Origin of the sequence: Neoroseomonas alkaliterrae (genome assembly GCF_014199195.1) — a bacterium.
Lineage (GTDB): Bacteria > Pseudomonadota > Alphaproteobacteria > Acetobacterales > Acetobacteraceae > Neoroseomonas > Neoroseomonas alkaliterrae.
The window spans coordinates 1-54,761 of record NZ_JACIJE010000015.1; the positions used below are offsets into that span (position 1 = coordinate 1).

55 protein-coding genes and 1 pseudogene (1 of these 56 running past the window's edge) are annotated in these 54,761 nt (G+C 71.5%); 27 read left to right on the forward strand and 29 right to left on the reverse strand.

The annotated features are described in order from the left end of the window. Positions 1–163: 163 nt before the first annotated feature. The 8 genes and pseudogenes from FHS88_RS18750 to FHS88_RS18785 form a co-directional block, all read right to left on the reverse strand. Complete coding sequence (locus FHS88_RS18750) at positions 164–670, reverse strand: hypothetical protein (protein ID WP_184487031.1); 507 nt, start codon at positions 668–670, stop codon at positions 164–166. An 82-nt stretch (positions 671–752) separates the two neighbouring features. Next, the gene (locus FHS88_RS18755; protein ID WP_184487032.1) at positions 753–2,582 is read right to left on the reverse strand and encodes an SLC13 family permease; all 1,830 of its coding nucleotides are present in this window, start codon (positions 2,580–2,582) and stop codon (positions 753–755) included. Positions 2,583–2,598: 16 nt separating this feature from the next. Then, a complete protein-coding gene (locus FHS88_RS18760; protein ID WP_184487033.1) occupies positions 2,599–3,276 on the reverse strand; it encodes a MarC family protein in 678 nt (225 codons plus the stop codon). Positions 3,277–3,292: 16 nt separating this feature from the next. Beyond that, positions 3,293–3,748 carry a hypothetical protein gene (locus tag FHS88_RS18765; RefSeq protein WP_184487034.1) on the reverse strand — a complete coding sequence of 152 codons (456 nt, stop codon included), beginning with the start codon at positions 3,746–3,748 and terminating at the stop codon, positions 3,293–3,295. A gap of 94 nt (positions 3,749–3,842) precedes the next feature. Continuing rightward, a pseudogene (locus tag FHS88_RS18770) lies at positions 3,843–5,375 on the reverse strand (AbgT family transporter). A gap of 10 nt (positions 5,376–5,385) precedes the next feature. After that, on the reverse strand, positions 5,386–6,768 hold the full coding sequence (locus FHS88_RS18775; RefSeq protein WP_211842623.1) for a M20/M25/M40 family metallo-hydrolase: 1,383 nt from the start codon (positions 6,766–6,768) through the stop codon (positions 5,386–5,388). A 236-nt stretch (positions 6,769–7,004) separates the two neighbouring features. Then, complete coding sequence (locus FHS88_RS18780) at positions 7,005–8,237, reverse strand: patatin-like phospholipase family protein (protein WP_184487035.1); 1,233 nt, start codon at positions 8,235–8,237, stop codon at positions 7,005–7,007. A gap of 83 nt (positions 8,238–8,320) precedes the next feature. Continuing rightward, positions 8,321–10,051, reverse strand: coding sequence for a DcaP family trimeric outer membrane transporter (locus FHS88_RS18785; RefSeq protein WP_184487036.1), 1,731 nt, complete (start codon positions 10,049–10,051; stop codon positions 8,321–8,323). 288 nt (positions 10,052–10,339) lie between these two features. On the opposite strand from FHS88_RS18785, the gene FHS88_RS18790 reads away from it, so the two are divergent. Together FHS88_RS18790 and FHS88_RS18795 are read left to right on the forward strand one after the other, a co-directional pair. Further along, on the forward strand, positions 10,340–11,383 hold the full coding sequence (locus tag FHS88_RS18790) for a patatin-like phospholipase family protein (protein ID WP_184487037.1): 1,044 nt from the start codon (positions 10,340–10,342) through the stop codon (positions 11,381–11,383). Between the two features lie 4 nt (positions 11,384–11,387). Then, complete coding sequence (locus FHS88_RS18795; RefSeq protein ID WP_184487038.1) at positions 11,388–12,842, forward strand: GntP family permease; 1,455 nt, start codon at positions 11,388–11,390, stop codon at positions 12,840–12,842. A gap of 14 nt (positions 12,843–12,856) precedes the next feature. On the opposite strand, the gene FHS88_RS18800 is transcribed toward FHS88_RS18795, so the two are convergent. After that, positions 12,857–13,888: an AI-2E family transporter gene (locus FHS88_RS18800; protein ID WP_184487039.1), complete on the reverse strand. Its 1,032-nt coding sequence runs from the start codon at positions 13,886–13,888 to the stop codon at positions 12,857–12,859. A gap of 89 nt (positions 13,889–13,977) precedes the next feature. Between FHS88_RS18800 and FHS88_RS18805 the strand changes: the two genes are divergently transcribed. From FHS88_RS18805 to FHS88_RS18855, 11 genes are all read left to right on the forward strand, one after another. After that, the gene (locus FHS88_RS18805; RefSeq protein WP_246420319.1) at positions 13,978–15,447 is read left to right on the forward strand and encodes an alpha/beta hydrolase; all 1,470 of its coding nucleotides are present in this window, start codon (positions 13,978–13,980) and stop codon (positions 15,445–15,447) included. A 211-nt stretch (positions 15,448–15,658) separates the two neighbouring features. Then, entirely contained in the window at positions 15,659–16,759 is a 1,101-nt protein-coding gene (locus tag FHS88_RS18810; RefSeq protein ID WP_184487040.1) for an efflux RND transporter periplasmic adaptor subunit, read from the forward strand. 25 nt (positions 16,760–16,784) lie between these two features. Then, positions 16,785–19,841 carry an efflux RND transporter permease subunit gene (locus FHS88_RS18815; protein ID WP_272872850.1) on the forward strand — a complete coding sequence of 1,019 codons (3,057 nt, stop codon included), beginning with the start codon at positions 16,785–16,787 and terminating at the stop codon, positions 19,839–19,841. Position 19,842: 1 nt separating this feature from the next. Continuing rightward, the gene (locus tag FHS88_RS18820) at positions 19,843–20,316 is read left to right on the forward strand and encodes a Na+/H+ antiporter subunit E (protein WP_184487041.1); all 474 of its coding nucleotides are present in this window, start codon (positions 19,843–19,845) and stop codon (positions 20,314–20,316) included. Further along, on the forward strand, positions 20,309–20,587 hold the full coding sequence (locus tag FHS88_RS18825) for a monovalent cation/H+ antiporter complex subunit F (RefSeq protein WP_184487042.1): 279 nt from the start codon (positions 20,309–20,311) through the stop codon (positions 20,585–20,587). The genes FHS88_RS18820 and FHS88_RS18825 overlap by 8 nt, the downstream gene beginning before the upstream one ends. Next, positions 20,584–20,877 (forward strand): cation:proton antiporter, encoded by a 294-nt coding sequence (locus FHS88_RS18830; RefSeq protein WP_211842426.1) that lies wholly within the window; start codon positions 20,584–20,586, stop codon positions 20,875–20,877. The genes FHS88_RS18825 and FHS88_RS18830 overlap by 4 nt, the downstream gene beginning before the upstream one ends. Next, the gene (locus tag FHS88_RS18835) at positions 20,874–21,821 is read left to right on the forward strand and encodes a hydrogenase subunit MbhD domain-containing protein (RefSeq protein WP_184487043.1); all 948 of its coding nucleotides are present in this window, start codon (positions 20,874–20,876) and stop codon (positions 21,819–21,821) included. The genes FHS88_RS18830 and FHS88_RS18835 overlap by 4 nt, the downstream gene beginning before the upstream one ends. Continuing rightward, positions 21,818–22,111 (forward strand): NADH-quinone oxidoreductase subunit K, encoded by a 294-nt coding sequence (locus tag FHS88_RS18840; RefSeq protein ID WP_184487044.1) that lies wholly within the window; start codon positions 21,818–21,820, stop codon positions 22,109–22,111. Before FHS88_RS18835 ends, FHS88_RS18840 begins: the two co-directional genes overlap by 4 nt. Beyond that, the gene (locus tag FHS88_RS18845; protein ID WP_184487045.1) at positions 22,111–23,613 is read left to right on the forward strand and encodes a complex I subunit 5 family protein; all 1,503 of its coding nucleotides are present in this window, start codon (positions 22,111–22,113) and stop codon (positions 23,611–23,613) included. Before FHS88_RS18840 ends, FHS88_RS18845 begins: the two co-directional genes overlap by 1 nt. Further along, positions 23,610–25,226, forward strand: a complete 1,617-nt coding sequence (locus FHS88_RS18850) for a complex I subunit 5 family protein (protein WP_184487046.1) — start codon at positions 23,610–23,612, stop codon at positions 25,224–25,226. The genes FHS88_RS18845 and FHS88_RS18850 overlap by 4 nt, the downstream gene beginning before the upstream one ends. Then, on the forward strand, positions 25,223–27,637 hold the full coding sequence (locus tag FHS88_RS18855) for an AsmA family protein (RefSeq protein ID WP_184487047.1): 2,415 nt from the start codon (positions 25,223–25,225) through the stop codon (positions 27,635–27,637). The genes FHS88_RS18850 and FHS88_RS18855 overlap by 4 nt, the downstream gene beginning before the upstream one ends. 17 nt (positions 27,638–27,654) lie before the next feature. Here FHS88_RS18855 and FHS88_RS18860 read toward each other — a convergent pair whose 3' ends face one another. From FHS88_RS18860 to FHS88_RS18870, 4 genes are all read right to left on the reverse strand, one after another. Continuing rightward, entirely contained in the window at positions 27,655–28,617 is a 963-nt protein-coding gene (locus FHS88_RS18860; protein WP_184487048.1) for an asparaginase, read from the reverse strand. A gap of 17 nt (positions 28,618–28,634) precedes the next feature. Further along, on the reverse strand, positions 28,635–28,856 hold the full coding sequence (locus FHS88_RS20615) for a hypothetical protein (RefSeq protein ID WP_211842427.1): 222 nt from the start codon (positions 28,854–28,856) through the stop codon (positions 28,635–28,637). Positions 28,857–28,952: 96 nt separating this feature from the next. After that, entirely contained in the window at positions 28,953–29,351 is a 399-nt protein-coding gene (locus FHS88_RS21260; RefSeq protein WP_338146668.1) for an MFS transporter, read from the reverse strand. Beyond that, positions 29,287–29,928, reverse strand: coding sequence for an ATP-binding protein (locus FHS88_RS18870; protein ID WP_184487049.1), 642 nt, complete (start codon positions 29,926–29,928; stop codon positions 29,287–29,289). Before FHS88_RS18870 ends, FHS88_RS21260 begins: the two co-directional genes overlap by 65 nt. Between FHS88_RS18870 and FHS88_RS18875 the strand changes: the two genes are divergently transcribed. Next, complete coding sequence (locus FHS88_RS18875; RefSeq protein WP_184487050.1) at positions 29,915–30,430, forward strand: hypothetical protein; 516 nt, start codon at positions 29,915–29,917, stop codon at positions 30,428–30,430. The two genes, FHS88_RS18870 and FHS88_RS18875, sit on opposite strands and share 14 nt — an antisense overlap. On the opposite strand, the gene FHS88_RS18880 is transcribed toward FHS88_RS18875, so the two are convergent. After that, positions 30,411–31,088 (reverse strand): winged helix-turn-helix domain-containing protein, encoded by a 678-nt coding sequence (locus FHS88_RS18880; protein WP_184487051.1) that lies wholly within the window; start codon positions 31,086–31,088, stop codon positions 30,411–30,413. The genes FHS88_RS18875 and FHS88_RS18880 overlap by 20 nt on opposite strands. Positions 31,089–31,228: 140 nt before the next feature. Between FHS88_RS18880 and FHS88_RS18885 the strand changes: the two genes are divergently transcribed. After that, positions 31,229–32,647: a Do family serine endopeptidase gene (locus tag FHS88_RS18885; RefSeq protein WP_184487052.1), complete on the forward strand. Its 1,419-nt coding sequence runs from the start codon at positions 31,229–31,231 to the stop codon at positions 32,645–32,647. A 127-nt stretch (positions 32,648–32,774) separates the two neighbouring features. Here FHS88_RS18885 and FHS88_RS18890 read toward each other — a convergent pair whose 3' ends face one another. The 4 genes from FHS88_RS18890 to FHS88_RS18905 form a co-directional block, all read right to left on the reverse strand. Beyond that, the gene (locus FHS88_RS18890; RefSeq protein ID WP_184487053.1) at positions 32,775–34,196 is read right to left on the reverse strand and encodes a coiled-coil domain-containing protein; all 1,422 of its coding nucleotides are present in this window, start codon (positions 34,194–34,196) and stop codon (positions 32,775–32,777) included. 162 nt (positions 34,197–34,358) lie between these two features. Then, positions 34,359–34,910 carry a demethoxyubiquinone hydroxylase family protein gene (locus FHS88_RS18895; RefSeq protein WP_184487054.1) on the reverse strand — a complete coding sequence of 184 codons (552 nt, stop codon included), beginning with the start codon at positions 34,908–34,910 and terminating at the stop codon, positions 34,359–34,361. A 30-nt stretch (positions 34,911–34,940) separates the two neighbouring features. Further along, positions 34,941–35,795: an NUDIX hydrolase gene (locus tag FHS88_RS18900; protein ID WP_184487055.1), complete on the reverse strand. Its 855-nt coding sequence runs from the start codon at positions 35,793–35,795 to the stop codon at positions 34,941–34,943. 87 nt (positions 35,796–35,882) lie between these two features. Then, positions 35,883–36,638, reverse strand: a complete 756-nt coding sequence (locus tag FHS88_RS18905) for a hypothetical protein (protein ID WP_184487056.1) — start codon at positions 36,636–36,638, stop codon at positions 35,883–35,885. Positions 36,639–36,874: 236 nt separating this feature from the next. On the opposite strand from FHS88_RS18905, the gene FHS88_RS18910 reads away from it, so the two are divergent. The 4 genes from FHS88_RS18910 (at position 36,875) to FHS88_RS18925 (ending at position 41,166) form a co-directional block, all read left to right on the forward strand. Next, positions 36,875–38,749 (forward strand): ABCB family ABC transporter ATP-binding protein/permease, encoded by a 1,875-nt coding sequence (locus FHS88_RS18910; protein ID WP_456306811.1) that lies wholly within the window; start codon positions 36,875–36,877, stop codon positions 38,747–38,749. Between the two features lie 60 nt (positions 38,750–38,809). Next, positions 38,810–39,067, forward strand: a complete 258-nt coding sequence (locus tag FHS88_RS18915) for a hypothetical protein (protein WP_184487057.1) — start codon at positions 38,810–38,812, stop codon at positions 39,065–39,067. A 98-nt stretch (positions 39,068–39,165) separates the two neighbouring features. After that, complete coding sequence (gene rpmB / locus FHS88_RS18920) at positions 39,166–39,459, forward strand: 50S ribosomal protein L28 (RefSeq protein ID WP_184487058.1); 294 nt, start codon at positions 39,166–39,168, stop codon at positions 39,457–39,459. A 123-nt stretch (positions 39,460–39,582) separates the two neighbouring features. Further along, positions 39,583–41,166, forward strand: coding sequence for an ABC transporter substrate-binding protein (locus tag FHS88_RS18925; RefSeq protein WP_184487059.1), 1,584 nt, complete (start codon positions 39,583–39,585; stop codon positions 41,164–41,166). Between the two features lie 151 nt (positions 41,167–41,317). Here FHS88_RS18925 and FHS88_RS18930 read toward each other — a convergent pair whose 3' ends face one another. After that, positions 41,318–42,052 (reverse strand): aspartate/glutamate racemase family protein, encoded by a 735-nt coding sequence (locus FHS88_RS18930; protein WP_184487060.1) that lies wholly within the window; start codon positions 42,050–42,052, stop codon positions 41,318–41,320. Positions 42,053–42,269: 217 nt separating this feature from the next. Between FHS88_RS18930 and FHS88_RS18935 the strand changes: the two genes are divergently transcribed. The 3 genes from FHS88_RS18935 to FHS88_RS18945 all read left to right on the forward strand — a co-directional run bounded on the left by FHS88_RS18935 (position 42,270) and on the right by FHS88_RS18945 (position 45,903). Then, positions 42,270–43,889 (forward strand): ABC transporter substrate-binding protein, encoded by a 1,620-nt coding sequence (locus tag FHS88_RS18935; protein WP_184487061.1) that lies wholly within the window; start codon positions 42,270–42,272, stop codon positions 43,887–43,889. A 132-nt stretch (positions 43,890–44,021) separates the two neighbouring features. Then, positions 44,022–44,975 (forward strand): ABC transporter permease, encoded by a 954-nt coding sequence (locus FHS88_RS18940; protein ID WP_184487062.1) that lies wholly within the window; start codon positions 44,022–44,024, stop codon positions 44,973–44,975. A gap of 13 nt (positions 44,976–44,988) precedes the next feature. After that, positions 44,989–45,903, forward strand: a complete 915-nt coding sequence (locus tag FHS88_RS18945) for an ABC transporter permease (protein WP_184487063.1) — start codon at positions 44,989–44,991, stop codon at positions 45,901–45,903. A 51-nt stretch (positions 45,904–45,954) separates the two neighbouring features. Here the strand turns inward: FHS88_RS18945 and FHS88_RS18950 are convergent, their stop codons facing one another. The 4 genes from FHS88_RS18950 to FHS88_RS18965 all read right to left on the reverse strand — a co-directional run bounded on the left by FHS88_RS18950 (position 45,955) and on the right by FHS88_RS18965 (position 48,493). Then, positions 45,955–46,587 (reverse strand): glutathione S-transferase family protein, encoded by a 633-nt coding sequence (locus tag FHS88_RS18950; RefSeq protein ID WP_184487064.1) that lies wholly within the window; start codon positions 46,585–46,587, stop codon positions 45,955–45,957. Positions 46,588–46,642: 55 nt separating this feature from the next. Next, positions 46,643–47,446 (reverse strand): GNAT family N-acetyltransferase, encoded by an 804-nt coding sequence (locus FHS88_RS18955; RefSeq protein WP_184487065.1) that lies wholly within the window; start codon positions 47,444–47,446, stop codon positions 46,643–46,645. Next, entirely contained in the window at positions 47,443–47,943 is a 501-nt protein-coding gene (locus FHS88_RS18960) for a Fur family transcriptional regulator (RefSeq protein WP_184487066.1), read from the reverse strand. The genes FHS88_RS18955 and FHS88_RS18960 overlap by 4 nt, the downstream gene beginning before the upstream one ends. Before the next feature lie 118 nt (positions 47,944–48,061). Continuing rightward, the gene (locus FHS88_RS18965) at positions 48,062–48,493 is read right to left on the reverse strand and encodes a MucR family transcriptional regulator (RefSeq protein WP_184487067.1); all 432 of its coding nucleotides are present in this window, start codon (positions 48,491–48,493) and stop codon (positions 48,062–48,064) included. A 163-nt stretch (positions 48,494–48,656) separates the two neighbouring features. On the opposite strand from FHS88_RS18965, the gene FHS88_RS18970 reads away from it, so the two are divergent. Then, positions 48,657–48,845, forward strand: coding sequence for a sulfurtransferase TusA family protein (locus FHS88_RS18970; protein WP_246420334.1), 189 nt, complete (start codon positions 48,657–48,659; stop codon positions 48,843–48,845). Here FHS88_RS18970 and rimI read toward each other — a convergent pair. Together rimI and tsaB are read right to left on the reverse strand one after the other, a co-directional pair. Next, positions 48,814–49,287 carry a ribosomal protein S18-alanine N-acetyltransferase gene (gene rimI / locus FHS88_RS18975; protein WP_184487069.1) on the reverse strand — a complete coding sequence of 158 codons (474 nt, stop codon included), beginning with the start codon at positions 49,285–49,287 and terminating at the stop codon, positions 48,814–48,816. The genes FHS88_RS18970 and rimI overlap by 32 nt on opposite strands. 25 nt (positions 49,288–49,312) lie before the next feature. Further along, positions 49,313–49,984: a tRNA (adenosine(37)-N6)-threonylcarbamoyltransferase complex dimerization subunit type 1 TsaB gene (gene tsaB, locus FHS88_RS18980; protein WP_184487070.1), complete on the reverse strand. Its 672-nt coding sequence runs from the start codon at positions 49,982–49,984 to the stop codon at positions 49,313–49,315. On the opposite strand from tsaB, the gene FHS88_RS18985 reads away from it, so the two are divergent. After that, positions 49,971–50,168 carry a hypothetical protein gene (locus tag FHS88_RS18985; RefSeq protein WP_184487071.1) on the forward strand — a complete coding sequence of 66 codons (198 nt, stop codon included), beginning with the start codon at positions 49,971–49,973 and terminating at the stop codon, positions 50,166–50,168. The genes tsaB and FHS88_RS18985 overlap by 14 nt on opposite strands. A gap of 30 nt (positions 50,169–50,198) precedes the next feature. Here the strand turns inward: FHS88_RS18985 and FHS88_RS18990 are convergent, their stop codons facing one another. Then, positions 50,199–50,858 carry a dienelactone hydrolase family protein gene (locus FHS88_RS18990; RefSeq protein ID WP_184487072.1) on the reverse strand — a complete coding sequence of 220 codons (660 nt, stop codon included), beginning with the start codon at positions 50,856–50,858 and terminating at the stop codon, positions 50,199–50,201. Positions 50,859–50,899: 41 nt separating this feature from the next. Between FHS88_RS18990 and FHS88_RS18995 the strand changes: the two genes are divergently transcribed. Continuing rightward, positions 50,900–51,076, forward strand: coding sequence for a DUF4169 family protein (locus FHS88_RS18995; RefSeq protein WP_184487073.1), 177 nt, complete (start codon positions 50,900–50,902; stop codon positions 51,074–51,076). A 130-nt stretch (positions 51,077–51,206) separates the two neighbouring features. Beyond that, a complete protein-coding gene (locus FHS88_RS19000) occupies positions 51,207–51,869 on the forward strand; it encodes a hypothetical protein (RefSeq protein WP_184487074.1) in 663 nt (220 codons plus the stop codon). Between the two features lie 157 nt (positions 51,870–52,026). Here FHS88_RS19000 and FHS88_RS19005 read toward each other — a convergent pair whose 3' ends face one another. The 3 genes from FHS88_RS19005 to epmA form a co-directional block, all read right to left on the reverse strand. Next, positions 52,027–52,314, reverse strand: a complete 288-nt coding sequence (locus tag FHS88_RS19005) for a c-type cytochrome (protein ID WP_221244495.1) — start codon at positions 52,312–52,314, stop codon at positions 52,027–52,029. Between the two features lie 11 nt (positions 52,315–52,325). Further along, the gene (locus tag FHS88_RS19010) at positions 52,326–52,970 is read right to left on the reverse strand and encodes a hypothetical protein (RefSeq protein WP_184487076.1); all 645 of its coding nucleotides are present in this window, start codon (positions 52,968–52,970) and stop codon (positions 52,326–52,328) included. A 118-nt stretch (positions 52,971–53,088) separates the two neighbouring features. Then, positions 53,089–54,111 (reverse strand): EF-P lysine aminoacylase EpmA, encoded by a 1,023-nt coding sequence (gene epmA, locus FHS88_RS19015; RefSeq protein WP_184487077.1) that lies wholly within the window; start codon positions 54,109–54,111, stop codon positions 53,089–53,091. Between the two features lie 36 nt (positions 54,112–54,147). Here epmA and FHS88_RS19020 point away from each other — a divergent pair, with 36 nt between their 5' ends. Further along, a protein-coding gene (locus FHS88_RS19020) for a lysine-2,3-aminomutase-like protein (protein WP_184487078.1) crosses the window boundary here: on the forward strand, positions 54,148–54,761 show its 5' portion. It continues 382 nt past the right edge of the window; the window shows 614 of its 996 coding nt (coding positions 1–614); its start codon is at positions 54,148–54,150; its stop codon lies off the right edge, out of view.

Here is a 54,761-nt window from a genome sequence, read left to right on the forward strand (position 1 = left end):
AGCGGCGTGGGCGGGCTTCTACGAACACAACTCACACACGTCAAGCCCCCCCAACACCAGACCAAACAAGAAACCAGGAGACGAAACGAGGGATGTGGTCTCAACGTGGGGCGGCCCGCTCAGCGCCCGCCCCACGAAGCAACAGGCCGTGTACCGCCCACGCCTACTTGTCGCGCCGCGCCTGCGCCTGCTTCACGAAGGCCGACACGCGGCCGATTTCGCGCGGATCGGTCCTGACCATGCGCTTGCGGCTCGGCTTGGCCTGCATGCCGAGCGAGGCGGTCGCCCCCGGATCGGGCCGGTTCGATTGGGCCGCACGCTTACGCGCAAGCGCCTCGCGGAGCGCCGCGGCATGCCAAGCGCGGCGCGCCTCCCCCTGGAGGATGTCGAGGCGATGGTTCACCCGCTTCAGCGCCGCAGCGAAAGCCTGCTTTCGGCGCGCCAGCGCGGCGTCATTGCCGGCCGACGCGCGCGGTTCCGCCTTGCCACGCCGCGCTCGCCGGTTCGCATGGACCATGCCACGAAGCTTGTCGCGCTGTTCGCGCAGCATGCGCGCAAGGGCCAACACCTCCTCCGCATCGAGTTCGGACAGTGCGGGATAGTGGCTGCGAGCAACGAGGTCATAGTCGTTGCCGAGAAGCTGCCTCTCCGCAGCAATGCTCGTGGCCATGCGTTTCGCCTCCTGGGTTCGTTGCAACCGATGGCCGCTCGCCTACCACATCCCACGGCTCCGCGGCCATGCCATCGCCCGCTCACGGCGGCAGGACCACCGGCACGAGCAGGATCGTGACCAGCAGCACCACCACGGTGAAGGGCACGCCGATCTTCACGAAATCGCCGAAGGTATAGTCGCCCGGCCCGACCACGAGCGTGCTCACCGGCGAGGATACCGGCGTCATGAAGGCCGCCGAGGCCGCGAGCGCCACAGTCATGGCGAAGGGATAGGGCGAGACACCGGTCTCCTTCGCGATGGCGAGTGCAACCGGCGCCATGAGCACCGCCGTCGCGGTGTTGGAGATGAACAGCCCGAGCATTGCGGTGATCACGAAGATCACGCCGAGCAGCACCCGCGGGGATGCCGATCCCGCAAGCGCAACCACAGCATCCGCGGCGAGCTCCACGCCACCCGTGCGCTGCAGCGCAAGCGAGAAGGGCAGCATCCCGACGATCAGGACAAGGCTCTTCCACGAAATCGCGTTGTAGGCGCTTGGCAGGTCCACGCAGCGAAAGACCCCCATCAGCAGGCAGCCGATCAGCGCCGCATGGACGTTCGTCACCCACCCGCTGATCATCAGCCCGACCGTCAGCGCAAGGATGGCGACGGCCGCCGGCGCGCGGCCCGCCGCCGGCAGGACATCCGCCCGCTCCGCCGGCATGTTCAGCACGACAAGCCCGCGGCTGTCGGCCTCCTGCTTGGCGATATCGGACCAGAAGCCGGTAAGGAGCAGCGTGTCACCAGCGCGCAGCTTCTCCTCGAGCAGCCCTTCCGCCACGGGCTTGCTGCCATGCCGGAGCCCGATCACCGTCAAGCGGTGCTCAGCCCGGATGCGCGCATCAAGCACCGTATTGCCAACCAAGGGCGAGTCCGGAGGCACGATCGCCTCGACCATGCCGATCTGCTGCCTGCGATCGAAGAAGTAGTCGCTGCCTTCGAGTGGCAGCACCTCGACGCGCAGTTCCTCGCGCAACTGCTGCGCACGCTCGGGTGCGGAGCGCGCATCGATCAGCACCAGATCGCCCGCGCGAAGCTCCGTCGTCCCGTCGGGCCGGATGATCTCGGTATCGAAGCGCGCCTGGCGTTCGATGGCGAGGATGTTGATGCCCTCCTTCCGGAGTTCGAGTTGCTCGAGGCGCCGCCCTACCAGCGGCGAACCAGGCAGGATCCGCACGCGGAAGGCCCGCCCGGTCAGGGCATAGGTTTCCACCCAATCCCGCAGGCTGGGCGGCCGATGGCTATCGGTGCCGGGAGGGCGGCGGTCCGGCAGCAGGCGCCGGGCGACCAGCATGCACCCGATGGCGAGCACGAGGATCGGCAAGCCGAAAGGGGTGAAGGCGAAGAAGGAGAACCCTTCATGGCCCTGGCGCACCAGCTCGGCGCTCACGACCAGGTTGGGAGCCGTGGCGACAAGCGTCATCATGCCGCTGATCAGCGCGGCGACGGAGAGCGGCATCATCAGGCTGGACGGGGCCGCCCCTGTGGTATGGCAGATCCGCAGCGCGATCGGGATGAAGATCGCCACGACCGCCGTGCCGCTCATGAAGGAGCCGAGCCCCGCACACGCCACCATCAGCAGCACGAGCAGCAAGGTCTCGTTCCCGCCGGCGCGCGCATTGAGCATGTCGCCGATCCGCTGCGCAGTGCCGGTGCGGACGAGACCCTCTCCGACAACGAACAAAAGCGCGAGCAGCACCGCGGCGGGATCGGCAAAGCCGGCGATCGCCTCGTTCATGGTCAGAACGCCCGTGAAGGGCAGCATCGCCATCATCAACAGACCGACCGCGTCCATGCGGGGCCTGTTGATGACGAACATCACGATGGCTGCGCCCAGCAGGCCCAGAACGAGGAGAAGGTCGGCGTTCATCCCTGATCTCCCTGCCTCAGCCACCCCGGGCGGCAATCAGCGGGCGAAGCGCGTCCGTCACGCCGGTCAGCATGATCTGGACGCCGATGCATAGCAGAAGGAAGGCGGTGAGCTTGGTCGCGATGATCGTGCCCTGCGGCCCGATCCGACGCGCGATCGTCTCGGCATTGGCATAGGCGATCCAGACGGAGGCGGCGACGGAGGCGGCCACCATGACGGCCGACAGCGCACTGACCAGCAACACGCCCTGGGCCGCGCTGCTGCGCTCGGCGCCGAGGGCGATGGCCTTAGCGATCGAGCCCGGTCCCGTCGTCAGCGGTATGGTCAGCGGGAAGAACGCCATGCGCTCGATCGGCGCTGTATCCATCGCCTTCGGTGCGGCGGACGTGCCGCGCTCGGCACGGAGCATGGTCCAGCCCGCGGCCGCGACCGCGAGGCCTCCGCCGATGCGCAGCGCCTCCAGCGAAATGCCGAAGAACGACGGCACGCGCGAGCCCAGGAACATCGCCACCACCATGACGATGAATGCATTGATCCCGATCTGGCGAGCAAGGCGCGAGCGTTCCCGTGCCGTGAGCCAGCGCGTCATGTCATGGAAGACGAAGGCGATGCCGAACGGGTTGATGATGCTCAGCATCGTCGAGAAGCCGAACAGCCAGCTCGAGAGGAGGACGGCGACGAGGAAGCCGTCCATCACGCGCTCGGTCCGCTCAGCGCAGCTCGATGGTGACGCCAGCCTCGTTGAAGCGCAGCTGCCCGCCGGCGCGCTCCGTGCGCAGCCGCGGTCCGACGCCGGCGGAATTGCGTAGCCAGCGCGTCTCCGGGCCCGCCGCCCCGTCCCCACGGTAGCGCGGGTTGACCTGCTCGACGTAGCGGCCGGGGAAATCCTCGAGCCGACGCAGACCGAACACTTCGCCCCGCGCCGAGAGGGTAGCGACACCAACGCTGCCGAACTCGATGCCCCGGACGGTGAAGCGATGCTCCTCGCCGCGGAAGCGCAGCCGCCCTCCGCCGACCGAGGCCCCGGCCGCCAGCACGCCGACCCGCACCTGCTCGATCTCGATCGAGGCGTCCGGGTTCGGATCCCGCCTCGAGTGCGGCTGCGCGCGCGCCGGGGCGGCGAGCAGCAGGGCCGGCAGGGCAGGAAGCAGACGGCGGGACAACACGCAGGAACTCCGCTGCTAGGCGCGGGAGCGGGCCATGATCATGCACCATGGCAAGTGCCGCGTCGCCCCCTACCGTCGCGTTGGCACCCATCCGTCAGAGGCCCCAGGGCAGGCACATCAAGTGCCACCCAGCCAGGAACAGGGTCCAGATCACGCACATGATCACGACATAGGGAAGCATCAGCGCGATGACCGTGCCGATTCCTGCGTCCTTCTGGTACTTGATCGCGAAGGTCACGATCATCGCGAAATAGGCGTTCAACGGCGTGATCGAGTTGATCGGGCTGTCGCCCACGCGGTAGGCCGCGCGCACCGCCTCCGGCTCGACGCCGAGCTGCATCAGGAGGGGGACGAAGATGGGCGCGAAGATCGCCCACTTCGCCACCGCCCCGGTGATGATCAGGTCGAGGATGAAGGTCACCACGACGAAGCCGACCAGAAGCCACAGCGCATCGAAGTTCAGCTCCTGCAGCACGCGCGCGAGCGACACGGCAGCGAGCGTCGCCATGTCGGAGAAGTTGAAGAAGGCGATGAACTGGCTGATCACCAGCAGGACCAGGATCAGCCCGGCCAGCGAACCGATCGCCTTCTGCATGGCGTTGATCACGTCATTGGTCTGCTTCGTGGTCCGGGCACCGCGCCCGTAGGCCGCGCCGCAGACCAGGAAGATCAGCGCGATGGTGACGATCAGGCTGGTCATGAAGGGCGAGTTGCCGATGGTGGCCCCCGTCTCCGGGTGCCGCAGCGGTGCACCGGGCGGCAGCGTCAGCGCCAGCAGGAAGGCGGTGACGGCCAGGAAGCCGTAGCCCGCATAGCGCAGCCCGCGATACTCGTCCTCGGAGAGCCCCGTCTCGCCCGGAACCTGGTAGTTGCCGGTATAGGGGCCGAGGCGCGGTTCGATGATGCGCTCGGTCACGAGCGCGATAAGCACGGTCAGCATCACCACCGAGCCGATGGAGAACCAGACATTCGGCGCGAGGTCGATCGAGGCGTTCGCGTTCACCAGCCGGATGGCGTCGTTGGTGATCTCGGTGAGGATGCCATCGGTCGGCACGATCAACACATTGACCAGGAAGGCCGAGGCGACCGAGGCGAAGCCCACCGCAAGGCCGGCCAGCGGGTGCCGCCCGACCGATATGAAGGCCGCAGCGGCCAATGGGATCAGCACCAGGTATCCCGCATCCGCAGCGATGGACGAGACGATGCCGACGACGGTCAGGATGTAGGTCAGCGCCCATCACGGCGCGATGATCACGAGCTTGCGGATCAGCGCCTTGACGAGCCCCGATTCCTCCGCGACGCCGACGCCGACCATCGCGACGATGATGACCCCCACCGCGTTGAAGTTCATCAGGTTCTGCACGACGCCGGTGAACATGAACCGGATGCCTTCGACAGTGAGAAGGCTGCGCGCCTCGGTCCGCATGGTGCGGATCTCGCTCGTGGCCGGGTCATAGGCCTGGTAGGTCACATGCGCGCCGATGAGTTGGAGCACCGCCGAGAGCAGGATCACGAAGCCGATCAGGTAGACGAAGATCATCACCGGGTGCGGCACGCGGTTGCCCACGCGCTCCACCGCATCGAGGATATTCTGCATCGCCGTCTTCGGGGCTGCGGCTTCGCTCATGGCGCGGTTCTCACTTCGACAGGGCGTGCAGGATGCGCGCCCAGGACCGGATCCCCTTGTGGAAGGACTTCAGGTCGTACTTCTCGTTCGGGCTGTGGATGCGGTCGTCCTCCAGGCCGAAGCCCGCGAGGATCACGTCCATTCCGAGCGATGTCTTGAGCATGTGCGTCACGGGGATGGAGCCGCCGCCGCCGATGAATAAGGCCTCCCTCCCCCATTCCGCGGTGAGCGCATCGCGCGCCTTTCCGAAGGCGGGCGCGTCGATCGGGAAGCGTATCGCCCGGCCGCCACCATGCTCGAGGAACTCCACCTTGCAGTCGGAGGGCACACGAGCGCGCACGAAGGCGCGGAAGGCCTCGCGGATCTTGTGCGGATCCTGGTCGAAGACCAGCCGGAAGGATACCTTTGCCGACGCCTTGGACGGGATCACGGTCTTGAACCCGTCGCCCTGGTATCCGCCACCCATGCCGTTGACCTCGGCGGTGGGGCGCGACCAGGTCATCTCGAGCACGGAGCGCCCCTTCTCGCCCGCCGGCACCGAGAGGCCGACCGCGCCAAGGAAAGCCCTGGGGTCGAAGGGCAGCGCGTCCCACTGGGCCTTGAGCGCCGGGTCGAGTTCCGGCACGCCGTCGTAGAAGCCGGGCAGCGTCACGCGGCCATCGGCATCGCGCAGATCGGCCAGTATGCGCGCGACGATGTGGTTCGGGTTCGCCGCGGCCGAGCCGTAGAAGCCCGAATGCAGATCGCGGTCGGCGGCGGTGACGATGAACTCCTCGCCCACCAGCCCGCGCAGCATCGTCTGGATGGCGGGCGTGGCCGGATCCCACATGTTGGTGTCGCAGATGAGGCCGACATCTGCCTTGAGCTCCGCGGCATTGGCCTCGAGAAAACCGGGAAGGCTCCGGCCACCCGATTCCTCCTCGCCTTCCAGAAGCACGGTCACGGGGATGGGCAGGGCGCCCGCGACTTCCTTCCAGGCCCGGCAGGCCTCGACGAAGGTCATGAGCTGGCCCTTGTCGTCGGCCGAGCCGCGCGCGCGGATCACTTTGGTGCCATCGGGGCGTGTGTCGAGCTTCGGCTCGAAGGCATCGTGCTCCCAGAGTTCCAGCGGGTCCACGGGCTGCACGTCGTAATGGCCGTAGAACAGCGCCGAGGGGCCGGCCACGCTGCGATCATGCGCGACGATGATCGGGTGCCCGGGCGTCGCCCGCGCCTCCGCCTCGAAGCCGATCGAGGCGAGATCCCTCGCGTGCCATTCCGCGCAGGCCTTGCACTCGGCCGCATAGGCGGGGTCGGTCGATATGGACTTGATGCGCAGAACGGCGAACAGGCGCTCCAGTGCCGCATCGGCATTGGCGTCGATGCAGGCCAGCACGGCGTCGAGCTTGTCCATGGAAATCCTCGTGCGGGATCGTCAAGTCTTGGCGGGATGAGGAACAGGCCGTCGTCAGTTCACGGCGTCCGCACACAACACCTGGGGCGTTCGGCCCATGATGCGTTCTCCTCCCCAGGGCGGCGCAGCCGCCCACGCTCCGGCCGATTCGGACGGATGCCGGAACACTAGACGGCTTCTGCCGCCGGCCGCATCCGCCGCGCGTTCCCGCGCTTGGCGTCGCGTCCCGTCCGCGCTCAGCGGGGAGGCGGCACGGGCTCGATCGAGCCGATGGGACGCAGCGTCGAGATCCAGCGCTCGCCCGAACGTCCATGCTCCCGCCCATAGGCGAAGAGCGCCCGCATGTACGCGGTGTCGAAGGGCTCGGCCCGAGCCGCGCGGAACTCCGGGCCGATATAGGCAAGCCGGAATCCGACACCATCGCGCTGGGAGACAAGATGGATCCGCACGATGTCGTTGATCGCGCTGTAGTGCAGCAGCGTCGAGGCTGCGCGGCCGGTGATCGAGAGGATGGCGCGGTCGGTCGTCGCCCATTCCACGTCCAGCCTGCCGTTGCGCACGAGCCAGGCTGTCCGTTCGCGCCGCGGGAACGACGCGCTGCCGTCCTGCAGCACGGGATAGAGGAACATCTGCAGCGACGCGCCGCCATCCACGTGCAGCTCCTGGTAGTTCCGCCCCTCGTGCTGGATGTCGAACAGAACCGGCGGAAAGGCGCCGGGGATGGCTGCTGAGGCAAGGAGGATGCGGCGGAACAGCCCCAGCGCATCGGGGTGGCCGCTCGCCGCGATGGCGCCGATGTTCCAGAACACCGGCCGGCCGAGATCGAGGTTGACCGTGCCGATCATCAGCAGCCGGCCCTTAGCGTATTCGGCAGCAATGGCCGAGAGCATCGCCTCGTTCACATGCCGCTCGATGATGCGGTAGAGCGGCGCGGTGTCGGCGAGCGCCTCGCCGAACAGCACGGCCCGGAGGCGGCCACGCATCAGCACCAGGTCGCGCGGCGCGACCTCCGTGAACACCTCGGCGAGTTGCGGATCATAGGCGGGGCCCAGAAAGGCGAAGGGCGCGATCAGCGCGCCCGCCGAGATGCCGGTCACGAGATCGAAGGTCGGCCGTCGCCCCGATTCCGTCCAGCCGACGAGCAGCCCCGCGCCGTAGGCGCCGTTGTCGCCGCCGCCCGACAGCGCGAGCATGTGCGAGGCTGGCAACCGCGCGCGACGGCCGCCCGGCAGCGCCGCAACCTGTCGGCCTTCGGCAAGCCGCGCCTCGCGAAGGAAGGCTTCGGGGTGCGAATCGAACCAGAAGCGGGCATTCTCTATGCCGAGCGGCTGGATCGTCTCCGCCGCGCGACCGGGCGGCGCGTCCAGCCGCGCGATGGCGCCGCAGCCGGCAAGCCCCAGAACGCCGATGATCGCGAGGGCCAGACGGCGTCCCGCAGGCGCGAGGCGGAGGGATTCGGTTCGGGTCACGTCGGCCTCATGGCTGGGAACGCGGGTCCGCCGCGGCGCAGGATCGCTCCGGCCTTCTTGCCAGCAAGCGCCGGCTCGCGCCATCAGAACCGCGCAATCGCCGCGAACAGGAAGCGGTTCGCGATGCCGTGCCCGACGCCACCAGGACCGGCCGCCAGCGCACCGCCCTCGAGGTCCCGCCGCGTGAACACGTATTCGAGGCCAGGATCGAGCCAGCCGCTGCCGAACACCCCGTTCCTGACCTCGGCGAAGGGGCTCCAGATCAGGTTGACGAAGACCTGCTGCATCTCCCGGTTCAGCGAGGTCGCCGAAGCGGTGCCCGGCGTGAAGCCCGAGACGTAGTCGGGGAAGTCGTTGCGGGCATAGGCGTAGGAGAAGCTGCTGCGCAGCGTGTCCGTCCAAAGGCGGCGGTAGGCGAGCGTCGCGCCATAGGAGGAGACGGCGTCGAGGCCCGCCGAGATCACGCCGGGCAGGCCGAGATTGGTCACCGCATCGAGCCCGAAGGTCTGGCCCGCGAAGTAGCGCCCGATGCCATCCCCGTAGAAGGCCATGACGGCCAGCTCGTCGGACCCGAGTCCCTGCCAGATGAGGCGCATGGGCAGGCGCAGATGCGCCGCGAGACCCCAGCCGACGGTTCGCTCCGAAACGCTGACGGGCGCGGCGGCGGCGGTGCCGTCCGTGCGCATCTCGAGTTGTCGCAGAAGCCCGCGCAGGCCGACCTCCATCCCATCCTGCCGCCAGGTGAGTCGCGCCAGCAGGTCGGGCGCCGAACGGAAGGCCGGGCTCGCGCCGCCCTGGAGGGTCGCCCCGGGCGTGAAGGCGCCGGCTGCCGAGGTGTAGGCGGTCTCGGGCGCCTCGATGGAGACCTGCCCGGTCAGCCCCCGCGCGAGCCGTCCGGTCAGCCGGACCTGCGCCTGCCGCACGAAGGACTGGTTGAGGTTGGTGGCATCGATCAGCGCCTCGAAGACACCCTCGTTCCAGAGGCTGTTGGCCTGGCCTATCAGTACGCGGAACGGCTCGTCGCCCAGTTCCGCCCAGGCTTGCCGCAGCCGGAACACGGCATTGGACGAGGTCGGCGCGCCCCCGCCGAAATCCCCTTCCAGCCGGGTTTCCAGCGTGCCCCAGGAGGTCGGGGTGCGGGTGTCGAAGCCGAAGCGGCTGAAGCGCGCGGTCATGAAGAAATCGCCGCCCTGCCGGTCGGCCAGGCTGCCGGTCAGGGGTATGCCCTGCGGCGCCGGCGCGTCGGTCTGGTTGCGCGGTCCGAAGTCATAGCTGCCCGTCAGCTTCACGAAGCCATAGAGCCGCACCCGCGTGTCCGTTCCCGGCACGCGGAAGGCGATGCCCGGCGGGTCGGAGCGCAGCGCGTCCTCCACTGCCGTCTGCGCGCCCATCGCGGCCGGAGGCTGCAGTCCGGCGACGCTCCCGGCCGGCTGCGGCGTGCCGGTGGCCGCGGCCACAGCCGCCGCGCGCGCCTCCGCCGCGGCAGCGCGGGCCTCGGCAGCGGCCGCCTGTGCCTCGGCCTGAGCCTGGGCCGGCGGCGGGCGGCGGGACGGCGCAGGCACGACAGCCGCCGCCGGGCGCCGGGCCGTCTGCGCCGGCGGCGCGACACGCGACTCCAGCTCCTCGAGCCGCCGGCGCATCTCGTCGAGTTGGCGGCGCAGTTCGGCGATTGTCGCCGCATCGCCGGCCGCGGACTGCGCATGGGCAGGCGCCGTCAGGACGGCGGAGCCGATCGCGGCCAGCATCGCAAGGGCGCTCGTTCCGCCGAGCATCACGCCGCGCAGGCGAGAGGCCGCCGAGATCTCGTTGCGCATCCCGCTCCATCCCCCGAACGGCTACCTTGGCCGGAACGGTAAGGGGAGGCCTCCGAAGCGCCGCAATATGCTGCGCATGCGCGTGCTGTGCGCCGCGTCCCGCCGCTGCGCGCGACGTCTGCGGGTACCGGGTCTTCATGGTTTCTTCGCGCCGCGATGCGGTCTAGGGTGCATCCATTGTGCACCGCACACCACGAGGGCTTCGGCGTCACGATGTGAGACGCCCGGCCTCGGCCATCCGGTTCCCCGGGGGCCGGATCCTGACGCATGACCACGGGAGCCCACTGCATGGCCCGCAGACCTGCCGCAGCGCCGCGCCGCGACCGCCTGCTGATCGATCTCGCCCTGCAAGGCGGGGGCAGCCACGGCGCGTTCACCTGGGGTGTCCTCGACCGGCTGCTCGAGGAGGATTGGCTGGAGATCGAGGGAATCTCCGGGACCTCGGCCGGAGCGATGAACGCCGCCGTGCTCGCCCACGGGCACCTGCAGGGCGGGGCGGAGGGCGCGCGCGCCGCGCTCGCGACCTTCTGGCGCAAGGTCTCCGAAGCGGCGGCGCTGAGCCCGCTTCGGCGCGGCCCGCTCGACGTGCTGATGGGCCGCTGGACGCTGGACAATTCACCGGCCTATCTCGCGATGGACCTCGCGACGCGGGTCTTCTCGCCCTACGATCTCGATTTCGGGATGCCCAACCCGCTTGCCGGCATTCTCGACGAGGTGGTGGATTTCGAGCGGCTTGCCGCTTCCCCCATCAAGCTGTTCATCACCGCCACCAACGTGCATACGGGGCGCCCGCGGGTGTTCCGCAACGCCGACCTCTCGCCCGCGGCGCTGCTCGCCTCGGCCTGCCTGCCGCTGATGTTCCAGGCGGTCGAGATAGACGGGCAGGCCTATTGGGACGGCGGCTATTCCGGCAACCCGACCATGACGCCGCTGATCAACGAATGCGTGTCCAACGACACCATCATCGTCGGCATCAACCCGGTGGAGCGGCCCGGCGTGCCGAAATCCGCCCGCGACATCCTCAACCGCCTGAACGAGGTCGCCTTCAACGCGGTGTTGCTGAAGGAGCTCGCGATGATCGCGCTGCTGCGCGACGTCGCCGACCCGGGCAACGAGAAGAACGCGCATTGGGCGCAGATGCGCGTGCACCTGATCCGCAGCGACCTGCTGCTCGGCCTCGGCGCCTCCTCGAAGCTAAACGCCGAATGGGAGTTCCTGACCATGCTGCGCGACGAGGGGCGCCGCGCGGCGGATGAGTTCCTCGCCAGGAACGGGCAGGCGCTGGGCCACCGCTCCACACTGCCGATCGAGCATCTTCTGGACCCGAGGTGACACCATGGGACTGGCCGGGATCCTCGCGGGCCTCGCGCTCCTCGTCTGGCTCGCCTATCGCGGCTGGTCGGTGCTGCTGCTCGCCCCGGCGGCGGCGCTCATCGCTGCGGCCTTCGCCGGCGAACCTCTGCTGGCGCACTGGACGCAGACCTTCATGGGCAGCGCCGGGCGCTTCGTCGCGCAGTTCTTCCCGATCTTCCTCCTCGGCGCGCTGTTCGGCAAGCTGATGGAGGACAGCGGCTCGGTCACCGCCATCGCCGAATACCTGACCGAGAAGCTCGGCGCGGAGCGCGCGGTCCTCGCGGTCGTGCTGGCGGGGGCCATCGTGACCTATGGCGGCGTCAGTCTCTTCGTCGCCTATTTCGTGCTGGCGCCGATGGCAACGGCGCTGTTCCGCCAGGCCGACATCCCGCGCCGGCTGATGCCGGCGGCGATCATCGTCGGCTCATCCACCTTCACCATGTCGGCCCTGCCGGGCACGCCGGCCATCCCGAACACGATCCCGATGCCCTTCTTCGGCACCACGCCCTTCGCCGCCCCGGGCCTCGGCATCATGGCCTCGGCCATCATGCTCGGCATCGGCCTGTGGTGGCTCGGCCGCGCGGAGGCGGTCGCGCGCGCGCGCGGCGAGGGCTTCGGGGATGACCGCGGGCCGGCCGCCGATGCCGCCGCCGGCGATCCGGTGGTGCGCGAGCGCGCGGTGACCGCCAATGGCTTCGACCCGGCCGAGATCCAGCGCAGCACCCCCGCGCCGGATCGCCCGAACATCGTCGCCGCGGCCGCGCCGCTCGTCGTGGTGGTCGTCGTCAACCTCCTGATGTCCTTCGTGATCCTGCCTCGGGTGGATGCCGGCTTCCTCGCCGAGCCGCGCTGGGGCGGCACGACCCTCTCGGCCGTCGCCGGCGTCTGGGCGGTGGCCACCGCGCTTGCCGCAGCCATCGTCACGCTGCTGGCCTTCAGCGCGTGGCGCCTCCCCTCCCTGCGCGCGACCATGGATGCCGGCGCGAACGCCGCCGTGCTGCCGATCTTCAGCGTGGCGAGCCTCGTAGGCTTCGGCTCGGTCGTCGCGGCCATGCCGGCCTTCGACGCGGTGCGCGACTGGGTGCTCGGCATCGGCGGCGGGCCGCTCGTCTCCCTCGCCGTCGCGACCAACGTGCTGGCTGCCCTCACCGGCTCCGCCTCGGGCGGCCTTACCATCGCGCTTGAAGCACTCGGGCCGACCTTCATGGCGATCGCGGCCGAGAAGTCGCTCGACCCTGGCCTGCTGCATCGCATCGCGGTGATCGGTGCCGGCACGCTCGACATCCTGCCGCACAACGGCGCGATCATCACGCTGCTCGCGGTCTGCGGCTGCACGCACCGGGAGAGCTACGGCGATATCGTCGTGGTCGGCATCGGCGGTTCGATGGTCGCGCTGATCGCCGTCATCCTTGTCGGCGGGCTGGTCGGATCCTTCTGATGGAGTCCGGCCGGTCAGCCTTCGTCCGGTGCCCGCCCCGAGAGCAGCTTCGCCACCCAGCGGCTGCCCTCGAACTCCTCGCACAGCGTCAGCGCCGCGATCAGCACCGGCACGCCGATGAAGGCGCCCGGGATGCCCCAGAGGAAGGCGCCGAGGAACACCGCCGCCAGCACCATGAAGGGCGAGACGGCCAGCTGCTTGCCCGTCAGCCGCGGCTCCAGATAGGAGCCGATGAGGAACTGGATCACCTGCAGCACCGCGAAGATGGTCACCACCGCCTGCCAGGATTCGAACTGCAACAGTCCGACCGCCGCGGGAAAGACCGTCGCGATCAGCGGGCCGATGAACGGGATGTAGTTCAGCACGAAGGCGATCACGCCCCATTCCACCGCGAGGTCGAGACCCATCCAGCGTGCAAAGGCATAGACGAGCACGCCCGTCAGCACCGAGGCGAAGCTGCGCACCAACATGTAGGCGCGCAGCTTGGCCGCGGCGCGAGCGAGGCCCGCCAGCACCCGCTGCGCCGCGGGCTTCTCCTTCATCCTCGCGAGCTGTGCGGCCGCCTGTTCCACCTCGAGCAGGCCGAGGATCACGAACACCGAGGTGACGACCGCGAAGCTGATGATCACCTGGATCTGCGCCAGAACGCCCTGGGCGATTCGCACCAGCCAACGCACGTCGAACTGCTCGGCAAGGGCGCTGGCCGCATCGAAGCCGCGCAGTTCGAACCACTCGATCTTCGACATGTAGAGCCGCTGCAGCCGCGCGGCATTGGCAACGACCCATTCGGCCACGCGCCCGAATGCCCAGGCGATGGACAACGCCAGCACCGCGACCACCACCAGTGTGACGAGCACCGTCACCACCAGCGCGAGGCCCTGCGGCAGCCTCTCCTGCACCGCGTGCTGCACCGGCCAAACCAGCGCGATGACGAACAGCGCGAAGACGACGGGGCCGAAGATCGCCTGGCCCGTCTGCAGCGCCGCCCCGACGAGCACGGCCGCGATCAGGCCGATCATGATGCGGGTTCCGTGGTCCTGGGTCATGCTGTCCCGATGCGTGCTGGGGTGGAGAGGCTGCGAGCCTCCGGTGCGGCGTCTCACCGCGCAAGGCCCCATGCACAGCGATTCGGGGAATGGGCACGATGATCCGCGCGGTGCGGCGGTGGGGCCTGCGAGCCGGCCTCACCGGGCTGGTTGTCCTCGTGCTCGGCCTCGCGCTGCGGATCTACGACCTGCAGCGCGGCCCGCCGCTCGGCCCATGGCACACCTTCGTGCCCGAGGAACTCCCACGCGATGCGCTCGAGGCGGCTGACTGGCGCCGCTACGTCGCGGCCGAGGACGCGATCCTTGAATCCGTGCGCCGCGAGGTCACCGAACGCCTCGCCCCCGAGGAGCGGGTGCCGGTCAACCGCTACTTCGCCGGCAGCCCGATGCACCCGCCGCGCTTCGCGCAGGACTGGAACCGCTCCTTCATCCTCGAGCCCGAGGGGCCGCCGCGCGGTGTGGCCGTGCTCCTGCACGGGCTGACCGATGCGCCGTTCAGCATGCGGCATGTCGCGCAGGCCTATCGCGACCAGGGCTTCCTCGCGCTCGCCATCCGCATGCCGGGGCACGGCACCGTCCCCGCCGGCCTCGTCGCTGCGACATGGGAGGACTGGATTGCCGCGACTCGCCTCGCGGTGCGGGAGGCACGCCGGCGCGTCGCCGAGGGGCCGCTGCACCTGGTCGGCTATTCCAACGGTGGAGCGCTCGCCGTCATGCACGCGCTCGAGGCGATCGAGGATCCGCGCCTGCCGCGCGCCGAACGCATCGTGGTGCTCTCGCCGATGATCGGCGTGACCGCTTTCGCGCGGTTCGCGGGCCTTGCCGGCCTGCCGGCCGTCCTGCCGCGCTTCGCCAAGACCGCATGGCTCGACATCCAGCCCGAGTTCAACCCGTTCAAGTACAACTCCTTCCCGGTCAACGCGGCACGCCAGACGCATCGCCTGACGGCGGCGCTCCAGCAAAGGCTGGACCGCCTGGCCCTGGCCGGGAGGCTCGACGCCCTGCCACCCATCCTGACCTTCCAGTCGGTCGTGGATGCCACCGTCTCCACCCCTGCCGTGCTCGCCGCGCTGCATTCCCGCCTGCCCGCGAACGGGAGCGAGATCGTGCTGTTCGACCTCAACCGCAGCGCACGGTTCGATGCGCTGTTTGCTCCCGGCGCCCAGTCGGCGCTGGATCGCATCCTGCCGGCCCCGCCGCGCGCCTATGCCGTGAGTGTGGTCGGCAATGCCTCGCCGGGCGCGCTGCAGGCGGTGGCGAGGCGCACGCCGGCCGGCGCATCGGAAGACAGCATCCTGCCACTCGACAGCGCGTGGCCGCGCGAGGTCTTCTCGCTCTCGCATGTCGCGCTGCCCTTCCCGCACGCCGACGGGCTCTACGGCGCCGAGCCCGAAGCGGGCGAGGATTTCGGCGTGCAACTCGGGGCCATCGCGGTGCGCGGCGAGCGCGGGGTTCTCGTCATAGGCCTCGAGTCGCTCTCCCGGGTGACGTCGAACCCGTTCTTTCCCTATGTGCTGTCGCGCATCCGGGAAGGCCTACCGGGCCCGACTGCGCCATGACAGCGCCGCAGGACACCCGGCGCAGGGCAGGGACGCCCCGCCAACCGTTGGTCTTCGTGCAGACGTGCCAAGGATCGGCGAAGGCGTCCATCATGCCCCGGTCGCGGACCGTTCCCGACATGCTCTATCTAGCCCTTCCCTCGCACGCTCCGCACGGGCCATGCTGTCCTGCCGGATCGGCCCAACCCTGGCCATGACACTGGTGCGCGCAATGAACCCTCGGCTCTCCATCCGGCCCGTTGCGGCGCGATGCCTAGGGGCGGCGTTGCTGGCCATCGGCCTTGCCGCCTGCGATGGCGGCCCGCCACCCGCACCGCCCGAGATCCGGCCGGTTCGGGTCGCCACGGTGGAGCGCAGCGCCGGCGGGGAGGTGGTTTCACTGACCGGCACGATACAGGCCGAAACCGAGGTCAACCTTGCCTTCCGCATCGACGGTCGCATGACCGAGCGCCTCGTGAATGTGGGTGACGTGGTCCGTGCCGGGCAGGTCGTCGCGCGGCTGAACCGGGACAACGAGGAGAACAACCTGCGCGCCGCCCGTGCCCAGCTTGCGGCAGCCCGCGCGCAACTCAACGAAGCGGCCAACAATTACTGGCGGCAATCGGAGCTGCTGCGCGATGGCTGGACCACGCGCGTGCGCTACGACCAGGCCGCGCAGGCACGCCAGACCGCGCAGGCCGCCGTTGATGCCGCCACCGCGCAGGTCGGCATCGCCGAGACGCGGCTTTCCTACACCGAGCTGGTCAGTGACGTGGATGGCCGCGTCACCGCGCGCGGCGCCGAACCCGGCGAGGTGGTGCAACCGGGCCGGATGATCGTGCAGATCGCACGCGACGAGGGCCGCGACGCGGTGTTCGACGTGCCACCCACGCTGAAGGACCAGGCCCCGGCCAACCCCATCATCGAGGTTTTTCTGACCACCGACCCCAGCGTGCGCACGACCGGCCGGGTGCGCGAGGTCGCGCCGCGCGCTGATCCGGTGACCGGCACCTTCCAGGTGCGCGTCGGCCTGTCGAACCCGCCGGCGGCGATGCGCCTGGGCTCTACCGTGACGGGGCGGATGACGCTCGGCGCCAGCGCGGGCTTCGCCATCCCGGCCTCGGCGCTGGTGCGCACCGAGCGCCAGCCCGCCGTCTGGGTGGTGGACCCGCAGGCGCAGACGGTGGCGCTGCGCACGGTCGAGCTGGTGCGCCACGATGCCGGGCATGTCGTGGTGGGGCAGGGGCTCGAGCCCGGCGAGGTGATCGTCACCGCCGGCGTGCAGGCGCTGCGCCCGGGGCAGAAGGTGCGCCTGCTGGGGGCGGGCCAATGACGCCGCGCCTGCGGGGAGCGGCCTGATGATCGGTCCCAACCTCTCGGAGTGGTCGATCAAGAGCCGCTCGCTCGTCGTCTATTTCATGATCGTGGCGCTGATCGCCGGCGCCTTCGCCTTCGTGAAGCTCGGCCGCAACGAGGATCCGGCCTTCACCTTCCGCACCATGATCGTCGCCGCCGCCTGGCCCGGCGCGACGATCGAGGAGACGATGCTGCAGGTGACGGAGCGGCTCGAGCGCACGCTGCAGGAGACGCCCAACCTCGACCGGCTGCGCTCCTACACCGTGGCGGGGCAGACCACGATCTTCGTGGACCTGAAGGGCTCGACGCCGCCCGCCGTGGTGCCCGACATGTGGTACCAGGTGCGCCGGCGCGTCGCCGACATGCGCCACACCCTGCCGCAGGGGGTGGTCGGCCCCTTCTTCAATGACGATTTCGGCGACACCTTCGGCATCATCTACGGCTTCACCGCCGACGGCTTCAGCCAGCGCGAGCTGCGCGACTTCGTCGAGGCCGCGCGCTCCCGCCTGCTGCGCGTGCGCGACGTCTCGAAGGTCGAGATCCTGGGGGCGCAGGACGAACGCATCTTCATCGAGTTCTCGACCGAGCGCCTGGCGGGCCTCGGCCTCAACTACGGCGCGCTGGTCGCGGCGCTGCAAGCGCAGAACCTGGTGCGCCCCGCGGGCGTGATCGAGACCGGACAGGAAACCCTGCTGGTGCGCGTCTCCGGCGCCTTCGAGACCGAGGCCGACATCCTCGCCGTCAACTTCGTGATCGGCGACCGCATCTTCCGCCTGGGCGACCTCGCGCAGGTGCGCCGCGGCACCGCCGACCCGCCGCAGCCGATGTTCCGGGTGAACGGCCAGCCGGCCATCGGGCTTGCGGTGGCGATGCGCGAGGCGGGCGACATCCTGGCGCTGGGGCGCAACATCGCCGCCGAGATGGCGCGCATCCGCGCGGAGCTGCCGGTCGGCATCGAGCCCATCCTGGTCGCCGACCAGGCGCAGACGGTGGACGAGGCGATCGGCGACTTCATGGGCAGCCTGTGGCAGGCGATCCTGATCATCATGGCGGTGTCCTTCGTCGCGCTCGGCGTGCGCGCCGGCGCGATCGTGGCGATGTCCATCCCGCTCACCCTCGCCATCGTCTTCCCGCTGATGCTGCTGGCGGGGATCGACCTGCAGCGCATCTCGCTCGGCGCGCTGATCATCGCGCTGACGCTGCTGGTGGACGACGCCATGACCACCATCGACGCCATGATCCGGCGCCTCGCGGCGGGCGACACCAAGGAGAAGGCGGCGACCTTCGCCTATTCCACCCTCGCCTCCTCGATGCTGATCGGCACGCTGGTCACCATCGCGGGATTCGTGCCGATCGGCTTCGCCAAGTCCTCGGCCGGCGAGTACACCTTCTCGATCTTCGCGGTGGTTGGCATCGCGCTGATCGTCTCCTGGTTCGTCGCCGTCCTCTTCGCGCCGCTGCTGGGCGTGGCCATCCTGAAGCCGCCGAGGGTCTCGGCGGAACCGGAGAAGCCCAGCGCGGTGCTGCGCGGCTACACCGCCTTCCTCTCGCTCGCCATGCGGTTCAAGTGGGTGACCATCGCCTTCACCCTCGCGATGTTCGTCGTGGCGGTGCTCACCATGCCCTTCGTGCCGCGGCAGTTCTTCCCCTCCTCCGACCGCACGGAGCTGCTGGTCGAGGTGACGCTGCCGCAGAACGCCTCGATCTTCGCCTCCGAGCAGGTGGCGCAGCGCCTCGATGCCGCGCTGGCGGCCGACCCGGACGTGGCGCGCTGGTCCACCTATGTCGGGCGCGGCGCGATCCGCTTCTACCTGCCGTTGAACGTGCAGCTGGCGCTGCCCTTCTTCTCCCAGGCGGTGGTTGTGGCGAAGGACCTGCCCGGGCGCGAACGCCTGCACCGCCGGCTGGAGGCGCTGCTGGCCGAGGATTTCCCCGCGGCAGTCTCGCGCGTCTATCCGCTCGAGCTCGGCCCGCCGGTCGGCTGGCCGCTGCAATACCGCGTGAGCGGCCCCGACGTAGAGCGCGTGCGCGACATCGCGCAGGAGGTCGCGGCGCTGATCGCCGCCGCCCGGGGCGCGCGCCATGTCCATTTCGACTGGATGGAACCCGCGCGGCAGATGCGCGTGCGGGTGGACCAGGACCAGGCGCGCCTGCTCGGCCTGTCCTCGGCGCAGGTGGCGGCGGCGATCAACGCGGCGGTCACCGGCACCACGGTGACGCAGCTGCGCGACGACATCTACCTGATCCCCGTGATCGCGCGCGCCACGGCCGAGCAGCGCCTGTCGCTCGACACGCTGCGCGCCATCCAGGTGCCGCTGCCCGGCGGACGGACCGTGCCGATCACGCAGTTCGCCACCTTCGACTACGGCCAGGAATACCCGCTGATCTGGCGGCGCGACCGCGTGCCGACGCTGACCGTGCGCGCCGACGTCAATCCGGGCGTGCTGCCCGACACGGTGGTGGCGCAGCTCGATGCCGGCATCGCCGCGCTGAACGCGCGGCTGGAGGCGCCCTACCGGGTGGACCTCGGCGGCATCGCGGAGGAGAGCGCCTATAGCCAAGCCAGCGTGATCGCCGTGGTGCCGGTGATGCTGCTGCTGATGTTCACGCTGCTGATGTTCCAGCTGAAGTCCTTCCGCCGCTTCGGGCTGGTGCTGGCGCTGCTGCCGCTCGGCATCATCGGCGTAGTGCTGGCGCTGCTGGCCTTCGGCCGGCCGCTCGGCTTCGTCGCCATCCTCGGCATCCTCGCGCTGCTCGGCATGATCGCGAAGAACGCCATCATCCTGATCATGCAGATCGAGAGCGACCGCGCGGCCGGGCACGATGTCCGGGGCGCCGTCATCGCCGCGGCCTCGTCGCGCCTGCGTCCGATGCTGCTCACCGCGCTCTCGACCGTGCTGGGGCTGATCCCGATCGCGCCGACGGTGTTCTGGGGCCCGATGGCCTTCGCCATCATGGGCGGGCTGATGGTCGCGACGCTGCTGACGCTGGTGTTCCTGCCGACGCTCTACGTCACGGTGTTCGGCGGGAAGCCGGCCGCGAAGCCCGCCGAGGCATAATATGGCAACGGCAGCGATCCTCCGCTTCACGCTGCTCGCCGCGCTCTGGATCGTGCTCGCCGGCCATGGCTGGACGGATCTGCCGGTCGGCCTCGTGGCGGCGGCGTTTGCCACCTGGGCAAGCCTCTCCCTGCTGCCGCCATCGCAACTCCGGCTGCGTCCCCATTCCTGCATGGTGCTGTTGCTGCGCTTTCCTTGGGCCGCACTGCGCGCAGGGCTTCAGGTTGCGCGCCTCGCCCTCGACCCCCGGGTATCCCCCACGCCAAGCGAGGTCATCTATGTCCCGCGCCTGCCGCCCGGCCGCGCCCGGGATGCCTTCCTCGCCTATGCCAGTCTGCTGCCCGGCACCTTGCCGGCCGGGCCGGATGTGTCGGGAGGCATTGTCGTTCATGCCCTGAACGGCACGGCCGGCGTTCTCGAATCCCTGGCCGAGGAGGAGGCGCGTTTCGCGCGTGCCTTTCGTCTCGATGACTGAGGGCCTGATCGCCGCCGCCGCAGCGGTCCTGCTCACCACACTGTTCGGCCTGCTTCGCGTGCTGCGAGGGCCAAGCCTTACTGATCGCATCATGGCGGCGCAACTCGTCGGCACAGGGAGCATCGGCGCCCTGCTCCTCGCGGGCATCGCGACCGGACAGGCGCCATTGCTCGACATGGCGCTGATCCTTGCCCTGCTTGCCGCCTTCGCCATCGTCGCGATGGTGCGCACCGCCCCTACCCGTACCTCCGGCGCGGACGAGCCGCCATGAGCCTGCTTGCCGATGCGTTCACCATCCTCGCAATCCTCGCCGGCATCGGCTTCTTCGCGGCCGGCACTGCCGGTCTTCTGCGATTTCCCGACACCGCAAGCCGCCTGCATGCGCTCACCAAGGCGGACCATCTCGGTCTCGGCCTCGTCGTGATCGGCCTGCTGCCACAGGCCGGCAGCCTCGCCAACACGCTGCGGCTGCTCGCGGTCTGGGCGCTGGTGCTGGTGGCGAGCGCGGCCGCAGGCCCGATGCTCGCCACACTCACGCGCCGTGCGGAACCCGAGACATGATCGCCGGCCTCGCGGTGGATGTGCTGCTCGCCGCCGGAAGCCTCGGTCTCGCGCTGGGTGTCATCCGGGCGCGCCGCGTGTTCACCGCCATCGCGCTGTTCATTGCGCACGGGTTGCTGCTCGCGTTGGCATGGGTGCGGCTGGACGCGCTGGATGTCGCGCTGACGGAGGCGGCGATCGGCGCTGGGCTCTCCGGCGTGCTGCTGCTCGCCGCTCGTCATCGCCTGGCCAGAGGAGGTAGCGAGCGGACCACCGAGGCTCCCGGCCGGGTTGCGACAATCTTCATCGGCCTTGGCTGCGCCTGCATCACCGTTGCGCTGGGCTATGCGGTCCTTGCCTTGCCGAAGCCTGCGCCCGGCCTTGCCGCGGAGGTCGCGGCCAACCTTGCTGCCACCGAGCTCGGCAACCCCGTGACCGGCGTGCTGATGGTGTTCCGCGGCCTCGACACGCTTCTGGAAGCCGCGGTTCTCGTCCTCGCCGTCATCGGCGTGTGGTCGCTCGCGCCCGACGCGACCTGGCGCGGGACGCCGGGCGCGCCCTGGCCCGCCGTCACGGACGGGCCGCGCGCGCTGCTGGCACGCCTTCTGCCGCCCATCGGCATCGTGGTCGCGGTGCATATTCTCTGGGTCGGCGCGGATGCCCCGGGCGGCAAGTTCCAGGCCGCTGCGATCCTTGCGGCGATGGGTCTGCTTGTCTGGTTTGCCGGTCTTGTGCGCGTGCCGCCGACCGCATCCTGGCCCCTGCGCGCCACAATCGCCGCGGGCCCCGCACTATTCATGGCCATCGGCCTCGCCGGCCTCGCCGTGGAGGGCGCCTTCCTCGCCTACCCCGAAGGGCTGGTGAAGCCGACCATCCTGATCGTCGAATTCGTGCTGGCCGCCTCCGTCGCCGCCGCTCTGGCCCTGCTGGTCATGGGGGCGCCCTCGCGGGACGCGCCGCCATGAGCGCGACGCTCTTCGGGCTTCTCGGCGCGGCGCTGGTCGGGATCGGCCTCTTCGGCATGCTCGTTGGCACCCAGCCTCTGATGCGGATCGTCTGCTTCAACCTGCTGGGCAGCGGCGTGTTTCTGGTTTTCGGCGCCGTGGCGCGGCGCGGAGGCGGCGCAGGATTCGCGGCAGACCCGGTGCCGCAGGCGGTCATCCTCACGGGCCTGGTGGTCGCCTTCGCGGCCACGACGCTCGCCGTCGCGCTCGTGCTGCGCCTCGCCGGCAACGAGGACGAGGACCGGCACTGATGCCGCCTCTGGCGGCCACAGGTTCGGGTTTGCTGCCGATGCTGGCCGTGGTGCTGCCGGTTCTCGCGATGGTGGTCGCCTTGCCGCTCGGCGCTCGCGGCGCCGAGCGCATGACGATCGCCCTGCTATTGCCGGGCTTCCTCCTCGCTCTCGGAACCGCCATCGCGGTCCAGTCCTCCGGCGCGCCGGCGATACACCTGCTCGGCCACTGGTCGCCGCCGCTTGGCCTTGCCTTCCGAGCCGATGGCTTGGCCGCCGCCATGCTCCTTGCTGCAGCCATCGTCATTGCCGCGGTCGCGCTCTTTGCCCGCGGCGGCTTCGGCGTTCGGTCCGGCGCGCCCGAGACCCGAACCGCCTTCGCCTTCTGGCCGCTGCTTCTCGCGCTCTGGGGCGGGATCAATCTCGCTGTCGTCGCGAACGATCTCTTCACCCTCTACGTCGCGCTCGAATTGCTGACCTTCGCCGCGATGCCCCTCGTCTGCCTCGAGGGCAAGCGCGAGACTATCGAGGCCGCGCTGCGCTACCTGATGTTCGCACTGCTCGGCTCGGTGCTCTATCTGCTCGGCGTCGCGCTGATCTACGGGAGCGCCGGCACGCTCGACATCACGCTGCTCTCGGGGCGCCTCGGCCTCGAAGCGCCGGTGATCGTCGCGGCTGCGCTGATGACGGCCGGGCTCCTCGCCAAGACTGCGCTGCTGCCGCTCCATCTCTGGCTGCCTTCCGCCCATGCCGGCGCGCCGGCGGCCGCGAGCGCGGTGCTGTCGGCGCTGGTCGTCAAAGGATCCTTCGTCATTCTGGTCAGGCTATGGTTCGGCGTCCTGGCGGCCACGCCCTCGCTGCCCGCGATGCAGATTCTCGCCGGACTGGGCGCCGCGGCCATCCTGCTCGGCTCTGCCGCCGCCCTGGCGCAGCCGCGCCTCAAACTGCTCGTCGCCTATTCGACGGTCGCGCAGATTGGCTACCTGTTCCTGATGTTCCCGCTGGTCGCCGGAATGCCGGACAGCGAGACCGCCGCCAAGGCCTGGACCGGCGGCTCCGTGCAGGCGATCTCACACGCTTTCGCCAAGGCCGCGATGTTCCTCGCAGTCGGGCTGATGGCAGCGCGTGTGGGACACGACCGCATCGCCGACCTTGCAGGCACGGCACGACACATGCCGGTCCCGCTGCTCACTTTTGGCCTGGCCGGTCTGACACTGATGGGCGTACCGCCCTCTGGTGGTTTCGCAGCAAAATGGCTTCTGCTCAGCGCCGCGATCGAGGCCGGGCAATGGTGGTGGGCGTTGGTCGTGCTCGGCGGTGGGCTGCTCACCGGCGGCTACGTCTATCGCGTCCTGTCGGTCAGCCTGACGTCCAGCGGCGCCCTGGCTCCTCCCGCGCCGCAACCGCCCGGCACACCCGACGCCATCGCGCTCGGGCTGGCAGTGCTCTCGGTTGCACTCGGCTTCGTGCCGCTTGCCTCGTTCGGCCTGGTGCAGGTGGGCCGCATGGGCCTCGCACCATGACCGCGCTGCTGCTCGCGGCCACACCGCTCGCGCCGCTTCTGCTGCTCGCCGCGCTGGCCTACCCGGCCTCGCGCGCGCGTGCGCTCGGGTTGCTCTGGATGGCGCCGCTGCCGGGCTTCGCATGCGCGCTGTTCGCCGCCGGCGCGGAGCCGTTGGTCTTCCACCGCGAACTGCGCCTGTCCCTCGCGCTCGATGCTCCCGCCGCGCTGCTTCTCGGCGCTGCCGCGCTGCTCTGGTGCGGCGCTTCAGCCTATGCGCGCACCGCCATGCCGCGACAGGACGCGCTGCGCTTCGCCGTCTGGTGGCTGCCGACCATGGCGGGCAGCCTCGGCGTATTCGTCGCCGCCGATCTCGTCTCCTTCTACCTCGTCTACGCGCTCGCCAGCCTGCCGGCCTGGGGTCTCGTCATACACGACCGCACCTCGCGCGCCTGGAGTGCGGGCTCTACGTACATCTTGCTGACCGTGATCGGAGAGGCCGCGCTTCTCGCCGCCTTCGCCCTGCTCGCTGCAGGCGCGCCGGGCACCAGCCTTGCCATCGCCGATATGCTGCCGCCGCTTGCCGATGCGCCGCTGCGTGATGTCGTCATCGCACTGCTCCTGCTCGGTTTCGGGCTCAAGGCGGGGCTGGTGCCTCTGCATGTCTGGCTGCCGCTTGCTCATCCTGCCGCGCCCACGGCGGCCTCTGCGGTGCTCAGCGGCGCCATCATCAAGGCCGGCATCATCGGCCTGCTCCGCTTCCTGCCGATCGAGGCGACACCAACCGAGTGGGGGATCGCCATCGCTGCCATCGGCTTCCTGACCGCCTTCTGGGGCGTCGTCTTCGGCATCACACAGCGCAACCCCAAGACGATTCTGGCCTATTCCAGCGTCAGCCAGATGGGAGTTGTGGCAGCCGTCATTGGCATGGGCGTGGTGGGCGGCATCGCCGCCACCCCAGCCGCCGCGGCCTATTATGCGCTGCACCATGTGCTCGCGAAGGGCGCGCTATTCCTCGCGACCGGCATCGCAGACAAGTGCGGCGGCCCAGCCCGCTGGCTCGTGCTCGGCCCGACCATTATTCTGGCGCTCGGCTTCGGCGGCATGCCGCTCACCGGCGGATGGCTGGCCAAGGAGGCGGTGAAGGCACAGCTCGGCAGCGGTGTTGCAGGCACGTTCGCGGCCCTCTCGGCGGCGGGCTCGACGTTGCTCATGCTGCAATTCACGCGACGCCTCGCCACAACCGTCGCGGAGGATGCCGCCGCACGCCCGCCTCTTCCGCCCCTGATCCCATGGCTCGGCCTCGCGACTGCGGCAGTCGCCCTGCCGTGGCTGCTCTTCGCGACGGCCGGCGGCCATTACGCATCCGCGCTGAGTGCAGATTCGCTGCTGAAGGCCCTGTGGCCGGTGCTCGCCGGCCTGATGCTGCTGGCCGTGCTTGCACGCTGGGGGGCGCGTCTGCCGGAAGCACCCGAGGGCGACATCATCGTTGCTGCGCGCCGCGCCCTGTCCTGCGCAACGCCGATCGACCCCATGCTCACGCGCGCCGAGGTTGCGCTGCGGGCCTGGCCCATTGCAGGTCTTGCGCTGATCGGCGTTACGATTGCGCTTGGCCTCGTCATGGTGGTGTGGTGACGCGCCGGCGGCGTATCGGGCTGTTGATTGCCGTGATGCTCGTCGCTCTGCCGGCCGGTGTCATCCTCGCGCTCCAGTTCGCGCTCGCCCACGGTGTCTTTACGGATCGTGTGGATGCGGCGCTGGAGCGCGCCCTGTCGCGCGCCGTCTCGCATGAGGCGATTGGCATCCGCGCCTCCCTGCGCCCGCGCATCACGCTGACGGGCGCACGGATCGCCAATATCGAGGGCGGCTCGCAGCCCGATTTCGCACGCATCGGCCGGCTGGAGGTCACGCTCGCCATCGTTCCGCTGCTCGCCGGGCGCGTGGATCTCGCGAGCCTGCGACTGAGCGACGCCGAGATCATCCTCGAACGGGACGCCGACGGGCGCCCGAACTGGATCTTCGGGGCGGGAGATGGCGCGGTCGGCGGCATCGCACTCGACGAGATCCGGATCGAGTCCTCGCGTCTCCTCATCCCGTCGGGGCCGGTGCGCGAGGTGACGATCGCCTCCCTCGATCTCGAGCGCGACGGTCCAGGCGAACCGCTCGCCATGCGGGGGCGCATCGCGCTGGACGGCGAGGCGCTGGACATCACCGCTCACATCGGCCCCGAGGCTGACGAGATCCTGCCGATCGACGCCGCGATCCGTGGACGCGGCCTTCGCCTCGCACTGAGGGGCGCGGTGCCGAGAACGACGGCGACTCCCGGCTGGTCGCTCCGACTTGAGGCCGCCGCCTCCCGTGATGCGGCGCAGCGTCTTGCCGCACGCGCAGGCCATCCGATACCGCCGCTGGCCATCGAGCATCTCGCTGCCCGGCTCGGCCCTGGCGAGCCCTGGCCCTCCGTCAGGGATCTCACACTCCGGCTCTCACCCTTCGACGCCTCCGCCTGGCTTTCCGGCCTCGAGATCGCGCGCGCCGAGTTGCGCGCCGTCGGCCTCGACACGCCCACCATGCTCGCCGTGCAGGGGAGGCGCGCCGCCGCCGATCTCGGCCTGACGGCAAGCCTGCCCTCGCCGCGCCGGTTGTTCGAGGCCGCTACCGATGAACCGCTGCCCGTGGAGGCGGTGCTGACCGCCGGCCGCGCCCGAATCGCCGTGTCCGGCGCCATCACGCCCGGTATCCCGATCGGCGAGGCGGTCCTTGCCGCCCGCCTCACAGCGCCGGATTTCGCCTCCCTGGGTCCACTCCTCGGCGCAACCTTCCCGCGGCTGCGCGACGTGAACGCCGAAGCGCAGCTCTCCGGACTGTTCACCCGCGAACTGCGCCTCGACGGCCTGTCTCTCGGCGCCGCGGGAATCGAGCAGGCGACGGGTGACCTTGCCATCGCTTTCGCACCACGCCTTGCCGTGACCGGAGCGCTGGCCGCGCGCCACCTCGACCTCGACCGGCTCGCGGGCAGCAGCGCCGCCGCACCCGCACGCGCCTCCGCCCGTGCGATCCCGGAGATCACGCTGCCGCTCGCAACCCTTCGCGACTTCGATTCGCGCCTGTCGCTCGCGGCGACGAGCCTCGTCATGGCTGGGATCACCTGGCGCGACGCCAACGCCACGATCAGCCTGGAACACGGTCGTCTGCTCGCCGAGCCCCTGGCCGCAACCATGCCCGGCGGCGCGCTTGCCGGAAGGCTGCTGGTGGAGTCGTCAGCCGATCCGCCACGCATCGCCATGCGGATCGACAGCCGCGGGCGCGGGCTCGACCTTGCGGCGATGCGCCGTGCCTTCGGCGTGCCGGTCGGCTTCGACGGCCACGCCGAACTGGCCTTCGACCTTGCCGCCCGGGGTGCGACCACACGGGCCCTTGCAGCGACACTGACAGGCGAAGTCGGGATCGCGATGGTCGGCGGTCGCTTCACCGGCGCCACCGCGCTCCGCATCGGCCCGGAGCTTGCTCGCGCCTTGCTGCCGGGCGGCACGCCCGCGGATGGCCTCGCGCTGCGCTGCCTTGCCATCCGCCTCAGCGCGGAGGACGGCCTCGCGCGCAGCGAGGCGCTGCTTATCGAAGGCGGATTCGGCCGGATCGACGGCACGCTCGCGCTCAATCTGCGCGACGAGACCCTCGCCGCGCGACTGCTGCCAGACATACGGGTCATGGGCGTCACAGTGCGGGCGCCGGTGACCGTCGGCGGGACGCTCGCTCAGCCGCGCCTCGGTGTGGAGCCGGGCGCGGCCATGGCGCGGGTCATCGGCGACACGGTGGCGAACCGCCTCTGGCGCAGCAGCACCATCGAATACCTTCGTGGCGCGGCGGGCAGCGCGCCGCCGGGCGGCGATTGCGCCGGCGCGCTTCGCCTCGCGCGGATGGGCCGAAGCGGGCCGGTCCCCGAATCGGCACCCGCGCCCATCCCGCTCGTGCCGCGCGAGCTGCAAGGAACGGTGCAGGATGTCGTGCGCGGCATCGGTGGCCTGCTTGGCGGGCGGCGCCGATAGGAAGGAAGTTTTCGCGATCAGCGATATGGGGCGAACGCCGCCTCGGCCGCCGCGCGGCCGCCATCGTCGCGCAAGGCGAGCCCCAACAGCAGCCTCGCCTTCAGCCCGCTGAGGGTGCCGGCGGGGATCGCGCCGCGCCTGAGCAGATCGATCTCCCCGCCGGGATAGCCATAGGTCTTCGTGAACACCGGCCCTGCGACCGATCGCGAGGCGAGCACGACCGGCATCCGCGCGGCCAAGGTGCCCACGGCCTCGGCCGCAACGGCAGGCACATGGCCTGCGCCCATGCCCTCGATGACGGCCCCGGCATAGCCGCGCCTGGGCAGCGCGCCGAGCAACCGCCCGTCATCGCCCATCGCCCAACGGATCAGCGCCACCGGCGGCGGCGGGCCGGCGGCGGTGCCGAGACATGGCATCCGCGCGAGGCGCGCGAAGAAGATCGGACGACCCTCGGCCACCGCACCGATCGGGCCCACCATCGGCGAGGCGAAGGCCGAAGGCAGCGTAGTGTGGGACTTCTGCACGAACCGGGCCGCATGGATGTCGTAGTTCAGCACGGCCAGCGTGCCGAGACCCCGCGCCTCCGGGCTCGCCGCCACGCGCGCCGCCGCGAGAAGGTTGGCCGGCCCGTCCGCACCGGGCGCATCGGCGCCGCGCATCGCGCCAGTGATGACGACAGGCTTGTCGCTCGCCACCAGAACATCGAGCAGGAAGGCCGATTCCTCGATCGTATCGGTGCCCTGGATGACAACGGCTCCGTCCGCACCGGCGGCAAAGGCATCCTCGATGCGCCGGGCCACCGCGACAAGGTGATCGGGCGTCAGCGACGGACTCGGCAGCCGTGCGGGGCTGTCCGCCTCGATCTCCGCCACCGTCGCCAGTTCCGGGACCGAGGCGACGAGTTCGGCCGCGCCGAGTTTCGGCGTGATGCCTCCACCCGCCTGCGGCACCATGGTGATGGTGCCGCCGAGCGAGAGCATGATCAGCCGCGGCAGACTTACGCGGGCGCCTCCTCCTCGCGCATCGCCGGCGGCGCCGGGGCGCGGGCGGCAGGGATTTCCCCGGGACGATAGGCGGGCAGGCGGCTCGCCGGGATGATGGCCAGCGCCGCGACCGCAGCCATGATCAGCAGGCCGATCTTCAGTGCCTGCAGGCGTGCCTCCGTGTTCACCCGCACCGCTTCGGCCACCTGCTCGGGCGCCGCGCCGGTGCGCTCCATGATGGCGAGCAGGCGGTCGTTCGAGACGAAGTTGATGCTGTCCGTGTCGATCTGCGACAGGACGGCCGGCGGCAGTTGCGGGTTCTCCGCGACGCGCTAGAGGATGCCCCCCGACAGCAGCCCGACCAGCAGCGCCCCTGCCACAGCCGTCCCGACGCCCGCGGCAAGGTTCTGCGTCGTGCCGCGGAGTGAGCCCACGTCCCCGGCGAGTTCCTTCGGTGCGGCCGTCACAAGCACGTTGAACACCAGCGTCACCAGCGCCCCCTGACCGATGCCGAAGATGATCAGTCCGAACATCGCCGGGACGGCCGACCAGTCGTTACGCACCACCCAGGCAAGCCACAGAAGGCCCAGGATGCAGAGCGCGAGGCGGCCCGCGGCGGCCGCGCCGCATCGCCCGTGTCGCGCAGCATGGCGCAGGCCTCCCGCTTCACCGAGATCCTGCGCCTGCTGTAGCGGGCAGGGCCACGCGCACGCGCAGCCCCGGCCCCGCATCCTCCAGCGTCACCGCCAAGCCATGCAGCGTGGCCACCGCCCGCACCAGCGCGAGGCCAAGACCGCTTCCCGGCGTGGAGCGCGCCGAATCCAGCCGGTGGAAGCGGCGGAACACGCGCTCCCTCTCCGCCTCGGGGATGCCCGGCCCGTCATCCGTCACCGACACCTCGCGCGGCGACAGGGCGATGGCGATGCGCCCGCCCTCGCGCCCGTGCCGGACGGCATTCTCGACGATGTTCGCGAGCATCTGCGTCAGCAGCGCGGGGTCGCCCTCGATCGTCACGCCCGGGGCGATCTCGGCCGCAAGCCGCTGGCCGCGCTCCTCCGCCGCCGGCGCATAGACCTCGGCGACCGATTCCGCGATGGCCGAAAGGTCCACCCGCGTGAAGCCCGCCCGCTGCGTGCCCGATTCCACCTGCGCGATGCGCAGCAGCGCGGCGAAGATCTCGAGCAGCCCGTCCGCCTCCGCCTGGGCCGCGGCGATCGCCTCCGCGCTCGGCGCCGCCGCCGCGGCATCGAGGCGCTGGCGCAGCCGCGTCAGCGGCGTGCGGAGGTCGTGGGCGATGTCGTCCGTCACCTCGCGCAGCGCCGCCGAGCAGCCGCTGCTCGAGCGCGCGCACCCCCTCGAGATCCCGCCCGACCACCAGCGCCCCGCCGCGGGGCAGCGGCGCGGCCAGCATCAGCACCGGCGCCTCCGTCCCGTCGGCGCGGCGGATCGTGCCTTCGCGCCAGCCGGGCTCGGACGGCACCCCGGAGAGGTTGCCGGCGATGCGCTGCCCCCCCGGCGCGGCCAGCAGGTAGTACTCCGTGCCGGCGCGGTCGGCCGCCATGCGCGCCTCGATCGACAGGGCGATGCCGCGCAGGCCGGACAGCGCGCCCGACTGCAGCAGCACGCCCATGCCGCGCTCGATCTCCTGCGCCGCCTGGCGCGCGGCGAAGCCTGCGGTCACCCACCAGGCCACGCCGCCCACCAGCGCAGTGCCCGCGATGGTCAGAAGCAGGTGCAGCAGCGTCACGCGGAAGGCGGTGGTCCGCGCGAAGGCCCAGCGCGAGGGCGCCTCAGCCATCGGCGCGGATGACGTAGCCCGCGCCGCGCACGGTGTGGATCAGCTCGCGCCCGAAGCCCTTGTCCACCTTGACGCGCAGGCGGCTGACATGCGTCTCGACCACGCTGGTCTTGGGGTCGAAGTGGAAGTCCCAAACGCCTTCCAGCAGCATGGTGCGCGTCACCACCTGGCCCTCGCGCCGCATCAGGTATTCCAGCAGGCGGAACTCGCGCGGCTGCAGATCGATGCGCCGCCCCGCGCGGATGACCGTGCGGCGGATCAGATCCATCTCGAGGTCGCCGACGCGAAGCACCGTCACTTGCTGCTGCAGCGGCGGCCGGCGCGCGAGGGCGTTGATGCGCGCGAGCAGCTCCGCGAAGGCGAAGGGCTTGGCGAGGTAGTCGTCTCCCCCGGCATCGAGGCCCTCCACACGGTCGCCGACGCCGGCGCGCGCGGTCAGGAAGATGACGGGCGTCGCGATGCCCGCCGCGCGCGCGGCACGCACCATGGAGAGCCCGTCCAGCTTCGGCAGCATCCGGTCCACCACCATCACGTCATGGCCACCGCCGGTGGCCAGGAACAGCCCGTCCTGCCCGTCCGCGGCGCGGTCCACCACGTGCCCGGCCTCCTCCAGCCCGCGCGCGACGTAGTCGGCGGTCTCGGCGTCGTCCTCGACCAGCAGGATCCTCACGGTGCCTCCGGCGCTTCCCGTCCGCAGCATACGGATCGGTAAGCGCCGAGTCAGGGGCCGGGCAGGTGCCGCGCCGTCATCTGCGCGCAACGCCCCGCCGCCGCGGCGGGGCCCCGAACCGCATCCGGAGAGAGATAACCATGGCCGTGCCCGCCAACCGCCGCCGTCCCGCGCTGATCGCAGGCGTGCTCGCGCTCGCGCTCGGCACCACCGCGCTGACCGCGCTGCCCGGCACCGCGCAGCAGGCGCCGCCCGTCACCGCCAGCGCCATCCCGCGCATCGGCCCCGACTTCGCCGATGTCGTCGAGCGTGTCGCCCCTTCGGTGGTGCGCGTCATCACCACCACCCGCGCCGCGCCCGCGAGCACCGAGATCCCGCGCGGCGGCCCCATGGAGGAGATGTTCCGCCGCTTCGGCGGCCAGGCGCCGGGCGCGCCGTTGCCGCGCCGCGGCGGCCAGGGTTCGGGCTTCATCGTGGACCCGGCCGGCTACATCGTGACCAACGCCCATGTCGTCGGCGCCGAGGCCGAGGTGCAGGTCGCGCTCGCCGACGGCCGCACGCTGCCCGCCCGCGTGGTCGGCCGCGACGTCGCCACCGACATCGCTCTGCTGAAGGTCGAGGCCGGCGCGCCCCTGCCCGCCCTGCGCTTCGGCGACAGCGACCGCACCCGCGTCGGCGAATGGGTCATGGCCATGGGCAGCCCCTTCGGCCTCGGCGGCTCGGTCACCGCGGGCATCGTCTCCGCCCGCGGCCGGCAGATCGGCGCCGGCCCCTATGACGACTTCATCCAGACCGATGCCTCCATCAACCCCGGCAATTCCGGCGGCCCGCTGTTCAACGCGGCGGGCGAGGTGGTCGGCGTGAACACCGCCATCGTCTCGCCCTCCGGCGGGAACATCGGCATCGGCTTCGCCGTGCCGTCCCGGATGGCGCAGTCCGTCGTCGCGCAACTGCGCGAGCACGGCGCGGTCCGGCGCGGCTGGCTCGGCGTCTCGCTGCAGCCGATGGATGCCGAGATGGCCGCCGCCCTCGGCACGGCGGAGGCGAAGGGCGCGCTGATCAACGCGGTCGAGCCCGGCAGCCCGGCGGCCAGGGCGGGCCTGCGGGCGGGCGATGTGGTCACCGCGATCGACGGCCGCGCCGTGGAGACGCCGCGCGACCTCGCCGCCGGGGTGGCCGACGTTCCGCCCGGCCGCACCGCGACCCTGGCCATCCTGCGCGACGGCGCCAGCACCGAGGCGCGGGTCGAGATCGGCAGCCATCCGGCCAATGCCGTGCCGGCGGCGAAGCCCGGCCAGCCCGCCCTCGGCCTCGGCCTCGCGCCGCGGCAGGGCGGCGGGGCGGAGATCGCCCGCGTCGAGCCCGGCAGCGCCGCCGCCGAGCGCGGCCTTGCACCGGGCGACGTGGTGCTGCGCGCGGGCGAGCGGGAGGTCCGCTCGCCGCAGGATGTCGCCGAGGCCATCGCCGCCGCCCGCGCCGCGGGCCGGCCCTCGGTGGCGCTGCAGATCGAACGCGACGGCCGCAGCCGTTTCGTCGCCCTCCCCCTGCGCGCGGCATAACGGCGCCAACGCCAACCCCCGGCCGCGCGTCAGCCCCCGTCCCGCCCCCCCGGGACGGGGGTATTTCTCATCCGGCGCCCATCATCGCGGGCAGCCCCGCGTCCGATCCCGGCGGTCCGGCCGGCCCTTAGCGGGGAGCGGGCGCCGGGGGCGCCTCCTGCGCCGGGGCGATGACCGTGACCGCGCCCGGCTGGCTGGCATCGCGCGCCTCGCGCAGCCGCTGCTCGACGGTCGAGAGTTCCCCGCGCCGCTCGTTCAGCCGCGCCTCGGCCGCGGCGATCTGGCCCGACAGTTCCGCCCGCCGCCGTTCCGCCGCCGTCACCGCGGCCTGCGCCGCGGCGGCCTGGGCCCGCGCCGCCTCGGCCTCGCGCTGCGCGGCCGCCGCCTGCGCCCGCGCCGCCTGCACCTCGCGCTGCGCGGCGGCGAGTTCGGCCCGCGCCGCCTCGGCCTGGGCGCGCAGGCGCGCGGCGTCCTGCTCGCCCGCCCGGGTCGCCTCGGCGGCACGCCGTTCCGCCTCGACGGTGGCGGCGCGGCGCTCGGCAAGGGTGCGCTCGGCCGCCTGCACCTGCTCGCGCAGCCCGGCGAGGCGACGGTCCTCGGCCGATGCCGATTCGCGCAGGCTGGCGACGCGCCGCTCCTCGGCGGCCGCGGCGTCCCGCAGCTCCGCGATGCGCCGCTCGGCCTGCGCGATGGCGGTGCGCTGCTGGGCGATCTGCGCCTGCAGGCCGCGCAACTCGGCATTCGCGGCGTCCCGCGCGGCGGCGATGCGCGTGATCTCGCCCTCGACCTCCGCCACGGTGCGCCGGCGCGCCTCCGCCTCGGCCTGGGCGCGCAGCGCGGCCTCGCGTGCCGCCGAAATCCGCGCCTCCTGCTCGGCGATCCGCGCCTCCTGCGCGCTCGAGCGGGCCTGCAGCTCGGCGAGGCGCCGCTCCTCGGCTCCGGCTCGGCCCGTAACCTCCGCGAGCCGCCGCTCGGTGGCGGCGACCTCGCCGCGCAACGCGGCCAGCCGCTGTTCCTCCGCGGTGTTGCGGCCACCGAGGGCCGAAAGGCGCTGCTCGCTCGCCGCCACCTCGGCGCGCAGGGCGGTCAGCCGGCGTTCGGTCGCGTTGGTGTCCTCGCGCAGCGCGGTCAGGCGCTGCTCGGCCGCGGCCGCCGCGGCGCGGCGCTGCTCGACCGTGCCCTGGGCCTGTCCCGCCTCGGCCCGCAGGGCGGCGAGGCGGCGCTCCTCCTCCTCGTAGCGGCGGGCGAGCGCCTGTGCCTCCCGCTCGGCATCCGTCCGTCCGGCCTGCGCCGCACCGAGGTCGGTGCGCGCCCGCGCCAGCCGCCGCTCCATCGCCGTCAGGTCGCCGCGCAGGCGGCGTTCGGCGGCCAGGGTGCGCTCCAGCTCAGCCACCCGGGCGGTCAGTTCCCGGCCGCGCGCCTCGGAAGTGGCGAGACCCGTCTCGAGGCTCTGGATGCGCTGGGTGCTCTCGACGGTGACGCCGCAGGCCGGCAGCAGCGCGACGGAGGCCAAAAGGCCGGCACGGGTGAGGATCCTGGCGGAGATCATGGGGGCGCCTCTCCTGTCTCTGCGCCCGGGGTCAGCGCAGGCTTCACCTGCATTACGCGGCGTGCGGCGGCCCGGAGTCCAGAACGTCCCGGTTGCAATCGCGTGCCCGAGACCGGCCGATCTCGTTCGAGCGCCTGCTCCGGCACGGCCCGCAGCCGCGGCTCAGATCCGCTTCGCCGCCGCGACCGCGGCCGCCGACCCGGCGGCCACGAGCCAGGCCCAGCCGCGCAGGAACGGGCCATAGGCCGGGCCCTGCCCGGCCTCGCGGGCCTCATCGCGGTGGTGGACCTCCTCCTCCCGGCAGCGTTCGAGCGCGGCATGGACCTCGGGCAGGATGCCTTCCCGCGCCAGACGGTCGGTCTGCGCGCGGTAGTGGTGGTCCACGAAGGTCTCGACCGCGTCCACGGTCGCGAACACCGCCCGCGGGCCGAACAGTGCCGGCAGCGCGCCGGTGAGCCAGCCCGCGACCCGCCACAGCGGCAGCAGGCGGGAGCGGTCGCCGGGCGGCAGCATCGCCTCCAGCAGGTCGAGATGGCCCTGCTCCGTCGCGCGGTGGCGCGCGGCGAAATCGCGCACCGCGGGGTCGCGGCTAATGGCGAGGATGCCGTCATAGATGCGCACCGCGCCGGTCTCCCCGGCATGGTCGGATCGCAGCTCGGCGACCAGCCAGGCGGGATAGGCGGCGGGCAGGATATCGGCGGTGGTGCTGGACATGCGGCGCAGATGGCGCCGCCGCGCCCGCGGTCAATCCGGCCCCTGGTCGAGCCCGGCGCGCAGGGCGCCGTCGGGGTCCTCGACCAGCCCCTCGCGCAGGAACAGGTCGAGCAGCACCAGGTTGACGTTGAACTTCACCGAATCGGTCGCGCGCACCGCCTCGAGCAGCCGGGCGGCGGGCCACAGCTCGAACCGCTCCACCTCGTCGTCGCCGGGGCGCGGGATCACGCCCTCGGGGATGTCGAGGTCGTAGCAATGCAGCACGTCGCGCCTGAGGCCCTCGGCATTGGCCATGATGTAGGAGACGCGCCCGGCCGGCCGGGCCGCGGCGGCGAGGCCGGGCGGCAGGCAGGCCTCCTCCGCCGCTTCCTTCACGAGGCATTCCTCGGCGCTCAGCCCGGCCGGGATGCCGCCGGCCACCACGTTGTCGAGCTGCCCCGGCGCGACCGCCTTGGCCCGGGCGCGTACGCCGACCCAGACATGCAGCCCGTCCGGCCGCCGCACCAGGCCGTTCACATGCACGCCCTGCGACATCACGCCGAAGGCGGGCAGCGCGCCACGGTCGAGCGTCGCGAGCACCGGGCCCGTGCTGGTCTCGCGCACGTCGAAATCCTCCCCGCGCAGCCTGAGATGCCCCCGCGCGGCGAGCGCCGGCAGCGCCTCGGCCAGGGCCTGGCTGCGCTGGCCGGGGCTGCGCAGCCGCCCGGCCAGCGACACGCCGTCGCGGTCGAAGTGGAAGTCGCGCGGGCGGAAGGTCAGCGCCTGGGCGAGCTCGGGCTTCACCCAGCCGACCTGCGCCCCGCCCATGCGGAACGGGATCAGCCCGGCCGGGGAGGCGATGTTGTTGCAGGCCTGGATGTGGCGGAACAGCGCGGGGTCGGGCATGGCATCGGCTTAGAGCAGAACGCGATAAGCCGGAACGGCGGGATCCCGGAACGCTCGGCAGACGGACGCACGGGTGAGAGTTGCCAGTTAGCCGCCGGGCTTCCCCGGCGGCACCCGGACGTAGGAGAGCAGCCGATACTTCCCCGGCGGCCACCGGGTACCCAGGACGGACGCGGGCATGCCCATCTCATCCGTCGTGGGGTCCGCGATCACCGCCTGTTCGGACCACTGGGCGAAGGGCGGTTCCTTCTGGTTGCCCTCAACATCCGGAATCCCGAGAACCGCCACCGTGTGGCTGTCTGCGAAGCGGCCGCCCTCGCGCGGAAGGATGATGAGCATGTCGAGCGGCGCAACTCCGCCATGGCGCAGCAACGCGAAGGTCGCCGAGGCATAATAGCCGCAATTGCCGCCGCGGTGGCGCAACGCCTCGTAGGCGACCTCGTCCGCGTGGTCGAGGCGGTAGGGATCGGTGACCGGCAGGGTCATGGCGTACTCCTCGTCATAGACGAGCTTGTCGAGCGCCTCGTCCACGCCATGCGTGGACGCGACCGCACTGCCCCAGCGATCAAGCTCGATGGCCAGTTGACGGATGGCAAAAAGTCCCCCCGTTTCCTCCGCCGGCTTGTCGAAGGGCTTGAGCCATCCGGGCCCGCCCGCTGGCACCTGTCCTCCCCAGCGCCCGCCCTCGAAAGGCGCGAAGACGTTGGCAAGGCCGCTGGGCATCAAAGTGCGCGCGAGCTTCACGGCCGTGGTTGCCGCAATCAGCCGGTTGCGCGCGACCGGCACGATCGGCTTGGCCAGGGTGGCGATCCAGGCCTGCTTGGCCTGCAACGACTTTTCCATCCGGCCTCCTTTCCCAGCCCTTGGGAACGCGGATTGCAGGATCACAACCGAACCAAGCTCCGACACGCAAACGGATTTCACGGCCTCAGGCGGGCATAGTCCGGAGCCGGAGCCGCAGTCGAATCCGCCAGCAAAGGGCTTGCATCCCGCACCGGGATGGCTCCCATGCGGATTCAGGCGCTCCCCGCGCCGCCCTTCCCGCCCCATCTCGCGGGACCGACCGGAGAGCCAGCCGCGTGCCGCCAGCACCCCCGAAGCACCAGGAAAACCACCTGCGCGCCCTGCTGCGCATCGCCCCCTATCTCTGGCCCAGGGGCGAGACCGAGATGCGCCTGCGCGTCGTCGCCGCGCTCGTGCTGGTCGCGGCGGCCAAGGCGGCGAATGTCCTGGTGCCGATCGCCTATGCCCGCGCGGTGGATGCCCTCGCCCCGCAATCGGGCGTGGGCGCGGTGGCGACGGTACCGGTCGCGCTGATCCTCGGCTACGGCATCCTGCGCGTGATGGCCTCGGCCTTCGGGGAGCTGCGCAACGCCATCTTCGCCAAGGTCCAGGCGCGCGCCGGCCGCCGCGTCGCGCTCGAGGTGTTCGAGCACCTGCACGCGCTGTCCATGCGCTTCCACATGGACCGCGCCACGGGCGGCCTCTCCCGCGTCATCGAGCGCGGCGTGCGCGGCATCGCCACCTCGCTGAACTTCCTGCTGTTCAACATCATCCCGACCATCGTCGAGATCCTCTTCGTGGCGCTGATCCTGTGGTGGATGTTCGCGCTGTCCTTCACCGTGACGATGCTCGGCACCATCGCGGCCTATGTCGCCTTCACCCTGACCTTCACGAACTGGCGCCTGCGCTTCCGCCGGCAGATGAACCAGACCGACGAGGAGGCGAACACCAAGGCGGTGGACAGCCTGCTCAACTACGAGACCGTCAAGTACTTCAACAACGAGGCCCACGAGGCGCGCCGCTACGAGGAGAGCCTCTCGCGCTACGAGCGCGCCTATGTGCGCTCCGAGACCACGCTCAACATGCTCAACGCCGGCCAAGCGCTGATCATGGCGGTGGGGCTGACGGTGGTGATGCTCCTCGCCGGCCAGGGCATCGCCGAGGGGCGCATGAGCGTGGGCGACCTCGTGATGGTCAACACCTACCTCATCCAGCTCTACCTCCCGCTCAACATCCTCGGCTTCGCCTATCGCGAGATCCGCCAGGGCCTGACCGACATGGAGCAGATGTTCCGCCTGCTCGAAGTGCCGGCCGAGGTGAAGGACGCCCCGGGCGCGAAGCCGCTCGCGATCGGCCCGGGAGAGGTGCGCTTCGAGGAGGTGCGCTTCGGCTACCGGCCGGACCGGGAGATCCTGAAGGGCGTCTCCTTCACCGTCGCGCCGGGACGGATGCTCGCCATCGTCGGCCCGACCGGCGCGGGCAAGTCCACCATTTCCCGCCTGCTCTTCCGCTTCTACGACGTGACCGGCGGCCGCGTGACGGTGGATGGCCAGGATTTGCGCGAGGTGACGCAGGCGAGCCTGCGCGCGGCGATCGGCGTGGTGCCGCAGGACACCGTGCTGTTCAACGACACCATCCGCTACAACATCGCCTATGGCCGGCCGGGAGCGACCGACGCGGAGGTCGAGGCCGCCGCCCGCGCCGCCCAGGTGCACGACTTCGTGGTCCGCCTGCCGGAAGGCTACGCCACCCGCGTGGGCGAGCGCGGCCTGAAGCTCTCCGGCGGCGAGAAGCAGCGCGTCGCCATCGCGCGCACCATCCTCAAGGACCCGCGCATCCTCATCCTCGACGAGGCGACCTCCGCGCTCGACACCCGCACCGAGCAGGAGATCCAGGCCGCGCTGCGCGACGTGGCCCGCAACCGCACGACGCTGGTGATCGCCCATCGCCTGTCCACCGTGGTCGAGGCGGACGAGATCATCGTGCTGCAGGAAGGGCGCATCGCCGAGCGCGGCACCCATGCCTCCCTGATCGCCGCCGATGGCCTCTATGCCGAGATGTGGCGCCGGCAATCCGAGGCCGTCGCCGCCGCCGAGGCCGCAGCCCGCGCCCAGGCCGAGGCCGATCTCGACCGCCCCCGCGGGCCGCGCCCCGGCGAGGCAGGCGCGTAACGGGGGGGTTACACGGCGCGCCGCCGGCCCCATGTCAGCAGTAAGCAAGGAGAACGCCGCATGCAGCAGGACGTCCCCGGCGACGCGCCGCAGGACCTCAGCCACGCCGGTTCGGTCGTGGACAAGGCGATCGAGTACATGATGGACCAGAACATCGCGCCCATCTCGATCGCCTCGGCCCTGCTCGGCGGCGCGCTCGGGCTGCTGGCGCGCAGCATGAGCGACCAGGCGGTCGCGGCCGTGCTGCGCAACGCCCTGGCATCGGTGGAGCGCGGCGAACTCGCCGAGGCGCGGGAACCGCCGGCCCGGAAGGCTTGACGCGCGGCCCCGCCTGCGCCACAAGCCCCGCCTTCATCGGTTCCACCCGCGCGCGGGGCCTTGTCTCTGCGCGCCCTGATCGTTTCGGGGTTATCATCATGGCCCGCCGCTGCGGCATCACCGGCAAGGGCGTCCTGACGGGCAACAACGTCAGCCACGCCAACAACAAGACCCGCCGGCGCTTCCTGCCCAACCTGCAGGAAACCTCCTTCTACTCCGACGTGCTCGGCACGGCGGTGAAGCTGCGCCTGTCCACCAACGGCATCCGCACGGTGGAGCACAATGGCGGGCTCGACGCCTTCCTCCTCGGCACGCCCGACCGGCGCCTGCCGGCGGAGGCCCTGACGCTCAAGCGCCGCATCGAGCGCGCGCAGGCGAAGAAGGCCGCCTGAGCGGCCCACCGGGAGACTGACAGGGCGGCGCCCCGGCCGGGGCAGCCGCCTTTTTTCTTGCCTGCGCGCCGGCGCGCTGGCCTAGCCTCGCGGTCGGGAAGGACCCGACCGGGAGTTGACCGCATGCGCCTCCGCCTGCCGACCGCCGCCCTCGCCGCCCTCCTGCCGATCGCCGCCGCCGCCCAGCAGGCGCCGCCGGGCCGGGAGGTGACGATCGCCCTCGGCGCCCCGCCGGCCTCCTTCGACCCGCATTTCTTCGCCCATGCGCCCTCCTTCATGGTGCAGCAGCACGTGTTCGAGCCGCTGGTCTGGCGCGACGAGAAGGGCCGGACCATCCCGGCCCTGGCCGAGCGTTGGGAGATGCTGCCCGACGGCCTCGGCTGGGATTTCCACCTCCACCCGGAGGCGCGCTTCTCCGATGGCCAGCCCGTCACCGCCGCCGACATTGCGGCGACCATCGCCCGCCTGCCCGATGTCCCGAACAGCCCGGGGCGCCTGACCATCTACGTCAACCGCGTGCGCGCCGTGGAGGCGGCGGGCCCGCGCACCGTCCGGCTGCTCACCCACGGCCCCGCGCCCCTGCTGCCCGAAGACATCCCGCCCCTGATGTTCGTGCCCGAGCGCATCGCCCGCAGCGCCACGACGCAGGATTTCAACGCCGGGCGCGCGGCCATCGGCTCGGGGCGCTTCCGCCTTGTCTCCTACACCCAGGGCGAGCGCGTGGTGCTCGAACGCAATCCCGCCTGGCGGGGCGAGCCCTCGCCCTTCTCCCGCGTCACCTTCCGCATCATCGCCAACGACAGCGCGCGCGTGGCGGCGCTGCGGGCGGGCGACGTGCAGCTCATCGAGATCGTGCCGCCGCGCGACGTCGCGATGCTCGAGCGCGATCCCAACATCGCCGTCTGGCGCAGTCCGGGCACGCGCCTGATCTACATCCCGCTCGACGTGAGCCGCGATACCTCCCCCGGCGTGCTCGACCTCGAGGGCCGCCCGATGGACCGCAACCCGCTCAAGGACGTTCGGGTGCGGCGGGCGCTGTCGCTCGCCATCGACCGCGAGGGGATCCGCCGCCAGATCATGGAGGGCCAGTCGGTGCCGGCGGGCCAGATGCAGGCCATCGGCCTCGGCGTCGCGGACCCTGAACTGGGCCCCGACCCCTACGACCCGGCCCGCGCCCGCGCGCTGCTCGCCGAGGCCGGCTGGGGCCAGGGCTTCACCCTGGTGTTCGCCGGGCCGAACGACCGCTACGTGAACGACGATCGCATCCTGCAGGCGATCGCCGGATTCTGGCAGCGCATCGGCATCCGCGTGCGGGTGGATGCCATGCCATCCAATGTCTTCTTCCCGCGCAGCGCGCAGCGGGCCTTCAGCGCCTCGCTGACCGGATGGCAGTCCTCCGCCTTCGAGCCCAACAACATCTTCGCCCCCGTGCTGCTCACGCAGAACCGCGAGCGCGGCTGGGGCACGGTGAACCGCCACGGCTATTCCAACCCCGCGGTGGATGCGCTGTACGAACGGGCCGTGGTCTCGATGGACCAGCAGGAACGCATCCGGCTGTGGCGCGAGGCGATGCGCCTCGCCATGGCGGACGCGCCGGTGCTGCCGGTGCATCACCAGGTGAACATCTGGGCGACGCGGCGCGGGCTGACCTATGTGGCGCGGTCGGACGAATACACGCTGGCGATGTCGCTTGGTGTGGCGCCATAGGCGGAGAGGGGCGCCGCCCCTCTCCGGACCTCACCCCGCCAAAGGCCGAAGGGCCTTTGGAAACCGAGCCCCTGGTTCTGCGCGCGGCTGCCCCGCGCACGGAAGGCGCGCTTCCGGCAGGGGACAGGGCCGGACCCCTCGCCCGCCGGCATCACCCGAACCATCGGGCAAGCGGCGCCGACAGACCCACCGCCGGCGCCTGCGCCACCCGAACGGCCAGCGTCCTGCCGCCCAGCGCCGCCGCCAGCGCGCAATCCAGGCTGTCCAGCACCGGCACCGGCACAGACGGCGCGACGCGCGCAGCTAGGCCGGCGAGGCCCGCGCCGCCCAGCACCACCGCGCCCGCGCCATCCGCCACCGCCTCGCGCGCGACCTCGGCGAGCAGCGCGACCGCCCCGTCCGGGTCGCGCGCGATCATGTCGCCCGTCGGCGTCACGCCGCGCACCAGCACCCGGTCGCGCCCATGCCCGCGGACCAGCGCGAACTCCTCCAGCATCGGCACCCACAAGGCGCCGCCGGTCAGCAGCGCGATGCGCGGCGCGATGGCGAGCGCGGCGGCGATGGATGCCTCCGCCATGCCGACCACGGGGATGGGCATCACCTCCCGCGCCGCCTCGATGCCCGGTTCGCCGAAGCAGGCGATCAGCGCCGCATCGTAGCCGCGCGGATTGTCCGGGCCGACATGCTCGGCCAGGGCCGCGAGGACGGCATGACCCGCCACCGCCACCGCCGCGCGCGTCGCGATATAGCGGGCACCGAAGGCTGCGGTGACCGCATCCAGCTCCGCCGCAGGCAAGCCCAGGCGCGGGATCGCCTCGGCCGCATGGCGGGCGAGCATCGCGGTGATCGCCGCGTCGGTGTTGCCGTTGAGCAGGAGCAGGCGCATCCCCTCGCATGAGCATGGCCCGGACCCTCCGCGCAAGGGCGTGGCCGCTCCGGCGGGCAGGCTGCCGGTTTTGCGGGCAGACAAGTGCGCAACGGATGCTAGCATCCGCCCCGCGCCGGATGGCACGGCCCTTGCTGCGCCGCACCTTCATGGCGTGGCGCGCGGCCCGATCCCGCCGGCGCGCCGGGGAAACGCCTGACAGAGAGGACTTGGCCCGATGCGACTGCGACGCTTCCTGCTCACCGCCTGCCTCGCCGCGCTCCCCGCGCTGGTGGCCGCCACCGCCGTCCAGGCCCAGGGCACCATCCGCATCGGCATGACGGCCGCCGACATCCCGCTGACCAACGGCCAGCCGGACCAGGGCTTCGAGGGCAACCGCTTCACCGGCATCCCGCTCTTCGACAGCCTGACGATGTGGGATCTGTCCTCGGCGGACCGACCCTCGACCGTCATCCCCGGCCTCGCCACCGAATGGCGCGTGGACCCCAATGACCGCACCCGCTGGATCTTCACGTTGCGCCGCGGCGTGCGCTTCCACGACGGCTCCGAGTTCAACGCCGATGCCGTGGTGTGGAACGTGCGCAAGGTGCTCGACCGCGAGGCCCCGCATTTCGACCCCCGCCAGGTCGGCGTGACGGCCACGCGCATGCCGACGCTGCGGCGGGCCGAAAAGATCGACGACCACACCGTCGCCCTCTTCACCAGCGAGCCCGACAGCCTGCTGCCGATCAACCTGACCAACCTCTTCATGGCGAGCCCCGCGCAGTGGCAGCGCTTCCGCGACGCCAACCCGACCGCCGAGGCCGCCTGGAACGCCTTCGCGCGCGAGCCCTCGGGCACCGGGCCCTTCCGCATGGCCCGCTTCGTCCCGCGCGAGCGGGTGGAATACGTGCGCAACGACGCCTATTGGGGCGACAAGGCGCGCGCGGAGCGGATCGTGCTGCTCCCGATCCCTGAGGCCAATGCCCGCACCGCGGCGCTGCTCTCGAACCAGGTGGACTGGATCGAGGCCCCTGCACCGGATGCCATTCCGCAGCTCCGCGCGCGCGGCATGGTCATCACCTCCAACGCGCAGCCCCATGTCTGGCCCTGGCAGCCCTGTTTCGTCGGCGACAGCCCGCTGCGCGACGTGCGCGTGCGCCAGGCGCTGAACCTCGCCATCGACCGCGAGGGGCTGCGCACGCTGCTCGGCGGCATGATGGCGGTGCCGGTCGGCACGGTGCCGCGCGGGCATCCCTGGTTCGGCAACCCGTCCTTCCAGATCCGCCACGACAAGGCCGAGGCGCGCCGCCTGCTCGCCGAGGCGGGCTACGGCCCCAACCGGCCGCTGACGCTGCGGGTGCAGATCTCCGCCTCCGGCTCGGGGCAGATGCAGCCGCTGCCGATGAACGAGTTCGTGCAGCAGGAGTTGCGCCAGGTCGGCGTGAATGTCGAGTTCGACGTGATCGAGTGGAACGCGCTGTTCACCAACTGGCGCAACGGCTGCCAGCATCCCTCGGCGCGCGGGGCGCATGCGATCAACGTCTCCTTCGCCGCCATGGATCCCTTCTTCGCCATGGTCCGCTTCTGGGATTCGAAGATGGCGCCGCCGGTCTCGAACAACTGGGGGCACTTCAACGACCCCCGCTTCGACGAGATGATCCGCGTCGCGCGCAACTCCTTCGACGCGGCCGAGCGTGACGCCGCGCTCGCCCGCCTGCACGCGGCCGGCGTGGACGAGGCGCTGTTCATCTGGATCGCGCATGACGTCGCGCCGCGCGCCATGTCCCCGCGCATCCGTGGCTACGTGCAGCCGCAGTCCTGGTTCGTGGACCTGCGCCTGCCCTACATCCAGTGATGCATTCCCCGCGACGGTTTCCGGCAGCCGGGCCGCCGCGGGGGAGCGGGATGACGTTCATCCCAGGCAGTTGCTTCCTCCCGTCGCGGCAAGGCCGCGGCGGGGCTTCACAAGGCTTCAGAGGATGAGTGGATGTTCTTCTACCTGATCAGGCGCATCCTCTACGCGATCCCGATCGCGCTCGCGGTCGGGTTCGTGTGCTTCATGCTGGTGCAGATCGCGCCGGGCGACCCGATCAACGCGATCGTGCCGGCGGATGCGCCGGGTGACGTGGTGGAGCAGGTCCGCCGCGACTACGGCCTCGACAAGCCGCTGCCCGTGCAGTTCGGCATCTGGCTGATGAAGGTGGTGCAGGGCGACCTCGGCCGCTCGCTCGCCACCGGGCGCAGCGTGTGGTCCGACCTTTCCTCGGCCATCTCGAACACGCTGCTGCTCGCCACCGTCGCCTCCCTGCTCGGCTTCGTGCTCGGCTGCATCCTGGGCGGGCTCGCCGGCACCTTCCGCGGCTCCTTCATCGACCGCGCCGCGACCAGCATCGCCGTAGCTGGCGTCTCGGTGCCGCATTACTGGCTGGGCATGGTGCTGGTGGTGATCTTCTCGGTGCAGCTCAACTGGCTGCCGGCGATGGGCGCGGGGCCAGGCGGCTCCGCCGACTGGGCCTGGGACTGGGAGCACATGAAGCACCTGATCCTGCCCGCAGTGACGCTCGCGGTCATTCCCATGGGCATCGTCACGCGCACGGTGCGCGGCCTCGTGGCCGAGATCATGAACCAGGAATTCGTCACCGCGCTGCGCGGCAAGGGGCTGACGCGCGGCGGCATCTTCGTCCATGTGGTGAAGAACGCGGCACCGAACGCGCTCGCGGTGATGGGTCTGCAGCTCGGCTACCTGATGGGCGGCTCGATCCTGGTCGAGACGGTGTTCTCCTGGCCCGGCACCGGGCTTCTGCTGAACAACGCGATCTTCCAGCGCGACCTGCCCGTGCTGCAGGGCACGATCCTGGTGCTGGCGATGTTCTTCGTGGCGCTGAACCTGCTCGTGGACCTGGTGCAGACCGCGCTCGATCCTCGCATCAAGCGGGCCTGAGGGAGACAGGACGATGAGCACCACCTCCTCCACGCCCACCGCCGCCGAGGCCGAGCTCGCCATCCAGGCAAGGCAGGCCGCCGCCCGCAGCCAGGGATACTGGGCCGGCGTCTGGAAGCGCCTGCGGCGGGATCCGGTCACCATCGTCTGCGCGCTGGTGCTGCTGGCGATGTTCCTCGCCATCGTCTTCGCGCCGCTGATCGCTCCGCACGATCCCTACCAGGGCTCGATGCTGCGGCGGCTGCGCCCGATCGGGACGGAGAACCACATCCTCGGCACCGATGAGCTCGGCCGCGACATGCTGACGCGCCTGCTCCATGGCGGGCGCCTGTCCTGGTTCATGGGCATCACGCCGGTTTTCCTCGCCTTCGTCATCGGCACCACGCTCGGGGTGCTGGCGGGCTTCGCGGGCGGGCGCGTGAACATGGCGATCATGCGCGCCACCGACGTGTTCTACGCCTTCCCCTCGGTGCTGCTGGCCGTTGCCATCTCCGGCGCGCTCGGCGCGGGCATCGTCAACGCCATCCTGGCGCTGACGCTGGTCTTCATCCCGCCCATCATCCGCGTGGCCGAGAGCGTGACGACGGGCGTGCGCAACCTCGACTTCGTGGATGCGGCGCGCGCCTCGGGCGCGGGGGCCTTCACCATCGTGCGGGTGCATGTGCTGGGCAACGTTCTGGGGCCGATCTTCGTCTATGCGACCTCGCTGATCAGCGTGTGCATGATCCTCGCCTCCGGCCTGTCCTTCCTCGGCCTCGGCACCCGCCCGCCCGAGCCGGAATGGGGGCTGATGCTGAACACGCTGCGCACCGCGATCTACGTGCAGCCCTGGGTGGCGGTGCTGCCGGGGGCGTGCATCTTCGTCACCTCCATCTGCTTCAACCTGCTGAGCGACGGGCTCAGGCAGGCGATGGATGTGAAGGGGTGAACGGTCAGGGGCGCGCCGGACCGGTTCCCGGCCGGCGCGCCCCATCCCGCCTCACGTCATCCGCGGCGCCACCCAGCGCGCAAAGCCCGGCCGCTCGCCCAGCCGCGCATACCAGTCGGCCAGCGCCGGGAAGTGCGGCATCCCCTCGACCCGCACCTCCTCCCCGAACCAGCGCCGGGCGTAGCAGCCGAGCACGATGTCCGCGATCGTCATCGCGCGGCCATCGAGATATGGCCCGCCATGCCGCGCGATCCACGCATCCACGATGGACCAGCACGCGCCGGCCGCCTTCGCCGCGGCCATCACGGCGGCCATGTCGCGCTTCCCCGGCGGCGTGCGCACCATGCCCCAGAACAGGTTGCGCTCGGCCGGCGACAGCGTGGAAAGCTGCCAGTCCATCCAGCGGTCCGCGCTCGCCCGCGCCGCCGGGTCCGCCGGATACAGCGCGCTGCCATGCTTCATCGCGAGGTAGCGCAGGATGGAGTTCGACTCCCACAGCACGAAACCGCCATCCTCGATGGTCGGAATGCGGCCATTCGGGTTCATCGCCCGGTATTCTGGCGTGTCCACCACGCCGTGCTCCAAGCCCGCATCGGTGCGCTCATAAGGCGCGCCGATCTCCTCGAGCATCCACAGCACCTTCTTCACGTTGACCGAGTTCACCCGGCCCCAGACCTTCAGCATGACCGTCCTTCCGCGGCGCCCGTGGCGCTGCTGCGACCGGCGAGCGGCCGTTCGCCTACGCCTCGCGCACCTTCCGCTCGTAATGGCGATAATACTTGTCCGTCACCTGGTCGGTCTTGACCACCACCGCGACATCGGTGGTGTTGAACTGGTGGTCGAGCACCGCGCCGTCGCCGACGAAGCCGCCCAGGCGCAGATAGCCCTTCACCAGCGGCGGCAGCGCGGCCAGGGTCCGCTTCACGTCGATCGTCGCCGGATCCTTCCGCAGCATCGGCACGTAGCGCTCGGGCAGGGCGCGGGGCCGGATCGCCTCCGGCGCCATGTGGTGCGCCGCGAGATACGTCAGCTCATCGGCCAGCGCGTCGAGATCGGTCCCCGGCAGCGAGGCGCAGCCGAACATCAGCGCGATGCGGTGCTTGAACACGTAGGCCGCGATGCCGCCCCAAAGCAGCTGAAGCGTGCCGCGCGTCCGGTAGGCGGCATCCACGCAGGAGCGGCCGAGTTCCAGGATCTCGCCATCGAAGGCGATGATGCGGCCGATGTCGTATTCGCTGGCCGAGTACCAGCGGCCTAGTCTCACCGCGGCGGGTCGGCGGATGAGGCGGTAGGTGCCGACGACGGAGCCTGCCCCCTCGCCGCGGTCATGGTCCACCACCAGCAGGTGGTCCGCCACCGCGTCGAAATCGTCGCGGTCGCGCCGGGTCGCGGCGGTTTCGGCATCCGCATGCGCGCCCATCTCCTCGTAGAAGACGCGGTAGCGCAGCGCCTGCACGGCATCCACCTCGGCCGCGTCCACCGCGAGGCGCACGCCGAGATTGCCGGCCCGCAGCTCCCCGAAGCCGGGGTCCTGCCCGGTCATGAGCGCGGCCCGGGCTTCCGGCGCGGCGTGCCGCGCTCGGCCTCGGGCGGGCTCGCGCGGCGGCCGAACAGCTCGAGACGCTGGCCGACCAGCTTGAACCCCAGGCGCTCGGCGATGCCGCGGGCCAGCGCCTCGAAGGCCTCGTCGGCGAACTCGATCACCTTGCCGCTGTCCACGTCGATCAGGTGGTGGTGGTGCCCGCGGTCGGCGGGGTCATAGCGGGCGCGTCCGCCGCCGAAGTCACGGCGTTCGAGGATGCCCTTCTCCTCGAGCAGGCGCACGGTGCGATAGACCGTGGCGATGGAGACCTTGCTGTCGAGGGCGAGAGCGCGGCGGTAGACATCCTCGACATCCGGATGGTCCTCGGCCTCGCTCAGCACGCGCGCGATGAGCCGCCGCTGCCCGGTCATCTTCAGGCCGCGCTCGATGCACAGCTCCTCGATGCGGGAGGGTGCGCGCTCGGCTCGCGGTTCGCGGGCGGTGATGCGGCTCTCCATGCGGTCGTTCGGTATCCCGTTGCGTCACGACGCCGCCGTCACGGCGACGGGGCGCGGCGGACCATAATCCCCCGGGCCGCATCCGGCCACTGCCGCGAGGGGCGGCCCGGCGCGGCTGTCAGCCCTTGGCCTTGCCGCGCGCCCGCGGCGTGGTGCCGAGGCCGATCTTCTTGGCGAGCGAGGAACGGTGCTTCGCATAGTTCGGCGCCACCATCGGATAATCCGCCGGCAGGCCCCAGCGCTCGCGATACTGCTCGGGCGAGAGGTTGTAGGCGGTCTTGAGGTGCCGCTTGAGCATCTTGAGCTTCTTCCCGTCCTCGAGGCAGACGAGGTAGTCGGGCGTGATGGACTTCTTGATCGGGACCGCGGGCTGCGGCTTCTCGGGCGCCGCCGCCTGGGCCGGCGCGGCGCCGACGCCGGCGAGGGTGCGGAAGACCTCCTGGATCAGTCCCGGCAGATCGGCAGCCGGCACGGGGTTGTGCGAGACATGCGCCGAGACGATCTGGGCGGTCAGCCCGAGGATCTCGGCATTCGGGTTCGATTCGGCCATCGTTCAGCCCCCTGCTGACACAGCGTTTCGTCTCCACTACACGCCATGACCTGATGCCGCAATCACCGAAGGAATGAAAATAATGAAACCTGCGCGATCTGATCTGGAACGCGAAGAATTGGCGCCCCATTCCACCATAGACATCACGCGCGAGACTTGCCCGATGACATTCGTTCGCGTGCGGCTCGCGCTCGATCGTCTCGCCGCGGGCCAGATCCTGGAAGTTTTCCTCAGGGGTGAGGAGCCCCGGCGCAATGTCCCGCGCACCGCCGCCGAACAGGGGCACCGGATCCTCGCCGCCGAGGAACGCGAGGGCGGCGTCATGCGACTGCTCCTGGAACGGGGGGCGTGAGCGCGGCGCGCAGCACCAGCGCATCCGACCCGTCCGGGTAGTAGCGCCGCCGCCGGCCCGCCTCCGCCGCGCCGAGGCCCGCATAAAGCAACCGCGCCGCGGCATTGCCCTCCGCCACTTCCAGGAACAGCAAATCCGCGCCGCGCTTCGCGGCCTCCTCCATCAGCGCGCGCATCAGCGCCCGCCCCGCGCCCTGCCGCCGATGCGCCGGCCGCACCGCGAGGGTCAGCACCTCCGCCTCGCCCGCCGCAACGCGGCCCATGGCGAAGCCGACCGGCTCGCCACCCGCCTCCGCCAGCAGGGCGAAATGGCCCGGCAGGGCGAGCAGCAGGCCGATCGCCTGCGCGCCCCAGCGATCGGCGGGCCGGAACGCCTCGGCATGCAGCAGCGCCAGGAGGTCCGCCGCTTCCGGGCCCGCGGGGCGGATCGTGGGGGCGGTCATGCGCGCCACCCAGCCCGGCGCGCGTTCAGGCGCACACCCGCGCGGCCGGGGTGCTCACGGCTGGCGGCTCGGCATACAGCGGCGCGGCGCCGCGCTGCGGAATCCTGCCGGCCAGGCGCAGCGCCGCAACCGCCCCGAGCGGCGCGGCGGACGGCAGGCCCGGCCGGGCCTCGGCCTCCGTCCCCGCCGCGCGCAGGGCCGCCGCCACCGCCTCCGCCGCGTCGCCCAGCACCAGCACCGGGCCCGCCGCCCCTGGCAGTGCATCGAGGGCGACGACCTCGGGCGGCTCGGGCACGCATGCGCCGCTCGCGAACCGCTCGATGACCGCGCGTCCGCGCCGGTTGTCCACCGCCGCCCAGACGCTCCGCGCGCCACGCTGGACGGGCGGCAGCGCGGCGAGCAGCGCCTCGCCCGTCGTCACGCCGACGAGCAGCGGACGGCCGGCGGCCCGGGCGATGCCCTCGGCCAGCGCGATCGCCGCGCGCAGCCCGGTGAAGCCGCCCGGCCCCACGCCGACCGCGACCGCATCGAGCGCGCTCGCCGCGACGCCGCCGGCGGCCAGCACCTCGGCGGCGAAGCGCGGCAGCAGGGAGGGATGGCCGCGCGCCGCCTCGGCCGAGGCTTCCGCCAGCACGCTGCCCTGGTGCAGCAGCGCGACGGAGCAGCGGGCGAGCGCGCCTTCGATGGCCAGCAGCATCATGCCGCGCCTTTACGCCACCTTGGCCGGGCGGTCACCGCCGATCGCGCCCTTCCGCTCGCCGCACCGCGCGCTGGGCGCGGAGATCGTGTCCAACGCGCCCGAGGAGATGCGCGCCTTCGTCCAGTCCGAGATGGAGAAATGGGGCGCGGCCGCCCGCGCGGCGGGCATCCAGCCGCAGTGACGGAGCGGGGGCTCGCGCCCCCGCCGCGCCTCAGAGGTGCCTCGCGAAGAACTCCAGCGTGCGCCGCTGCGCGAGGCGGTAATCCGCCTCGACAAAGGAGCCTCGCTCGTCGCAGCCGAAGCCGTGGCCGCCGCCATAGACATGGACCTCGACGCCCGGCTGCGCGGCGCGGATCGCCTCGACATCGGCCATCGGGATCGAGGCGTCGGTCTCGCCGAAATGCAGCTGGACGGGGCAGCGGGGCTGCTCCTCCTTCGCCGCCGCGATGCCGCCGCCATACCAGCCCGAGGCGGCCGCGAAGGCGCTGGTGCGCGTCGCGCCATGCCAGGCGACAGTGCCGCCCCAGCAATAGCCGACGATGCCGCGCTTGACCCCGCGCGGCAGCGCCGCGGCCGCGGCCAGCACATCGAGCACGGTCAGGCCGGGGTCGATCCGCCCGCGCAACTCGCGCCCCTGGGCCACGTCCGCCGCCTCGTAGCCGAGTTCGATCCCCACGCCGACGCGGTCGAACAGCGCGGGCGCGATCACGGCGTAGCCCTCCGCGGCGAAACGGTCGCACACGCTGCGGATGTGGCGGTTCACCCCGAAGATCTCCTGCACCACGACCAGGGCGCGGGGCGCATCCTGCGGGCCCGCCCGGTAGGCGGTGAGCCGGTGGCCGTCGGCGGCGGTCAGCGAGATCGTCGGCATCGGTGTTTCCCCCTGGGGTTCGGCCGGCCTATCCTTCCCGCATGGCCGAGATCGTCAACCTCAACAAGGCCCGCAAGGCCCGCGCGGCGGCACGGCGCGAGGCCGAGGCCGCCGCGAACCGCGTGAAGCACGGCCGCACCAAGGCCGAGAAACTGAACGACGCGCGGGCGGAGGCGCGGCGGAAGGCGCTGCTGGATGGGGCGAAGAAGACCGACTAGGCGCGCAGCCCTGCGTATTCCGCGGGGGCGGGACGGCGGGACCGAACCGGGCGACTTCCCGCTGGACCGGCGCGGCTGGCCCCTGCCGCCGCGCTTCGGCTCGGGGCCTTTGGACCGGATCGCGCGCCGCATGTCGGTGCTGATCCGCGCCGGGCAGCACCGGCGGTTCAACGAGTTGCTGCTGGCCGTCCTGGCGCGTCGGCCATTGAACGAACTGCCGGTCCATGGCCCGCTGCCACGCGGCCCCATCCTGTCGGCCCACCGGCGGCGATGGGCGGGGCTGATGCGCTACGGCTACGCGCTGCGCTGGGAAGCGAAGGTCCGCACCGACAGCGAGGCCTTCGCGATCGTCATCCGCCCCGTGCTCGAGCCGGGTTATCTGGGCGACCCCCATGTCGTGTTCGGCCTGCTGGAGCCTTTCCTGAGGACGGCCGCCCGCGTGGCCAATGCGGAGGTGCCGCCGGACGGGCTCGAGGAGGAGCGCGCAAGGCTCGCGGGCATCTTCGCCGGCTTCGATCCGGCCCATCCGCCCATCGGCACGCAGCACCGCGATCAGCGCTACCGCGACCTGCTGATTGAGGCGATGGCCCTGGATCCGGCGGATTTCGAAGGCGCGGAAACCCGGGATGTCGTCGCCGCCGCGCTGCAGGCCGTGGAGGGCGCCGTGGCACTGCGCGTCAGCCGCTGGCGCGGCGAGGGCGGCACGCTGGACCTTGCGGATGTGCATGAACTGGCCGGCGAGGCCCTGCTCGGCCGCTCGCCCCGCCTCGGCACGCTCCGGGACATCGGGTGAGACGGTGGCTCATCATGCGCCGCGGCATCGGGCCCGGCTTCCCGGCTTCGGTCTCGCCCTCCCCGCATGCCGCGGAGGCCGGCGGCTTCGGCCGGCCGGGCTTAGGCACGCCGCCGAGACGCCGAAGCCTTGAGCCATCGGGCCGAGGCGCCCCGGATCAGCGCTCCAGCGTGCGCAGCCAGGCGATCAACGCGGAAACATCCTCCGCCGGGAAGGCGATCTCCGGCATGTCCGGGTGTCCCGTCGCGATGCCCTCGGCGAGCGACTCCGCGAGGTGTTCGACCGGATAGCGGCGGTGCAGGTCGCGGAAGGCAGGCGCATCGGCGCGTGGGCTGGCATCGGCGCGCCCGATGGCATGGCAGGCGCCGCAGTATTGCCGCGCGAGGCGTTCCCCGCGCGCAGGGTCATCGGCCCGCGCCGCACCGGCGGCAAGCAGGCCGAGCATGACGAACGCCCTCAGCATCCGCTCAGCGCCACCGTCGCGAAGCCGCGGATTTCCGAGGTCACGGACACCGCGATCTCGGCATTGCCCAGCACCACCGATTGCCGCTGCGGCAGGCCGGTGAAGCTCTGCGGCTCCTGCCCCGCGGCCTGGATCACCACCGTCGCGGCGCGCGTCAGGTCGTCGGTCTGGTTCGGAGCGCTCACCACCACGCGGATCAGCCCGTCATGCAGTTCGATGCCCGCATTCTCGGGCACCCTCGGGCCGTAGGCCACGGCGAACCGGCGGGAGGTGCCGCGGCCCTCGCAGCGCACGACCGGGCCGGCATCGCGCAGAAGCTGCTCCACCCGCGCCCGCGGCACGCCCGCGGCGATGCGTTCCTGCGCGAGGCGGAACATCGCCGCGGCGTCGCCCGCCGGCACGTCGCGCTCGTAGCGGCGCTGGAGCGCGGCGTAGTCCTGCCGGGCCTGGCGCAGCTCCCCTTCGAGGCGCGCATTCGTGGCGTGCAGCGTGCGGGTCTCGGTGCCGAGCGCCTCCAGCCGCCGCTCCAGCGCCGTGACCTCGGCGCGCGCGAGGTCGAGCCCGCCGCGATACGACCAGAAGGCGAGCCCCGCGAAGATGGCGAGCACCGTTCCCCATTTGGCAAACCAGAGGAACACCCGCCCCGCGCGTCTCCGCCGGTCCCGATTGCGTCGTCCGATCGCCATCTGCCCCGCTTGCCCAGCCAGAGCCCGCTTATAGACGCGAGGCGGGCGCGCAAGGCAACCCGCTGCCGCCTCAGCCGGATGGCAGCCACAGCACGTCCTCGATGCGAGGCGCGCCCGAGGCCAGCATCGCCAGCCGGTCGAAGCCCAGCGCGATGCCCGCCGTGGGCGGCAGCCCGTGCGCCAGCGCGGCGATGAAATCCTCGTCCACCTCCCAGCCCCGCTCGCCGGTGATGCGGCGGCGCGCCTCATTGGCCTCACGGAACCTCTCGCGCTGTTCGGCGGCATCGGTCAGTTCGTCGAAGGCGTTGGCGAGTTCGATGCCCGCGACGAACAGTTCGAAGCGCAGCGCGGCGCGCGGGTCGGCCGGGTCGCGCCGCGCGAGCGCCGCCTGCGGCGCGGGCCAGTGGGTGAGGAAGGTCGCGCGCTCCCGCCCGATGGCGGGCTCGATGCGCTCGAGCAGGAGGCGGAAGAACAGATCCTCCCACCCCTCTTCCCCGCGCGGGGGGAAGCCCGCGGCGGCCGCGGCCTCCCGCAGCGCATGGGCATCGCCGCCGGTGGCGAGGATGTCGAGCCCGTTGCAGTGGCGGCGGAAGGCTTCGGCCATGCTCAGCCGCTCGAAGGGCAGGCGGAGGTCGGTGCGGATGCCGCCATGCTCCACCACCGGCGGGCAGACGGCGCGCAGATAGGCCTCCGCCTCGTCCATGAGCCCGTCGAAGGTGAGGCCTGGGCGATACCATTCCAGCATGGTGAATTCCGGGGCGTGGCGGGCCGAGACCTCCCCGTTGCGCCAGACACGGGCGAGTTCGAAGACCGGCCCGGCGCCGCCCGCCAGCAGGCGCTTGATGGCCAGTTCCGGCGAGGTCCGCAGCCACAGCGTGCGCGGCGAGCCGGCGCCGAGATGGGGCTCGAACCGCGTGGCGAAAGCACGGATATGCACCTCCGCCCCGGGGGCGGGGACGAGGCAGGGCGTCTCGACCTCCCGGTAGCCGCGGGCGGCGAAGAAGGCGCGGGTGGCGGCGGTGAGCCTCGCCCGGGCATCGAGGAAGGGCAGCCGCGCGGCGAGGCGCTCGGGGTGCCAGTGGGGCTTGTCCATTGTGCGGGGCGGCGCGTTCCGGTAACCGCCGCGACCATGCCGGACGGAGAGAGCAGGCGCCAGACGCGCACCATCCGCGACGCGCGCGGGCTGGCCGCGGCCGGGCTGATTCCGCCCGGGGCCGAGGCCGCCGCCGCGCGCGTGGCCGGGCGCTACGCGATCTCCGTGACGGATCATGTCGCGCGGCTGATGAACCCCGCCGACCCGGCGGACCCGATCGCGCTGCAATACATCCCCGACTCCGCGGAACTCCTGACCGCGCCGGGGGAGACGGACGACCCAACGGCGGACGGCCCCTTCACCCCGGTCAAGGGGGTGGTGCACCGCTACCCCGACCGGGCGCTGCTGAAGCCGTTGCTGGCCTGCCCGGTCTATTGCCGCTTCTGCTTCCGGCGCGAGGTGGTGGGCCCGGATGGCGGGCTGCTGACCGAGGCGGAGCTGGAAGCCGCCCTTGCCTGGTTCGAACGCACCCCGGCAGTGCGGGAGGCGGTGCTGACCGGGGGCGACCCCTTCATGCTGAGCGCGCGGCGGCTCGGGGCGATGCTGCGGCGGCTGGCCGCGGTGCCGCATATCGAGACGCTGCGCGTGCATACCCGCGTGCCGGTGGCCGACCCCGCGCGGGTGGATGCGGCGCTGGTCCAGGCGCTGCG

Excerpts from the sequence above, each read along its gene's own strand:
- FHS88_RS18805 (WP_246420319.1), top strand. The coding sequence starts at position 13,978 with ATGGGCACGATGATCCGCGCGGTGCGGCGGTGGGGCCTGCGAGCCGGC.
- FHS88_RS18800 (WP_184487039.1), bottom strand. The coding sequence starts at position 13,888 with ATGACCCAGGACCACGGAACCCGCATCATGATCGGCCTGATCGCGGCC.
- FHS88_RS18945 (WP_184487063.1), top strand. The coding sequence starts at position 44,989 with ATGAGCACCACCTCCTCCACGCCCACCGCCGCCGAGGCCGAGCTCGCC.
- FHS88_RS19005 (WP_221244495.1), bottom strand. The coding sequence starts at position 52,314 with ATGCTCGGCCTGCTTGCCGCCGGTGCGGCGCGGGCCGATGACCCTGCG.
- rimI (WP_184487069.1), bottom strand. The coding sequence starts at position 49,287 with ATGACCGCCCCCACGATCCGCCCCGCGGGCCCGGAAGCGGCGGACCTC.
- FHS88_RS18895 (WP_184487054.1), bottom strand. The coding sequence starts at position 34,910 with ATGTCCAGCACCACCGCCGATATCCTGCCCGCCGCCTATCCCGCCTGG.
- FHS88_RS18875 (WP_184487050.1), top strand. The coding sequence starts at position 29,915 with ATGTCGTCCGTCACCTCGCGCAGCGCCGCCGAGCAGCCGCTGCTCGAG.
- FHS88_RS18850 (WP_184487046.1), top strand. The coding sequence starts at position 23,610 with ATGACCGCGCTGCTGCTCGCGGCCACACCGCTCGCGCCGCTTCTGCTG.
- FHS88_RS18905 (WP_184487056.1), bottom strand. The coding sequence starts at position 36,638 with ATGGAAAAGTCGTTGCAGGCCAAGCAGGCCTGGATCGCCACCCTGGCC.
- FHS88_RS18890 (WP_184487053.1), bottom strand. The coding sequence starts at position 34,196 with ATGATCTCCGCCAGGATCCTCACCCGTGCCGGCCTTTTGGCCTCCGTC.
- FHS88_RS18760 (WP_184487033.1), bottom strand. The coding sequence starts at position 3,276 with ATGGACGGCTTCCTCGTCGCCGTCCTCCTCTCGAGCTGGCTGTTCGGC.
- FHS88_RS18985 (WP_184487071.1), top strand. The coding sequence starts at position 49,971 with ATGGCCAGCAGCATCATGCCGCGCCTTTACGCCACCTTGGCCGGGCGG.
- FHS88_RS18960 (WP_184487066.1), bottom strand. The coding sequence starts at position 47,943 with ATGGAGAGCCGCATCACCGCCCGCGAACCGCGAGCCGAGCGCGCACCC.
- FHS88_RS18790 (WP_184487037.1), top strand. The coding sequence starts at position 10,340 with ATGGCCCGCAGACCTGCCGCAGCGCCGCGCCGCGACCGCCTGCTGATC.
- FHS88_RS18860 (WP_184487048.1), bottom strand. The coding sequence starts at position 28,617 with ATGCTCTCGCTCGGCGGCACCATCACCATGGTGCCGCAGGCGGGTGGA.
- FHS88_RS18775 (WP_211842623.1), bottom strand. The coding sequence starts at position 6,768 with ATGGACAAGCTCGACGCCGTGCTGGCCTGCATCGACGCCAATGCCGAT.
- FHS88_RS21260 (WP_338146668.1), bottom strand. The coding sequence starts at position 29,351 with ATGCGGGGCCGGGGCTGCGCGTGCGCGTGGCCCTGCCCGCTACAGCAG.
- FHS88_RS18795 (WP_184487038.1), top strand. The coding sequence starts at position 11,388 with ATGGGACTGGCCGGGATCCTCGCGGGCCTCGCGCTCCTCGTCTGGCTC.
- FHS88_RS18995 (WP_184487073.1), top strand. The coding sequence starts at position 50,900 with ATGGCCGAGATCGTCAACCTCAACAAGGCCCGCAAGGCCCGCGCGGCG.
- FHS88_RS20615 (WP_211842427.1), bottom strand. The coding sequence starts at position 28,856 with ATGGAGCGCACCGGCGCGGCGCCCGAGCAGGTGGCCGAAGCGGTGCGG.
- FHS88_RS18990 (WP_184487072.1), bottom strand. The coding sequence starts at position 50,858 with ATGCCGACGATCTCGCTGACCGCCGCCGACGGCCACCGGCTCACCGCC.
- FHS88_RS18820 (WP_184487041.1), top strand. The coding sequence starts at position 19,843 with ATGGCAACGGCAGCGATCCTCCGCTTCACGCTGCTCGCCGCGCTCTGG.
- epmA (WP_184487077.1), bottom strand. The coding sequence starts at position 54,111 with ATGGACAAGCCCCACTGGCACCCCGAGCGCCTCGCCGCGCGGCTGCCC.
- FHS88_RS18950 (WP_184487064.1), bottom strand. The coding sequence starts at position 46,587 with ATGCTGAAGGTCTGGGGCCGGGTGAACTCGGTCAACGTGAAGAAGGTG.
- FHS88_RS18825 (WP_184487042.1), top strand. The coding sequence starts at position 20,309 with ATGACTGAGGGCCTGATCGCCGCCGCCGCAGCGGTCCTGCTCACCACA.
- FHS88_RS18835 (WP_184487043.1), top strand. The coding sequence starts at position 20,874 with ATGATCGCCGGCCTCGCGGTGGATGTGCTGCTCGCCGCCGGAAGCCTC.
- FHS88_RS18970 (WP_246420334.1), top strand. The coding sequence starts at position 48,657 with ATGACATTCGTTCGCGTGCGGCTCGCGCTCGATCGTCTCGCCGCGGGC.
- FHS88_RS18900 (WP_184487055.1), bottom strand. The coding sequence starts at position 35,795 with ATGCCCGACCCCGCGCTGTTCCGCCACATCCAGGCCTGCAACAACATC.
- FHS88_RS18925 (WP_184487059.1), top strand. The coding sequence starts at position 39,583 with ATGCGCCTCCGCCTGCCGACCGCCGCCCTCGCCGCCCTCCTGCCGATC.
- FHS88_RS18885 (WP_184487052.1), top strand. The coding sequence starts at position 31,229 with ATGGCCGTGCCCGCCAACCGCCGCCGTCCCGCGCTGATCGCAGGCGTG.
- FHS88_RS18750 (WP_184487031.1), bottom strand. The coding sequence starts at position 670 with ATGGCCACGAGCATTGCTGCGGAGAGGCAGCTTCTCGGCAACGACTAT.
- FHS88_RS18930 (WP_184487060.1), bottom strand. The coding sequence starts at position 42,052 with ATGCGCCTGCTCCTGCTCAACGGCAACACCGACGCGGCGATCACCGCG.
- FHS88_RS19000 (WP_184487074.1), top strand. The coding sequence starts at position 51,207 with ATGTCGGTGCTGATCCGCGCCGGGCAGCACCGGCGGTTCAACGAGTTG.
- FHS88_RS18785 (WP_184487036.1), bottom strand. The coding sequence starts at position 10,051 with ATGCGCAACGAGATCTCGGCGGCCTCTCGCCTGCGCGGCGTGATGCTC.
- rpmB (WP_184487058.1), top strand. The coding sequence starts at position 39,166 with ATGGCCCGCCGCTGCGGCATCACCGGCAAGGGCGTCCTGACGGGCAAC.
- FHS88_RS18840 (WP_184487044.1), top strand. The coding sequence starts at position 21,818 with ATGAGCGCGACGCTCTTCGGGCTTCTCGGCGCGGCGCTGGTCGGGATC.
- FHS88_RS18845 (WP_184487045.1), top strand. The coding sequence starts at position 22,111 with ATGCCGCCTCTGGCGGCCACAGGTTCGGGTTTGCTGCCGATGCTGGCC.
- FHS88_RS18965 (WP_184487067.1), bottom strand. The coding sequence starts at position 48,493 with ATGGCCGAATCGAACCCGAATGCCGAGATCCTCGGGCTGACCGCCCAG.
- FHS88_RS18830 (WP_211842426.1), top strand. The coding sequence starts at position 20,584 with ATGAGCCTGCTTGCCGATGCGTTCACCATCCTCGCAATCCTCGCCGGC.
- FHS88_RS18815 (WP_272872850.1), top strand. The coding sequence starts at position 16,785 with ATGATCGGTCCCAACCTCTCGGAGTGGTCGATCAAGAGCCGCTCGCTC.
- FHS88_RS18940 (WP_184487062.1), top strand. The coding sequence starts at position 44,022 with ATGTTCTTCTACCTGATCAGGCGCATCCTCTACGCGATCCCGATCGCG.
- FHS88_RS18935 (WP_184487061.1), top strand. The coding sequence starts at position 42,270 with ATGCGACTGCGACGCTTCCTGCTCACCGCCTGCCTCGCCGCGCTCCCC.
- FHS88_RS18955 (WP_184487065.1), bottom strand. The coding sequence starts at position 47,446 with ATGACCGGGCAGGACCCCGGCTTCGGGGAGCTGCGGGCCGGCAATCTC.
- tsaB (WP_184487070.1), bottom strand. The coding sequence starts at position 49,984 with ATGCTGCTGGCCATCGAAGGCGCGCTCGCCCGCTGCTCCGTCGCGCTG.
- FHS88_RS18755 (WP_184487032.1), bottom strand. The coding sequence starts at position 2,582 with ATGAACGCCGACCTTCTCCTCGTTCTGGGCCTGCTGGGCGCAGCCATC.
- FHS88_RS18810 (WP_184487040.1), top strand. The coding sequence starts at position 15,659 with ATGAACCCTCGGCTCTCCATCCGGCCCGTTGCGGCGCGATGCCTAGGG.
- FHS88_RS18915 (WP_184487057.1), top strand. The coding sequence starts at position 38,810 with ATGCAGCAGGACGTCCCCGGCGACGCGCCGCAGGACCTCAGCCACGCC.